A 57,671-nucleotide genomic window follows, 5' to 3' on the forward strand; every position below is an offset into this window, starting at 1 on the left:
TTTTCTGCTCATTATTAGCTCCTTCTGATGCCATTCTATTTCAGGAAGGAGTGTCCGTTAAACTCAGGCTACCTCAATACAAGCAAAAACTTTCTCACTGGCTGTCACCCTTGCTGGAACCGGGTGAAGATGTTTATCAGCTTTCGGGTAACGATCTCGCGCTGCGACTGAATACAGAATCGCACCAGGAGCGCATTACCGCACTGGATAGTCATCTCAAGCAATTTCGTTTCTTTTGGGATGGGATGCCGATGCAACCGCAGATTGGCGTCAGTTACTGCTATGTGCGCTCGCCAGTGAATCATATCTACCTGCTGCTGGGAGAGCTAAATACGGTCGCCGAACTTTCCATCGTGACCAACGCCCCGGAAAATATGCAGCGTTGCGGGGCAATGTATTTGCAACGCGAATTGAAAGATAAAGTCGCGATGATGAATCGACTACAGCAGGCGCTGGAACACAACCATTTTTTCCTGATGGCCCAGCCGATTACCGGTATGCGTGGTGATGTTTACCATGAAATTCTTCTGCGCATGAAAGGTGAGAATGATGAACTGATCGGCCCCGGTAGCTTCTTGCCGGTCGCGCACGAATTTGGTTTATCGTCGAGTATCGACATGTGGGTCATTGAGCATACGCTGCAATTTATGGCTGAAAACAGAGCGAAGATGCCCGCTCACCGTTTTGCTATTAATCTGTCTCCAACCTCGGTATGTCAGGCTCGTTTTCCTGTTGAAGTCAGTCAGTTGCTGGCTAAATATCAGATTGAAGCGTGGCAACTTATTTTTGAAGTCACCGAAAGTAATGCTCTGACCAATGTTAAGCAGGCGCAAATCACCTTGCAGCATCTTCAGGAATTAGGCTGCCAGATTGCGATTGATGATTTCGGCACCGGCTACGCCAGCTATGCACGGCTTAAAAATGTGAATGCCGATCTGCTTAAAATTGACGGCAGCTTTATCCGCAATATTGTGTCAAATAGTCTGGATTATCAGATTGTGGCGTCGATTTGCCATCTGGCGCGAATGAAGAAAATGCGGGTAGTGGCAGAGTACGTTGAAAACGAAGAGATCCGCGAGGCGGTGCTCTCTTTGGGGATCGATTATATGCAGGGTTATCTTATTGGTAAGCCGCAACCGTTAATTGATACGCTGAATGAAATCGAACCCATTCGCGAAAGTGCCTGAATAATGCGGGCCGACATTTCTCGTCGGCCCGCAAAGCATTAAGCGGCGATTTCTGGGGTACTTTCTTCTTCAATTTTCAACCGCCAGCCAGCCACGCCTTCCCAGTATTCTTGCTCCTTTTCCAGATCAAGCAGTACCAGCGCATTCTGACTAAACCAGTCATGCGGGAAACGCAGTGTCCAGTGACTGTCATCAGTAATCAGTGTCAATGTTGGCGGTGTGGTGGTTGCCTGACGTTGATTGTTTAGTAATACGCCAAGGCGCAATAGCTGTATCAGTGGCAGGAACTGTTTCTTCTTAAACAAGGTAAAGCGCGGCAGATCGTCGAGCTTAATCGCTTTACGGTGATAGCGCACCAGTGTCGCCATCATCAGCTGCTGTTCCTGATTAAAACCCGGCAAGTCACTGTTTTGCAGAATATAAGCGGAGTGGCGATGCAAACCGCTGTGGTTGATATTCAACCCGACCTCATGCAGCATGGCGGCCCATCGCAGTAGCGCCTCCAGTTGCGGATGCGCCAGCTTCGGTTGCTGTTCCCGCCACTGTTCGTACATTTGCATAGTGGTATCCAGCACTCGTCGGGCCTGTTCGCTGTCTATGTGATACTGGTTGGCGAGGCTGCTGGCGGTGCGACTACGCACATCCTGATGACGGAAACGTCCTTCCATTTCATACAGTACGCCTTCGCGTAACGCCCCGTCAGAAAGGCGCAGTTCACGGATGGCTAAAGCATCAAACACACCACATAAAATCGCCAGTCCAGGAACGAAGACTGTTTTCCGCTCTTCGGAAAGACCCGGTAAACTCAGCGATGCGAAATTACGGTGACGTAAAATTTCTTTTACCAGTTTTTCCAGACGTTCCGGGGTAATTATCCCGTCTTTCTCGCCCATTTCCATTAACACTTCATGGGCGGCTTTTATGGTACCGGAAGCGCCCATTGCAACGTTCCAGCCCTGAATACGGAATTGCCAGGTTAAAGTTTCCAGTTTTTGTGCTGCCGCCATGCGAGCGCGCTGAAAATTCTCTTTATTGATGACCCCGCCAGGAAAATAAAGCTGGGCAAAGCTGACACAACCCATCCGGCGGCTTTCAACGAGAATAGGTTCGAAATTTTCACCAATCACCAGTTCCGTAGATCCGCCGCCAATATCAATAACCAGTTTGCGACCTTTTTCCGGTTGGGTATGTTCCACGCCCATAAAAATCAGACGGGCTTCTTCATTACCGGAAATAATTTCAATCGGGTAGGGAATGACCTTTTCCGCGCGTTTCAGAAAGTCAGTGGCGTTCAGCGCCTGACGCAGCGTATGGGTGCCGACTATACAGACGCTGGCAGGAGAAAACCCTTGTAGCCGTTCGGCAAACAGCGACAGACAGTTCAAACCGCGCGTCATTGCCTCTTCACTCAACATATTATCTGGCCCCAGGCCGTCCGCCAGATGCACCCGCTGTTTCAGGCGGCCAATAATCTGCATGGCACCATCTACCACACGGGCTATGACCATGTGAAAACTGTTTGAACCAAGATCGACCGCAGCAAACTCCTGCGGACGAGGGGATTTATCGTGTATTGGCATAGGGTTATTCAGGTTGTTCGAGTGATTTGATGTAGTCGTAAATCGCCAACTGCGCCCGTACTTTGCGGCGATTGCCGCGGGGAACGTAGCGATTACTGAGTTCTTTATCGATATAACGTGCTTTGACCGTATCGCTGAACAATATGTCGATGATGTCCAGCACCCGCTGCTTCAGGCGCGGATCGAGCAGCGGTGTCGCCACTTCAATACGATAATCAATATTGCGCGTCATCCAGTCGGCGGAAGAAAGGTAGACCTTTTTATCGCCGCCATTTTCAAAAATATAAACCCGGTCATGTTCAAGGTAACGGTCAACAATACTGATGGCACGAATGTTGTCGCTAATGCCTTCCAGATTGGGGATCAGCGAACACATTCCGCGAACCAGCAGATTAACCGGTACGCCGGAGCTGGAGGCCGCATACAGACGATCAACCAGGCCTTTATCGACAAGGTTATTTAGCTTCAGGGTGATACCACTGGGCAGCCCTTGCTGCGCGTTGGCGATTTCGCGGTCTACCATTTCATATAACAGACGGCGAGAGTTTTGCGGTGACACCATTAAATAATCAAATGTCACCGGGCGGTATGGGTTTTCAATAAAGTTAAATACCCGCCGTACTTCGTTGGTGATACGCGCATCTGCGGTCAGCAACGAATAGTCAGTATAAAGACGCGCGGTTTTTTCGTTAAAGTTCCCGGTCCCGATGTGTGCGTAACGGACCACTTCACCGTTTTCTTTACGTGAAATCAGGAACAGTTTGGCGTGAATTTTCAGCCCCGGCGCAGAGAAGATAACGTGCACGCCTGCTTCGGTCAGGCGCTTCGCCCAGTGAATGTTGGCTTCTTCGTCGAAACGCGCCTGTAACTCAACCACCACAGTGACTTTCTTACCGTTATGTGCGGCGTGGATCATCGAGTCGATGATGCGTGAATCTTTCGCCACGCGGTAAATGTTAATTTTAATCGCCAGTACGCTTGGGTCGAACGAAGCCTGACGCAGCAGTTCCAGCACATGCTCAAAGGTGTGATAAGGATAATAGAGCAACACATCGCGTTCGCGAATGGCATCAAAACCATTGCGGAACTGGGCTTTATCAAACCAAATATGGCGTAAACGCGGCAGTGGTTTGTTCACCAGATTGGCTTTGCCGACATTGGGGAAATTAATAAAGTCTTTAAAATTATGATAACGACCGCCGGGGACGATGGAGTCGTAGCGGGAAATAGTCAGTTTTTCGCGTAACACTTCAACCAGCGCATTGGGCATATCGCGCTGATAAACAAAACGCACCGGCTCAGCAGTTAAACGCTGCTTGAGACTGGAAGACATCAACTCCATCAGGCTGGCTTCCATCTCATGCACTAAATCGTATTCGGCATCGCGGGTCATCTTCATTGAATAGGCATTCAGCGCGTCATAATCAAAGAAGCCTTTGAAAATATCATCAAGGCAGTAACGCAGAATGTTATCCAGAAGAATCATCGGCTTGCGTCGACGCGGCGCTTCTGGCGGTAAATTCACAAAGCGCGGCACTTTATCTGATGGGATCTCCAGCAGCGCGTAACGGATGCTATCGCTACGGATAATTTCCACCGCCAGATAGGTGTAATCATCTTTCAGGAACTGCACTAAGTCAGTGTCAGGATTGATTAAAATCGGCGTAATGTGCTGACGCAGATACTGCTTAAAATAATGACGCAGCCAGTTTTGTTGATTGACGGAGAGCTGGCGTTCATTAATCAGGAAGATCTGGTTGCGCGCCATCTCCAGCAATAGCTCGTTGTAGAGGCCGTCGAATTCCTGATCGGCTTTCAGCACCCGGGACTGAATTTTGCCCAGTAAATGGCGGGAATGAGCGTTGGAGCCTTGTTCTTCGCTAATAATGATGCGTCGCTTCAGTTCAGCGAAGCGGACTTTATAGAACTCATCAAGGTTATTGGAATAGATCCCCAGGAAACGCATCCTTTCAATCAGCGGGTTAGATTTGTCCGCCGCTTCCTGAAGCACGCGTTCATTGAACGATAACCAACTGAGCTCTTTTTCGATGTATAGCTTTTCCTGACCCATTACCACTTTTACTCCGTTTTATTCACGGGACACTGCCTGGATATTATGGCGAGCAATATTGGCAGATGTCCAACTATGCCAGAAAAGGGGGAAAAAAACTGCTGGAGCTTGCGATTTACAGGTGAATTGAAAAACGCCAGCGGCAGAGCTGGCGCTTTAACTACGGGGGCATTACTCGTCGGCAGCGTAGCCCTGCGGCGGCAGACGTTGACCATCCAGCCACGCGGCGTTTTCGTGCATTTTCAGACGACCATCGGCAAACCAGCTAATCACCAGTGGATAAATAGCGTGTTCCTGGGTTTGCACGCGGGCGGTGATGTCATCTTCCGTATCACCAGCAAATACCGGGACTTTCGCCTGTAAAATAACCGGGCCACCGTCCAGTTCATCGGTGACGAAATGCACCGATGTACCGTGCTCTTCATCGCCATTTTCCAGCGCCTGACGATGGGTGTGTAATCCGGGATATTTCGGCAGCAGAGAAGGGTGAATGTTCAGCAAACGCCCGGCATAGTGGGAGACAAACGCCGGGCTGAGAATGCGCATAAAACCAGCCAGCACGACCACATCGGGTGCGTACATGTCGATTTCATGAATCAACTCCCGGTCATAGGCTTCACGACTGTCAAACGCGCTGGCGATGAGCGTATGCGTTGCAATACCCGCCTGGCGGGCGCGTTCAAGGCCGAACGCGTCGGCCTTATTGCTGAAAACTGCCCGTACGGTGCCTTTAATTTTGTTGGTTTTACAGGCGTCAATAATTGCCTGTAAATTACTTCCGTTGCCGGAAATAAGCACCACAATATTCATTATTCGATAACCACGCGTTGTTCGGAATCAGAGGCTTTGATGATACCGATTTTCCACGCGTTTTCACCGTTGGCATTTAGCAGGGCGAGGGCTTTGTCCACTTCCGGAGCAGGCAGGGCGATAATCATCCCGACGCCGCAGTTGAAGGTGCGATACATTTCATGGCGCTCAACGTTACCTGCCGTTTGCAGCCAGTTGAACACTTCCGGCCACTGCCAGGAAGATTCATCAATCACTGCCTGGGTATTATCTGGCAATACGCGCGGAATGTTTTCCCAGAAGCCGCCGCCGGTCAGGTGCGCAATGGCATGCACATCGACCTTTTCAATCAACTCCAGCACTGACTTCACGTAAATGCGGGTCGGTGCCAGCAGATGATCGGCTAATGGCTTACCATCAAGTTCGGTGGTTTGCGGATCACAACCGCTGACTTCAAGAATTTTGCGCACCAGCGAATAGCCGTTCGAGTGCGGACCGCTGGAACCGAGTGCAATCAGCACATCGCCGTCGCTGACTTTAGAGCCGTCGATGATTTCTGATTTTTCTACCACGCCCACGCAGAAACCCGCGACATCGTAATCTTCACCGTGATACATCCCCGGCATTTCTGCCGTTTCGCCACCCACCAGAGAACAGCCCGATTGCAGACAACCTTCCGCGATGCCGCTGATCACCGCTGAAGCGGTATCAACATCCAGTTTTCCGGTTGCGTAATAGTCGAGGAAAAACAGCGGTTCCGCACCTTGCACCACCAGGTCATTAACGCACATGGCGACCAGATCAATACCAATGGTGTCGTGACGTTTTAAGTCCATTGCCAGACGCAGCTTGGTACCTACGCCGTCAGTGCCGGAAACCAGCACGGGTTCACGATATTTTTGCGGCAATGCACACAGCGCACCGAAGCCGCCCAGACCGCCCATCACTTCCGGACGACGCGTTTTCTTCACTACGCCTTTGATTCTTCCAACCAGAGCATTACCCGCGTCAATATCAACACCGGCATCTTTGTAGCTAAGAGAGGTTTTATCGGTCACTGCTTGGGTCCCCACGCGTTACTTGCGGTAGAAAAATAAAATTCGGCGCAATTCTAACAGGGAAAGCAAACGTTTGCGAGACTGTTTTACACAACCTTTTTGCACGTCTTTTCCCCGGGCGCGCGGCGAAAGAAGACTTGTGCCAGGGCAAAGGTTAGTTTTCGGATGGAATAATCTTCTTTCATAACCATTTGAATATAAAATAACTTTATCTCAAACTGTTATCATTTTGACTAAAGTCAACGAAAATAATATTGCCGCCCTGAAGAAAGGAGGTATAATCCGTCGATTTTTTTGTGGCTGCCCCTCAAAGGAGAAAGAGTATGAAGATCGTGGAAGTCAAACACCCACTCGTCAAACACAAGCTGGGACTGATGCGTGAGCAAGATATCAGCACCAAGCGCTTTCGCGAACTCGCTTCCGAAGTGGGTAGCCTGCTGACTTACGAAGCGACCGCCGACCTCGAAACGGAAAAAGTAACTATCGAAGGCTGGAACGGCCCGGTAGAAATCGACCAGATCAAAGGTAAGAAAATTACCGTTGTGCCAATTCTGCGTGCGGGTCTTGGTATGATGGACGGTGTGCTGGAAAACGTTCCGAGCGCGCGCATCAGCGTTGTCGGTATGTACCGTAATGAAGAAACGCTGGAGCCGGTACCGTACTTCCAGAAACTGGTTTCTAACATCGATGAGCGTATGGCGCTGATCGTTGACCCAATGCTGGCAACCGGTGGTTCCGTTATCGCGACCATCGACCTGCTGAAAAAAGCGGGCTGCAGCAGCATCAAAGTTCTGGTGCTGGTCGCTGCGCCAGAAGGTATCGCTGCGCTGGAAAAAGCGCACCCGGACGTCGAACTGTATACTGCATCGATTGACCAGGGACTGAACGAGCACGGATACATTATTCCGGGCCTCGGCGATGCCGGTGACAAAATCTTTGGTACGAAATAAAGAATAAAAATAATTAAAGCCGACTTTAAGAGTCGGCTTTTTTTTGAGTAAAGCGCCTATAACACATAATACAGAGGATAATACTATGACGCGCCGTGCTATCGGGGTGAGTGAAAGACCGCCACTTTTACAGACAATCCCGCTTAGTTTGCAACATTTGTTCGCCATGTTTGGTGCAACCGTCCTGGTGCCCGTCTTATTTCATATTAACCCGGCGACTGTACTGTTATTTAACGGTATTGGAACGCTGCTGTATCTCTTCATCTGTAAAGGGAAAATTCCGGCTTATCTTGGTTCCAGCTTTGCCTTTATTTCACCGGTATTGTTACTGTTGCCGTTAGGGTATGAAGTCGCGCTGGGCGGCTTTATTATGTGCGGCGTGCTGTTCTGCCTGGTTTCTTTTATCGTGAAGAAAGCGGGGACCGGCTGGTTGGACGTGCTGTTTCCACCTGCGGCAATGGGCGCAATCGTTGCCGTCATCGGTCTGGAGCTGGCGGGCGTAGCTGCCGGTATGGCGGGTTTACTCCCGGCTGAAGGGCAAACGCCAAACTCCAAAACCATCATCATCTCTATTACCACCCTGGCGGTCACGGTTTTAGGTTCCGTGCTGTTTCGTGGTTTCCTGGCAATTATCCCGATTTTAATTGGCGTGCTGGTGGGGTACGCGCTCTCTTTCGCAATGGGAATTGTCGATACCACGCCGATTATTAATGCTCACTGGTTTGCACTGCCAACCCTCTATACGCCGCGCTTCGAGTGGTTTGCCATTCTGACTATTCTGCCAGCGGCGTTAGTGGTTATTGCCGAACACGTAGGGCACCTGGTAGTAACGGCTAATATCGTCAAAAAAGATCTGCTGCGCGATCCAGGTCTGCACCGTTCGATGTTTGCTAACGGCCTGTCGACCGTGATCTCCGGCTTCTTTGGCTCTACGCCAAATACCACTTACGGAGAAAACATTGGCGTGATGGCGATCACCCGTGTTTACAGTACCTGGGTTATCGGCGGGGCGGCGATTTTCGCTATCCTGCTTTCCTGCGTCGGTAAACTGGCTGCCGCTATCCAGATGATCCCATTGCCGGTGATGGGCGGCGTTTCGCTGCTGCTTTATGGTGTCATTGGTGCTTCCGGTATTCGTGTTTTGATCGAATCGAAAGTGGATTACAACAAAGCACAGAACCTGATCCTGACTTCCGTGATTTTGATCATCGGCGTCAGTGGCGCGAAGGTAAACATCGGCGCGGCGGAGTTAAAAGGTATGGCGCTGGCGACCATCGTCGGTATCGGCTTAAGTTTGATTTTCAAACTGATCAGTGTGCTGCGCCCTGAAGAAGTGGTGCTGGACGCAGAAGACGCGGATATAACAGACAAATAATGTACCGACCGGGCAGTGTTGCTGCCCGGTTCAAACATCATGGGATTCTGTGGTAAACTTCTCGCGATTTTGTGAAATCCTGGTTGAGGTATCTCTGAACACACCGGCACAGCTCTCTTTGCCACTTTATCTTCCTGACGACGAAACCTTTGCAAGTTTCTGGCCGGGGGATAACTCCTCTTTACTGGCCGCGCTGCAAAACGTGCTGCGTCAGGAACATAGCGGTTACATCTATCTCTGGGCACGCGAAGGCGCGGGGCGCAGCCATCTGCTGCACGCGGCTTGCGCGGAATTGTCGCAGCGTGGCGATGCGGTGGGCTATGTCCCGCTGGATAAACGCACCTGGTTTGTTCCGGAAGTGCTCGACGGTATGGAGCATTTGTCGCTGGTCTGTATCGACAACATTGAGTGTATTGCAGGCGATGAGTTGTGGGAGATGGCGATTTTCGATCTCTACAATCGAATTCTGGAATCGGGCAAAACACGGTTGTTGATCACCGGCGATCGTCCACCGCGGCAGTTGAATCTGGGATTACCGGATCTCGCGTCGCGTCTCGACTGGGGGCAGATCTACAAATTGCAGCCACTTTCTGATGAAGATAAGTTGCAGGCGCTACAGTTACGCGCGCGTTTGCGTGGTTTTGAACTGCCGGAAGATGTGGGGCGTTTCTTGCTGAAGCGGCTCGACAGAGAAATGCGCACGCTATTTATGACGTTGGATCAGTTGGATCGTGCGTCGATTACCGCGCAACGTAAGCTGACCATTCCGTTTGTGAAAGAAATTCTGAAGTTGTAGATAAGGTGTTTATTGTCGGATGCGGCGCGAACGCCTGACCTACGCGAAGTTAATCCATAGTATTCGTAGGCCGGATAAGACGTGGCAAGCGTCGCATCCGGCAATGTGCTTCAACTAGCGATGGAGCACATCTTAACCCACGATTTCCAGTACCTGCTCCGGTGGACGACCAATCCGCGCTTTGCCATTCGCGACCATAATCGGGCGCTCCATCAGCTTCGGATTATCCACCATTGCCTGAATCAGCGCCTCTTCGCTAAGCGAACTGTCAGCCAGGTTTAGTTCTTTATAAAGATCCTCTTTCTGGCGCATCAATTCACGGGCGCTATTCATCCCCAGCATTTTCAGCAAATCGCGCAGCGTTGCCGCATCGGCGGGTGTCTCAAGGTAGAGCACCACTTCTGGCTCCACGCCGTTTTCTTTCAGCAGGTTCAGCGTTTCCCGGCTCTTTGAACAGCGTGGGTTATGGTAGATTTTTACCTGTTTGGTCATTGTTCTTCCTTTAATGCGAATTACATCTTGGTATAAGGCTTAAAGCGTTTCTGCAGCTGGCGCAACTGGTCGATGCGCGCATCGTAACGCGCTTGTTGCAGGCTGCCTAATTTCACCTGCGAACTGGCGCTACTCAACAGCGAAATGGCCTGATCGAGTCGTCCGGCGAGCGCATAACCTTCTGCTCGCGCAGCCAGCTCCTGATCGCGGTTATTTAGCGCGGCTTCCGCCTGTGCCAGCAAATCCCAGCCGTTGCTGTCATCTTTATTATTAAAGGTGTAGCGATTCAGAATATTGGCCGCTTCTTGTGGTTGACCGCCTTGCAGATAAGCGTTCGCCAGGTTGAGCTGCAACACCGGATTGGTGCGTAAATCGCGGGCATTTTTCAGGCGATTGATTGCCTCATTGGCTTTGTTTTGCCCAAGATCGATATCGGTAGCCAGATCGAGATACCATGCGTTGCCAGGTTCTGCCGCCAGTAACGGTTGCAGCGTTTTACGCGCCTCGTCGTATTTATTGGCTTCCATCGCCTGTAAAGCACGACCATATTGCGCCGCTCGTTGCTGACGAACGTTTCCTTTCGCCCATTCATCCAGCAAATCACTGGTGAGCTGGTTACGTCCGGAATTATACATCCCCAGTGTGCGCGCTTTCGCCAGATAGAAATCTTCCGACGACTGCACCACCATCGGGCGCATCTGATTAGCACGGTTGCGGGCATCTGCCAGACGACTTTCCGGCAACGGGTGAGTCAATAAAATTTCCGGCGGGCGCGAGGAGTAACGCGCCTGATCGAGCAATTTTTCCAGGAAGGTCGGCATCGCCTGTGGATCGAATCCCGAGCGTTGCAGCACCTGAATACCAATGCGGTCCGCTTCCTGTTCATTTTGCTGGGTGAAACTGATCATCCCCTGGCGCGTTCCCGCCAGTGTACCGGTCAGCGCCGCCATCCCCGCCTGCGGACTGGCCATCGCCAGTAAAATAGAACCTAACGCGCCGACCCAGGTCAGCGGCGCGCTGCGTTGTTGATCTTCCATCGCTCGCGCCAGGTGACGTTGGGTGACGTGGGAGATTTCGTGCGCCATAACTGAAGCCAGTTGACTTTCGTTATCGGAATAACGGAACAGGGCAGAGTGCAGCACCACGTTGCCGCCAAAGAAAGCAAAGGCGTTAATTTCGTCGTTGTTGATCAGAAAAAAATGAAACGGTGTCTTAACCGAATTGGCATGCGAAACCAGACGCATCCCCAGCGAATTAATATATTGCGTTAACAGCGGGTCATTAATTAACGGCGCGCTGCCGCGTAGCTGGCGGACATAATAGTCGCCCATCTGCATTTCCTGACCAATGGAAAGCGTGCTTCCTGCGGAGGTTCCCATATCCGGCAAGGTGTCTGCGCTGTCGGCAAACGCCGGGGCTACCTGACCAATGGTCATAGCAGCAATGAGGGTTGCAACCAGGTTTTTTTTCAACTGCCTGAACATAACCTCTATCCTGTATTTCTGAAGATAGTCATTTGACCGATACTGTGAAATATCGTTCCCACCTCGCCGCCTTTGAGTGTAACGGCGAAGATTAGCCCACTCAAATGACTTTTCAGTTTCCTGAATCCGTCATAAAAAGCGAAGTCTTTTTTGTGACATTTCGATACAATTGCGGATCGCAATCCCGCTCTTGAGGTTCAGGGAAGGTCTTTATGCTCGAAATGTTGATGCAATGGTATCGCCGCCGTTTTAGCGACCCGGAAGCGATTGCCTTGCTGGTTATTTTAGTTGCCGGATTTGGCATTATCTTTTTCTTTAGTGGCCTGCTTGCTCCGTTGCTGGTGGCTATTGTGCTGGCTTATTTGCTGGAATGGCCAACCGTGCGCCTGCAATCTATTGGCTGCTCCCGCCGCTGGGCGACGTCGATTGTATTGGTGGTTTTTGTCGGTATATTGCTACTGATGGCGTTCGTGGTACTGCCTATCGCCTGGCAACAGGGCATCTACTTAATCCGCGATATGCCGGGGATGCTCAATAAGCTTTCTGACTTTGCCGCCACGTTGCCGCGCCGCTATCCGGTGTTAATGGACGCGGGCATTATTGATGCAATGGCCGAAAATATGCGCAGTCGGATGCTGACCATGGGCGATTCGGTGGTGAAAATTTCCCTCGCCTCGCTGGTCGGTTTGCTGACCATAGCCGTCTATCTGGTGCTGGTGCCATTGATGGTCTTCTTCCTGCTGAAAGACAAAGAGCAGATGCTGAACGCCGTTCGCCGGGTGCTGCCGCGTAACCGTGGGCTGGCAGGACAGGTGTGGAAGGAGATGAATCAACAAATCACCAACTATATCCGCGGCAAAGTGCTGGAGATGATCGTGGTGGGGATCGCCACCTGGCTGGGGTTCTTGCTCTTCGGGCTGAACTATTCGCTGCTGCTGGCAGTGCTGGTCGGCTTCTCGGTTCTTATTCCGTACATTGGCGCATTTGTGGTGACCATTCCGGTGGTTGGCGTGGCGCTATTCCAGTTTGGCGCAGGTACTGAATTCTGGAGCTGCTTCGCGGTGTATCTGATTATTCAGGCGCTGGACGGCAACCTGCTAGTACCGGTGTTGTTCTCCGAAGCGGTTAACCTGCATCCGCTGGTGATTATTTTATCGGTGGTGATCTTCGGTGGTTTGTGGGGATTCTGGGGCGTATTCTTCGCCATTCCATTGGCGACGCTGATCAAAGCCGTGATCCACGCCTGGCCCGATGGGCAAATCGCGCAAGAATAATCTTCAGCCCGACGAACTGTTTCGCCGGGCTGATTTTTCAGGATTCCTGACGTAAATAAATAGCCCGACGAACTGTTTCGCCGGGCTGATTTTTCAGGATTCCTGACGTAAATAAATAGCCCGATAACAAATACTCACCAGCACTGCACCGCCGATAATATTACCCAGCATCACCGGGAGCAGATTGGCGGTAATAAAATGGCTGACCGTCAGTGCCGGAAAATTGTCTGCGCTACTGTGCGCCAGTTGCCAGAAGGAGGTAGGGGCGAAATGGCGAATGGCAATGGCGAACGGAATCACAAACAAATTGGCGATACAGTGCTCAAAGCCACTGGCGACAAACAGGGTGATGGACAAAATCATGGCGACGATTTTGTCGCATAACGAACGTCCGCAATAACTCATCCACAGCGCCAGGCAAACCATCAGATTGCACATAATGCCGAGGCTGACAGATTCAGTAAATGTATGATGCATTTTGCCCTCGGCGCAGTGTAAAATCGCGACTCCCCACATCGCGTTTTCACTCATCACCAGCCCGGAAAACCAGATTAACAAACTGAAACAGGCAATACCTGCCAGATTACCGCAGGCCACCAGAAGTGCGTTAATCAGCCAAGTTCGCCAACTAATAACGCCCCGACTTTTTGCCATTACCGTCATTACCGACGAGGTGAACAGGCTGGTGCCGCAAACCGCCAGCAAAATAAAGCCAAGTGTAAAGCAAAGGCCGCCCACCAGATGGGTTAATGCCTATGAAGACGGGGCATCGGCGATAACGGAAAGGTAAAAAGTAAATCCGATCGCCATAAACACGCCAGCGGACATCGCCATAAACACGCCAGCGGACATCGCCATTAAAAAGACCGACACTTTACTGCGGGCAATTTTATGGGCGGCAATCCGTTCAGCGATTGCCGCTTTTCTGGCGCTCAACTGCAAGTCGAAAGAGAGTTTGTTTCTCATGCATACTCCTGCAAAAGCAGATTACAACACCTCGCGAACCGAGATTCCCAGACGCTGCATTCGTGACAGCAGCGTGGTGCGCTTCATCCCTAATCGTGTCGCCGCGCCACGGGGCCCGGCAACAATGCCATTGGTTTCTCGCAATACCTGAACAATGCGCTGACGTTCTTCTTCGTCATTCTCTGGCGTCGTCGGGTGCAGCAACTACGCCATTGAACTGCGAAGCGCTGAATCTTCATTTAGCGTCGGCAGTAAACGGCTTTGTCGGACATTAAGATGTAAATTCAGACTGTTACCGCGAGTCAGCAGTACCGCTCGCTCAATCACGTTTTCCAGCTCGCGCACGTTGCCCGGCCAGTCCCACGACATCAACTGGCGTAGCGCCTCGGTCGGGATGGCGTCAATTGAACGATTCATATGGCGCGCCATTTTTTGCGTGAAATGCTTTGCTAAAAGAGGGATATCTTCCGGACGGTCGCGCAGCGGAGGCAATTCCAGTGGGAAGACATTCAGGCGATAAAAGAGATCGCTGCGAAACTGGCGATCTTCAACCATTTGCCACAAATCACGGTTGGTGGCGGCAATGACTCTGACATTTACCGGGATCGTTCTACTCCCGCCGAGACGCTCAATCTCCCGTTCCTGCAATACGCGCAGCAGTTTAGGCTGAAGTTCTAACGGCAGATCGCCAATTTCATCGAGAAACAACGTGCCGCCATCGGCAATTTCAAAACGACCACGATGGGTATTAATCGCACCAGTAAACGCCCCTTTGTCATGACCGAATAACTCACTTTCCAGAAGACTGGCGGGGATGGCAGCGCAGTTGATTTTGACCAGCGGCTTGTCGTGTCGCGGGCTAAGTTGATGGATCGCTCTGGCGATCACCTCTTTGCCGGTTCCGGTTTCACCGCAAATCAACACCGTACTGTCGCTCTTCGCCACAATATCTACCTGCTGGAGCAGGTCTTCCATTGCCTGGCTTTGATAGATAATGTCACCGACGCCCAGATTCGAAAGGAGCTGCTCGCTAAGCTGGTGGTTTTCTTGCTGCAAACTTTCCTGCAAATCGGTCATTCTACGGCAGGCATCGGCATTGCCAACGGCAATAGCGATGCGATCGGCTATGTGTTGTAGTAGCTGGCAGTTTTCCTCACTAAAGAGAGTGGAAGAGGTATGCGCCAGCAACAATGCACCCGGTGTATGGTTGCCAAAGGTAAGCGGTATAAGGAGCGCAGATTCGCAGCCGTTAGATGCAAGTAAGAGTAATAACGGGTCGCGTTGCCAGAGAAACAGATCATCTGCACGGTGCGTCAAGGTCGGTTGTCGGGTTTGTAGCGTTTGTGTCAGCAATACACTGTCGCCAGGCATATTGTGTGGCAGACACGCACAATGTGAGGCAGAAAGATCGCTGCACCACAGGCTGAACTTCTCGTTCTTTCGATGATCGCCCAGTACCATACTGACTGAAGCCAGACCGAAAAAATGATGGATCTCACGAGCGACGTCAGCGATCAGATCGTCGAGATCAAGATGTGACAGCACTGCATTAGTGATATCCACCAGTACCCGATGATGATCGCGATCTTTCTCCAGCAAACGCAGCGCCACCTGCTGTGCTTCATCATTGAGCCATGATTGCAGAACCGGGGTGATAATGCGTGCCAGCCAGTTAAACAGTGTGCAATCCTGGGGAGTAAAACGGCTGCCGTGGGTACGAATAAAGCGTAGCTCCGCCATTCCACTACTGCCGAGAAGGACGGCGTAACGCGAATAATCGACCATCTCGCCCTGATACTCTGTTGTTGCCGTCACATCGCTGCCATCATCATGGTAGCGGTAATAGAAGTTGCTTTTGAGAACATGCAGTTCAATAAGTTGTACCGGGCTGAACGGCGGCGGCAGCGGGATGAAGGCGCGTAATAAAGACGCCTTGCCGTGTTTCTGCGCTAACCGCTCCGCGAGCATTCCGTTTACCGCTTCAATTGTTATTCCTTGCGGCGGGGCAAACATCGCTTCGTCTGACATAGCCATCAACAGTCCTTATTAATGAGAAATCCTTCTCACGCAATTTTTCTGGCCATCAGATAGATAGCCGGTTCCAGCACAATTTCATCCAACAGATGAATGAATTGAATGCTACGCGCTTGCCACACAGACGTCGCGTCATCTGCCAGTGGCGCGAATGCCCGGGTCAACAGGGCGGTGTGGCTGGCGTCAATAACAATCTCACCAAAAGTCATCACCCCCAGCATCTTACGTCGGGCTTGCTCCTCTTCGACCAGTGCAAGCCAATCTTCGTATTCCGTCAGTGGGCAGCGGAAGGCGACATTCAGACAATCAATCACGCCAACGTGATGACCGATAGCCAGCGAGTAATACATTACCTGAGAGCTGTGTTCCGGCATCTCGTCGCTACTGGCGACAAACTTTTTTCGCAGCGTCCAGAAAACAATTTCCCCGCACTCTTCAGTCATGTAACCCCCGGAGTACGCGAAAGAGTTGCTGAACGATACTATTGAGACGTGGATCGTCGGCATCGCGCAACCAGGTGTTAACCCGATTTCCTGTAGGATCGTCGCTTAAATGGCGCAGGAGCCGATCGCAAATTTCTCGCCCCTGACGATAGCCCGCCAGCCGCCGCGCTTCTCGCTCAATGGCGATACGCTGTGATGGCGGGATCTGCGGCCACAACGGTTGCATAGTCACCCCGGTGGGATCGCGATAATCCACCGCGTGAATCTTCTGTTGCAGCAAACCGAGCGCCACGGCGAAACCGTGAATGGTGGCGGCCGGTGTTGGCGGGCAGCCGGGGATCCAAACATCAATGGGGACAATGGTGTCGCTGCCGCCCCAGACGCTGTAGAGATCGTGGAAAATACCGCCGCCGACACCGCACGCGCCGTAGGAAACACAGATTTTATGATCGGGGGCAGACTCATACGCCCGAAGTGCAGGCATACGCATCGCCCGGGTGACTGCGCCAGTAAATAACAAAATATCGGCGTGACGCGGTGATGAAACAACCTTAATGCCAAAACGTTCTGCGTCGAATACGGGGGTGATGGCAGCAAAAATTTCGATTTCACAGGCGTTGCAGCCGCCGCAATCGATGCGATAAACGTAAGCCGAGCGACGGATATCCTGTAGCAAATGCCGCTTCATCTTTTGCGTTTGCTCGTCCAGCGTGATGGGCTGGCTGACATATTGCGTAAGCACTGGACTCATAGCTGCTCCTTAGCCACCAGCGGTACATCTGTATCGTCGTTGATCAGCGTTGCGCGTTGTTTGCACTCCGGGCAGACGCTCGCTTGCGCCCATAACATTTCGCGGTTTTGTGGAGCATTTTGTTGCTGTGCCAACAATTCAGCAGCCAGTGCGACGGTTTTTTGCGGGGCAAACGGGCGTTCGCAACGGCTGCAACGTTGTAGATGGAACGTCGCGTGGGTATAGAGATCGGCTTTATGGGTGACGGTCAGTTCAAAGTTATTGGTAAGCTGGATGGCTCTGGTCGGGCACACTTCTTCACAACGTCCGCAGTAAATACAACGCCCCAGATAGAGCTGCCAGGTGCGCGAATTTTGCTGGTCGTCGGTCTGGATAGTCAGCGCATTTGCCGGACAAGCACAGGCGCAGGCACCGCAGGCAATACATTGGCTGGGCATCAGGTCCGGTTTCCCGCGAAAGCCTGGGCTGACCTCCAGTGGCGCGAAGGGATATTTCACCGTCGCGGTTCCGGCGCGCATAATAGTTTTCAGTAACTTCAGCATCTTCTGTCCTTACTTCAGCGGCGAACGGTTACGATCAATGCCGTAGCGTTCGATCTCTTTATACAGCACGGTTTTTGACTGGCGCTTGCGCACATCTACCAGCGTCACACGGTCGGTACAGGAGTAGCAGGGATCAAGGCTACCGATAATCAGCGGTGCGTCAGAAACGGTATTGCCGCGCAGCATGTAACGCAACACCGGCCAGTTGGCGTAGGTGGCGGCACGACAGCGCCAGCGGAACAATTTTTGGTTATCACCGAGCATGCTCCAGTGCACGTCTTCACCGCGTGGCGCTTCAACAAAGCCCAGCGCGAATGCGTGAGGTTTATAGCTAAAGCCTTCGGTCAGCAGTGGGGTATCCGGCATGTTGTCGAGGGCAAATTCCAGCATTGCCAGCGAATCAAACGTCTCTTTGACACGGACCATCACGCGGGAGAAAACATCGCCGCCGGTAAAGGTAAACAGTGTTTTTGGAATATTGCCGTAGTCGGCGTAGGGGTGATCAAAGCGCAAATCACGGGCAAAACCACTGCGCGGATCAGCGGCCCTACAGGGCTATAATCACGGGCGATTTGTCGGTCGAGAATGCCAATGCCCTGAGTGCGTTGTTCCATATTCGGCGTAGCAAGCAGCATCTCTACCAGCTCCGACACGTCGGCGCGCATCTCGCGCACCAGTTTCAGCGTTTGCAGACGTTGCTCTTTGAGAATATCGCGGCGAACACCACCAATCAGATTCAGACCGTAGGTTTTACGCGACCCGGTCAGCAATTCCGCCATCGTCATCGACTTTTCCCGCACGCGGAAAAATTGCATAAAGCCGGTATCAAAACCAACAAAATGGCAGGAGAGGCCAAGGTTGAGCAAATGACTGTGTAGCCGCTCGACTTCCAGCAGAATCGAGCGAATAGTATGTGCTCGTTGCGGCACCTCAATCCCCAGTGCATTTTCAACCGAGTTGGTATAGGCCACACTGTGGGCAAAACCGCAAATCCCACACACGCGGTCCGATAAGAAGGTCACTTCGTTGTAGCCCATCCGCGTTTCTGCCAGTTTCTCCATGCCGCGATGGACATAAAACAGGCGGTAATCAGCATCGACAATTTGCTCGCCATCCACAAACAAGCGGAAGTGACCCGGTTCATAGGAGGTGATATGCAGCGGGCCGACAGGGATCACCCGCGCATCGCTGTTGCCCTCATTGATAAACGCATACGTTTCGGAATCTGTCGTCGGTTCAGGGCGCAGTCGATAATCCATCGCATCTTTGCGCAGCGGATGCATATCTTCCGGCCAGTCATCGGGCAACACCAGGCGACGCTGATCCGGCAGGCCAACCGGAATCAGCCCGTACATATCGCGAATTTCTCGCTCGCCCCAGACCGCGGCAGGGACGCGCGGTGTGACTGACGGAAACTCCCGACTGTCGGCATCGACCAGTGCCTTCACCACGATCCAGCATTTTTCGGCCCCTTCCATTGAAAGGGCATAATAAACCGCGTAATGACCGTTAAGTGTCCGCTCGTCGTTGCCAAACAGGACTGGAAGCCAGCCATCATGTTGATAATAAAGATAATGTACAACGTCAGGCAGCAGATTGATTTTCACCGTAATGGTGACCTGTTCAGGCGTTTGTCGCTCTTCATCCAGCACCGCGCCGGGGAACTGCGTTTTCAGGGCGGCGAGAATCGCTTCGCCACGATTTGACGATGAATTAACGTTCACTGTGTTTCTCCGAAACAGATGCGGTGCCTGAAGGCAAAAAATCATGCCAGGTGCTACGTTGTGCAGGCAGGTCGTGCGTCCCTGAGAGGACTATAGTGGAAGCGCCCGCCAGGATCCTGATGACAGGTTGTGGAATATGCGTTCCCATCGCCAGCATCATGACCAGCAGAATCACCATTGGCGAGGTGGTCAACCAGCCGAGATCACCCCGGTTAACGGCCTGCGGCGGTTTCGCCATTAACACCCGCGCAGCCATCCGTACCAGGCCCGCCAGCACCAGCGTTAACAGCAATAACAGCAGGACGATAATCAGCAGGTGATTACGTGCCAGTCCTGCGGTAACGGTCATAAATTCGCTAAGAAAAATGTTGAAGGGCGGCATCCCTGCCAGCGCCAGCGCCAGCGCACCGCCGCCAAACAGCACGGCGGTAAATGGCATGATTTTGAGCATCCCACAGACGACGTTGAGATCGCGCGTGCCGTACTTGAGCAGTACATTGCCGGAACCGCAGAACAGCAGCGTTTTTGCCAGACTGTGGTTTAAGGTGTGCAGCAGCGCGGCAAAAATTCCCAGCGGCCCGCCAATGCCTAGCGCCACCGCGACCAGCCCCATGTTCTCCACGCTGGAGTACGCCAGCAGACGCTTAATGTCCCGCTGTACCAGAATGAAAAATGCCGCCACGGCAACCGACAACATGCCGAAGATGAGCAACAACCGGTTGGGGAAATCGCTGCCGATGGCCTGGCAAATAATGATGTAATAGCGAATCAGCACCAACAGCGCGCAGTTCAGCAATACGGCGGAGAGCAGGGCGCTGACCGGACTCGGCGCTTCACTGTGAGCATCCGGCAGCCAGGCGTGCATGGGAAATAGCCCGGTTTTGGTACCAAAGCCAATTAGCACAAACACAAAGGCCAACAGCATTAATGTTGGGTCAAGCAAGGACGATTGCTTAAGAACCTCGCTCCAGAATATCGCCATTTCTGCCTGCGGCATAACGCTGGCGGCGTTGGCGTATACCAGCACGGTACCGAACAGACCAAAAGCGACACCAACAGTACAAATAATGATGTACTTCCATGCTGATTCCAGCGATGAACGCTGACCGTAAATGCCTACCAGAAACGCCGAGCTTAAGGTGGTGGCTTCGATCGCCGCCCACATCACAATCAGGTTATTGCTGGTAACAACCAGCAGCATGGTGAACAAAAACAGATGGAAGAAACCGTAGTAATCGCACAGTGTAACGGGTGAAAGCTCGCCGTGTGCCACTTCATGACGCATGTAGCCAATCGAGTAAACACCGGTGAGAAAGCCAATCACACCAAGAATGGCGAGGAACAAACCGCCCAGACCATCAATATGAAGCCACAGTCCCGCAGCGAATATTTCTCCTGCATCAGCGGCAGTTTGGACCACCCAGAGTGCTAGAATCAGCAGCAGTGTGATCCCTAAGCTATGTAATACAGTCACCGTACAAGTCGCAGAGAGCCCCCGTTTCCGGCAGGCAAAACAGAGCAGCGAAAAAAGCAGCGGCGTGAGCAGGAGTAAAGCGAACATCACAGAATAACTCATCTCATTATCCCTTCAGCGCGGTCAAGTTGTTCACGTCCAGCGTGCCGTGGGTACGCCATATTTTTCTTGCCAGTAACACCATCACAATGACGGCGAAGATGGCGTCGGTAGCGATACCTATTTCCACCAGTTCCGGTGCTCGCCAGGCAAGAAGCGCCAGCACCAGATGGGAGCCGTTTTCCATCAGGCAGTAACCAAAAATTTGCCGCAGGATATTGCGTTGGCTGACAATGCACAGCAGGCCAAGCAGAAAATGACCTAACGCTACCGCCAGCGCCGGTTTCAGCCCGGTAGCCATCGGTAGCTTCACGGGCTGAACGACAAATGCGCAAAGCAGGACAATTAACGCCGCGAGCAGTGCCATCATTGCCGGACCGAATAACGCTTTTTCCGGGATGTTCTGGGGAATATTTCGTGCAGCGTAAGTCATGATTAACGGTACCAGCAGCACTTTGGTGATAAAGGCGCTGGCGGACCAGATCAGCAGTTGCTCTGTGGCGAACAGGCACGAGAGAGTGGCGAAAATAGACACCAGCACCAGCGACTGGCAGGCGTAAAATCCGCATGACAGGCGATAGCTTTTGACGCTAATCACAAACAGCGATGTCAGCATCATCAGTCCCGCCAGATTATTTACGATCATAGAACCGGTCATTCATCATCTCCTTACTGCAACCAGGTCGCGGCGATTACGCTGGAAATCAGCGACATCACAATCAGTACAATCAACACCAGGCGCATTGACCCTGGCAGCGGTGCGGCATCGGCGACGGCCTCGCTCGGTTTGCCCGGCACGACGCGACCAAACCAGCGAATAAACCAGGCGAAACTGGCGACCGATTCAATCATCAGCAGAATCATGGCGGGCAGCAGGATCCAGTACTCCACTGACAACGCAAAACCGGCGGCAAACAGCGGGAATTTACTGAAGAAGCCGTTGAACGGCGGCACACCGGTAATTGCCAGCGCTGCCACGCAGAAACCCACGCCTGGCAACGGCAGGGTGTGCAATACGCCACGCAGACGCGGCAACAAGCGCGTGCCGCAGCTGTAACTCAGCGCACCTGCTACAAGGAAAAACAGGCTTTTAGCGAACGCGTGGTTGACGATGTAGGCGATGCTACCCTCCAGCGCCAGCCGCGAGCCGAAGATGGAGAGCGACAAGCCGAAGAACATCCAGCCAAGTTGAGTGATGGTCGACCAGGCCAGCAACCGCTTCATATCCTGCTGTGGCAAATACATCAGAAAGCCATAAAGAATGGTGACCAGTGTCATGACCATGCCAACGCCGCCAATCACATGCGGGATATTGCCGCCGTCGATAATGGCGCGGGCAAAAATGTAAACGCCCACTTTCACCATCGATGCGGCGTGGAGATAGGCGCTGATCGGTGTTGGCGCTTCCATTGCGTCCGGTAGCCACGCTTGCATCGGTAGCTGGGCCGATTTCCCCCACGCGGCAAACAGGATGCCGCCATAAACCAGATAACGTGCGTCGCCATGTAACTCGCTCATCGCGCTAAGCACAAACGTTCCGGTCTGCAAAAACAGCGTGGCGGCGGCAAGATACAACCCCAACGAACCGATATGGGTGATAAGCAACGCTTTTAGTGCTGAACGCTGCGCTTTATCGCTCTGGTAATAACTGATCAACGCCCAGGAGCAGCCGCCCGTAATTTCAAAAAACAACAACTGACCGAGCAGCGTCGAGGAGAGTACCAGTCCCGCCATCGCGCCGATAAACACCAGCAAAAATGCGTAATAACGATTCGTGCCGTTATGCGGGTGTTCGCGATTTTTATCCGTCAGATAACCCGTGGAGTAGATCGTGACCAGCAAACCGAGAAACACCACCACAAACAGAATCAGCGTACTCACGCGATCAATGACCAGGCCAAATAATGCCACATCCCCCACGTTGACCAACGTCAACGTGACGGCAACTTTATCGGCCTGATAAAACGCGGAGATCAGCGACAACATGCACAGCGTGGTCAGCGCGGCGAACAAAACCCCCCATTCGGCGGCCCGACGTTGTGGCGAAAACGAAACGACCAGTGCGCCGATAAAAGGCAGCATTAACGTCGTCAGAGCAAGATTTTCCATATTCCGTCAGTGCTCCTTACAGACCGGTTAACCAAAAGACCCATGCAAGCGCAGCAAGGCTGAAGCCAAGCCAGGTCACATGGTGAATGAGTAAAAAACGCCCGCGTGCCAGCGTGTTTTCTGCGATTGAGGCCAGTACAAAAATCAGCAAAACCTTGAGCAGCGTAACGACAAGTGAAGTCAGCAGGCAGGCGAGAGAAAGTTCTTGCGCGCGCCCAAAGGGCAGAAACAGGGCCACAAACAGTGCTGCCATCACGACCTGTTTCAGCCCCAGCCCCCATTTCGCTAGCGCCAGCCCGGCACCGGAATATTCGGTCAGCGGGCCTTCCTGTAATTCCTGTTCTGCTTCAGCAACATCAAAGGGAATTTTTCCCATCTCAATGAAGCAGGCAAAACCACAGGCCAGTAACGCCAGTACGGTGGTTAGCGGCGAGTTCCAGCCCATAGCCAGCGTATTGCTGATCATCTCGATATGCGTGGAACCTGCTATCAGCGCCAATACCAGCAGTGAGAGAATAAGCATTGGTTCGACCAGAATGCCGAGCGTCAACTCGCGACTGGCACCGACTCCCGCAAACGGACTTCCGGTATCCAGCCCGGAAAGAGCAAAGAAAAAACGAAACAGGGCAAGAAGATAGATAAGGGTGATCAGATCGCCGCCGCCCGCAAAAGGGGAAACGGTAATAAATAGTGGTAAGGCCATCGCCAGCACCAGCATGCTGCTGATTAATACCCACGGCATCAGGCGGAACATCAGACCTGAAGATGTCGGCGCAACTTCCTGGCGTTTAAACAGTTTGTGGATATCGCGATAATCCTGCCAGATCCCCGGCCCGCGGCGGGAGTGCATACGCGCGCGTATCTGCCGGGAAATACCCGTAAAAAGTGGGGTTAGCATCAGCAGAATCACGGCCTGTGCTAACGCAAAAATGACCAGATATCCGTCGCAAAGAGTTTGTCTCATGGTGATTTCCTTAGACGGCAATAGCGATTAGCAGCACAACCAGTGCGGCGACCACATACAGGCAATAGAGACGAAAGTCGCCGCTTTGCAGATGCTGTATTTCTTTGACCAGCCGTTGGGTGGCGCTCACGATGGGGCGGATCACCCGCTCATCCCAGAAGGGTTCTGTGCTCTGAGCCCTGGCGGTGACGTGCGCAAGACCTTTATTTAGCCTCAGCGTAGGGTCGAGCTGTTGTCGTAGACGAAATAACGCAGAGAAGACCACACGCAGCGGCTGCATCACGCCATTGCCTGACGGAGCCATCGCGTTTTCCCAGCCGTAGCCGCATGCCCAGGCATCTCCTGTGCGACGAAACGCTGCGCGGCGCGAACGACACCACAGCCAGTAAAGGCCTGGCAGCAAAGGCATCGCCAGTAGTAACAGCAACAGTAATGAAGGAGTGACCCGTGTATGAAACGTGCCGGGTACAAGTGCTATTCCGCTGGCGACAGTGACGGGAGGGGTATTGGTAAACGCATGGGCAATATGCATTATCTTCGGTGCCAGCCAACTGGCACTAAGCGCAATTAATACGCAGAGTGCCGCGAGCAGTAGCATGGCGACGATCATCGTATTTGGCACTTCCTGTGCCTCTTCAGCGTGTGTACTGCGCGGCGCACCACAGAAAGTAATACCGTACATTTTGACGAAGCACATTACTGCCAGCCCACCAGTGACTGCCAGCATTACCATAGCAATAGGACCCGCAAGTTGTAGCGCTACGGCTTCCACACGACTTAGTGAGAACAGCGACTGCCAGGTGTACCATTCGCTGATAAAACCATTCAGCGGAGGAATGGCTGATATCGCGAGGCAACCAATCAGGCATGCTGCGGCTGTCCACGGCATCCGTTTCGCCAGTGCCCCCATTTTTTCCATGTCGTGGGTATGCAAACGCGAAATAATCGCGTCCGCGCCGAGAAATAGCAGCCCTTTGAACAGCGCATGGTTGAGCAGATGAAACAGTGCGCCGAGCAGTCCAACCACGGTGAGCAGCGGGTCGTGCAGTGACAGACCGTCCATCGCCACACCGACTGCCAGCAAAATAATGCCGACGTTTTCGACGGTACTCCAGGCCAGCAGCCGTTTGATATCCTGTTCCGCCAGCGCATATAGCACGCCCAGGAGCGCGGAGATTGCGCCGATCGCCATCACCAGAATGCCCCACCACAGAGGCAAACCCGTTTGCGCCAGCAGATCCATCGCTACTTTCAGGATGCCGAAAATACCGATTTTGACCATTACGCCAGACATCAACGCCGAAGCGTGCGATGGTGCGGCAGGGTGAGCGCGCGGCAACCAGCTGTGCAACGGCATCATCCCGGCTTTCGCGCCAAAACCGAAAAAGGCCAGCAGAAACACCGCCGACGCCAGCCCCGGAGAAAGTGAAAGCGTGCGAAACTGGCAAAATCGAGGCTGCCGCTTTCGCGCCCCATCAGCAAGAAGGCGATCATAATCAGCACCGATCCGGCGTGGGCGATAAAAAAGTAGAGCATGCCAGCGTTGATCGACGTTTTATCCTGCCTGGCAATGACCAGAAACCAGGAAGACAGCGACATCATTTCAAACAGCACGATGAACCAAAAAGCGTTGTCCATCACCAGCAGGGCAACCATCGATGCGATGAAAAGATTCATAAAGAAGCCCATCGCCGCCGCGCCTTTGCCCTCGTATTCGCGCATATAAGTCAATGAATAGAGCGAACAAACCACCACCAGCAAGGAGATAACTAGCACCATAAATGCCGAGAGGCTATCCATTCGCAGGGTTAAATCGGCAAAGTCAAAAGGGGTGGCAAAATGGGCGACTAAAGTTACACCAGCATGTAATTGCGTAATTCCGCTGATGATGCCAATCACGCCGCCCACCAGCGATGTGATGCCGGAAAGCTTAATAGCCAGTCTGTCCAGACCGAGTAAAAACAGCGAAGCCAGACTGGCAAACAGATAGAGGATCAGCGACCAGGTTAATAATTGCAGGGCATCCATTAGTGTTGCTCCTGAGTGAGGGAAAGGGGAGACTCCCCGCCATTGGCAAACCAGCTTGCGGCAAGGCGCTGTTTTTCTTTCATCTGACGTTGCAGGCTATCGTCGGTGATCAGCCGTAACGCCTGATTCGGGCAAGCGCGAACGCAGGCCGGACCTTCTGGCAAGAAATCACACAGGTCGCATTTCACCGCGACGGTCTGGACACCCGGTTCCCAGCGCAGCAACGCATGTTGGGGCGGCACGTTTTCTTCGCCGTCTTTGAGTGAGCCTTCAGCCTGAAAAACATATTGCGCATGGGCATTCACCGGACGGCTTCCTGAAGCGCTGATTGCGCCAAATGGGCAGACCACGGCGCAAAGCTTGCAGCCAATACAGAGGCTTTCGTTGAGTTGGATCGCATCATCCCTCTGAGAGATGGCATTGACCGGGCAGACCTGCAGGCAAGGGGCTTCCTCACAGTGATGACACACGACAGGGGCAGTGATTGTTGACGTCTTCGCCAGGGCCAGGCGCGGGTGTTGCTGTAAACCTTGCGTTTTATGCACGTCCGAACAGGCAGCGAGACAGGTATTACATCCTGTACACCACAGTGGTTCGGCCACCACAAAGCGGTTCATGTCGGCTCCTTGAAAATGATATGAAACATTGCATTTCATATTGTATAAAGGATGCCATTCTGATTAACTCAATCTATTCAATAAGTTATGTATTAACTGGATTCTGAACGGTACAAAAATGATGGTCATTAACGTTCAGCAAAAAATGGATTCGACACCCGTGTCGCAGGGGAAAGCGAGAATGTGATCTTGATCACGAGAAGTGAGGTATGCTGGCCGCAAGCGCAGCCAGCACGGAATGGAGCAAAGTAATCAGGCGTGTTCTTTCAGCCAGTTCAGCACAACGTCGTGGTGATTGCTGGTTTTGAAATCGTCAAAGACATGTTCGATTTTGCCATCAGCGTCAATCAGGAAGCTGATGCGATGAATACCATCGTAGGTTTTGCCCATGAAGGACTTTTCACCCCAGACGCCGAATTGTTCGCACACCTGGTGGTCCTCATCAGACAGGAGCGTAAAGTTAAGCAGCTCTTTTTCCGCAAAACGGGAGAGTTTTTCGGGTTTATCGGTGCTGATACCCAGCACATCAACGCCCGCTTTTTTCAACTCATCCATGTTATCGCGTAAGCCGCAGGCCTGTACGGTACAGCCGGGGGTCATGGCTTTCGGGTAGAAATAAACCAGAACACGCTGTCCCTGGAAGTCGGTCAAATTAACTTGTTCTCCGTCTTGATCCGGCAAGCTAAATTTCGGTGCGATATCACCGGCTTTCAGTGGATTCATTACTTAACTCCATCCTGTTCATCATGTTGGGAATAATTGACGACGTTAATACTGCCTTGTGCATTGAGTTCTGTACATAGGGCTTTGAACGCTTGCTCAATATTTGCTGCGTCCGCAGATGCGGGGCTGTGGGCGGTTATCTGAATATGCAACTGCGCAGCCCGTTCATTTTCAGCAGGTTGTGTGCGCGACACCAGCTCCGCAATGTTCATATGATGCGCGTCGAAAAGTGCTGTGAAGCGTTCAATTAAATGCGGGGAGTCTGCAACATCGACCTGAACCCAGACAGATGCTGGCATTGGCGGACGCGGACGCGCCGTCGTGCGCTTCATCACGATTAAAAGATCCAGTTCGGCACCTTTCAACGGTAACGTTGATTCAATCAGAGTGATGGCATTCCATGAACCGGAAAGCAGCATGATAAACGTGAACTCTTCTCCCAGCATCGCCAGGCGACTGTCTTCAATATTACAGCCGCAACTACTGACATGACGGGTGATGGTGTTCACAATTCCAGGGCGATCGGCACCCAACGCAGTGATCACCAGATAATGTTGCGATGACAGTGTCAAACTGGTTATTCCTTTAAGGGGTGAGTTGTTCTTAAGGAAAGCATAAAAAAATCATGCATACAACAATCAGAACGGTTCTGTCTGCTTGCTTTTAATGCCATACCAAACGTACCATTGAGACACTTGTTTGCACAGAGGATGGCCCATGTTCACGGGAAGTATTGTCGCGATTGTTACTCCGATGGATGAAAAAGGTAATGTCTGTCGGGCTAGCTTGAAAAAACTGATTGATTATCATGTCGCCAGCGGTACTTCGGCGATCGTTTCTGTTGGCACCACTGGCGAGTCCGCTACCTTAAATCATGACGAACATGCTGATGTGGTGATGATGACGCTGGATCTGGCTGATGGGCGCATTCCGGTAATTGCCGGGACCGGCGCTAACGCTACTGCGGAAGCCATTAGCCTGACGCAGCGCTTCAATGACAGTGGTATCGTCGGCTGCCTGACGGTAACCCCTTACTACAATCGTCCGTCGCAAGAAGGTTTGTATCAGCATTTCAAAGCCATCGCTGAGCATACTGACCTGCCGCAAATTCTGTATAATGTGCCGTCCCGTACTGGCTGCGATCTGCTCCCGGAAACGGTGGGCCGTCTGGCGAAAGTAAAAAATATTATCGGAATCAAAGAGGCAACAGGGAACTTAACGCGTGTAAACCAGATCAAAGAGCTGGTTTCAGATGATTTTGTTCTGCTGAGCGGCGATGATGCGAGCGCGCTGGACTTCATGCAATTGGGCGGTCATGGAGTTATTTCCGTTACGGCTAACGTCGCAGCGCGTGATATGGCCCAGATGTGCAAACTGGCAGCAGAAGGGCATTTTGCCGAGGCACGCGTTATTAATCAGCGTCTGATGCCATTACACAACAAACTATTTGTCGAACCCAATCCAATCCCGGTGAAATGGGCATGTAAGGAACTGGGTCTTGTGGCGACCGATACGCTGCGCCTGCCAATGACACCAATCACCGACAGTGGTCGTGAGACGGTCAGAGCGGCGCTTAAGCATGCCGGTTTGCTGTAAAGTTTAGGGAGATTTGATGGCTTACTCTGTTCAAAAGTCGCGCCTGGCAAAGGTTGCGGGTGTTTCGCTTGTTTTATTACTCGCTGCCTGTAGTTCTGACTCACGCTATAAGCGTCAGGTCAGTGGTGATGAAGCCTACCTGGAAGCGGCACCGCTTGCGGAGCTTCATGCCCCGGCTGGAATGATTTTGCCGGTGACCTCCGGTGATTATGCAATCCCGGTGACCAACGGTAGTGGTGCTGTCGGTAAGGCGCTGGACATTCGTCCACCAGCCCAGCCGTTGGCACTGGTTTCTGGCGCGCGTACCCAGTTCACGGGCGATACCGCTTCATTGCTGGTGGAAAATGGTCGTGGCAATACTCTGTGGCCGCAGGTGGTTAGCGTGCTGCAGGCGAAAAACTACACCATCACCCAACGTGATGATGCTGGTCAGACACTGACCACCGATTGGGTACAATGGAACCGTCTGGACGAAGACGAGCAGTATCGTGGTCGTTATCAAATCTCTGTTAAGCCGCAGGGTTATCAGCAGGCGGTTACGGTTAAACTGCTGAACCTGGAACAGGCGGGCAAACCGGTTGCAGACGCGGCTTCCATGCAGCGTTACAGCACGGAGATGATGAACGTTATTTCCGCCGGTCTGGATAAATCTGCCACTGACGCCGCGAACGCTGCGCAAAATCGTGCCTCCACCACTATGGACGTACAAAGTGCAGCTGATGACACCGGTTTACCAATGCTGGTCGTACGCGGGCCGTTCAATGTGGTTTGGCAACGTCTGCCAGCGGCGCTGGAAAAAGTGGGCATGAAAGTGACCGACAGCACCCGTTCGCAGGGCAACATGGCCGTAACTTATAAGCCGCTGTCTGACAGCGACTGGCAGGAACTGGGCGCGAGCGATCCAGGCCTGGCATCCGGTGACTATAAACTGCAGGTTGGCGATTTAGATAACCGCAGCAGCCTACAGTTCATCGATCCGAAAGGTCATACTCTGACTCAGAGTCAGAACGACGCGCTGGTAGCTGTCTTCCAGGCTGCGTTTAGCAAGTAAAAATACAGGGCTGGAATCATCCGGCCCTTTTTTCTGATATGATACGCAAACGTGTGCGTCGGCAGGAAAACGCGATTTTAGCGGTAATTCGCACGAAATTTGTTTGTCGGACGTAGTTCGGATAAGGCGTTCACGCCGCATCCGACAAAACATCCGGCACACCAGACAGCAAAAGATTTTAAAACGTTAATTCACACCCAGGAGTGATAAAGATGCAAAAGCAAGCTGAGTTGTATCGTGGTAAAGCGAAAACCGTATACAGCACGGAAAACCCGGACCTGTTGGTGCTCGAATTCCGCAATGATACGTCAGCAGGGGATGGCGCGCGCATTGAGCAGTTTGATCGCAAAGGTATGGTGAACAACAAGTTCAACTACTTCATTATGAGCAAACTGGCTGAAGCGGGTATCCCGACTCAAATGGAGCGTCTGCTCTCCGATACCGAATGTCTGGTGAAAAAGCTGGATATGGTGCCGGTTGAGTGTGTCGTGCGTAACCGTGCTGCTGGCTCTCTAGTGAAACGTCTTGGAATCGAAGAAGGTATTGAGCTGAACCCGCCGCTGTTCGATCTGTTCCTGAAAAACGATGCCATGCACGATCCGATGGTCAACGAATCTTACTGCGAAACCTTTGGCTGGGTGAGCAAAGAGAACCTGGCGCGTATGAAAGAGCTGACCTACAAAGCGAACGACGTGCTGAAAAAACTGTTCGATGATGCTGGTCTGATTCTGGTCGACTTCAAGCTGGAGTTTGGTCTGTACAAAGGTGAAGTGGTACTGGGCGATGAGTTCTCCCCGGACGGCAGCCGCCTGTGGGACAAAGAAACACTGGAGAAAATGGACAAAGACCGTTTCCGCCAGAGCCTCGGTGGCCTGATCGAAGCCTATGAAGCCGTCGCCCGCCGCCTGGGTGTACAGCTGGACTGATTTTTCTGTTCATCATCTTGCCGTGCAGCTGGCACGGCAAGACAACCGCTCTTGGAATATATGCATTGAACGCTCATTCCTCCGCCATTTCATCCCGCTTTCCTGTGGTAATCTTCCTCTGAACCACCTACGATCATTTCTATAATGAATATATTGTTGAGGTATCTATGCGTTGGCAAGGGCGACGTGAAAGTGACAATGTTGAAGACAGGCGCAACAGCTCTGGCGGTCCGTCAATGGGCGGTCCCGGTTTCCGTCTGCCGAGCGGTAAAGGCGGGCTGATTTTACTGATAGTCGTGCTGGTTGCAGGCTACTATGGCGTTGATTTAACCGGGTTGATGACCGGGCAGCCGGTTTCTCAACAACAATCAACGCGGTCAATTAGCCCTAATGAAGACGAAGCCGCAAAATTCACCTCGGTGATTCAGGCAACCACGGAAGACACCTGGGGACAACAGTTCGAAAAGATGGGTAAGACCTATCAGCAACCGAAGCTGGTCATGTACCGTGGAATGACGCGCACCGGCTGCGGGGCGGGCCAGTCCATTATGGGGCCGTTCTATTGCCCGGCGGATGGCACAGTTTATATCGATCTCTCCTTCTATGATGACATGAAAGACAAACTTGGCGCGGATGGCGATTTTGCCCAGGGGTACGTTATCGCCCATGAAGTCGGTCATCATGTGCAGAAACTGTTAGGCATCGAGCCGAAAGTTCGTCAACTGCAACAAAACGCGACGCAGGCGGAAGTAAACCGCTTATCTGTGCGTATGGAACTCCAGGCCGACTGTTTTGCCGGTGTCTGGGGGCATAGTATGCAGCAGCAAGGCGTTCTGGAAACTGGCGATCTGGAAGAGGCGCTGAATGCGGCGCAGGCCATCGGCGATGACCGTTTACAACAGCAAAGTCAGGGGCGAGTAGTACCAGACAGTTTCACACATGGCACTTCTCAGCAACGCTACAGCTGGTTTAAACGTGGTTTCGACAGCGGCGATCCGGCACAATGCAATACTTTTGGTAAAAGCATTTAATTTCCGGGGCAGGGATGGCTGAACTGACTGCGCTTTACACATTAACAGCGCAAATGAAACGTGAAGGGATCTGCCGCTTGCTGGTGTTGAGCGGGGAAGAGGGTTGGTGTTTTGATCATGCTCTTAAGTTGCGTGATGCCTTACCTGGCGACTGGCTGTGGATTTCGCCGCAGCTAGATGCTGAAAACCACTGTTCACCCTCGGCGCTACAAACTTTACTTGGGCGCGAGTTCCGGCATGCGGTATTCGACGCCCGCCACGGCTTTGATGCCGCTGCCTTTGCAGCACTTAGCGGAACGTTGAAAGCGGGAAGCTGGCTGGTTTTGTTACTCCCTGTATGGGAAGAGTGGGAAAACCAACCTGATGCCGACTCGCTGCGCTGGAGTGATTGCCCTGACCCTATTGCGACGCCGCATTTTGTCCAGCATCTCAAACGCGTACTTACGGCGGATAACGACGCTATCCTCTGGCGGCAAAACCAGCCGTTCTCGTTGGCGCATTTTACTCCCCGTACTGACTGGCACCCCGCGACCGGCGCACCACAACCAGAACAACAGCAACTCTTACAGCAGCTACTGACCATGCCGCCGGGCGTGGCAGCGGTAACGGCTGCGCGTGGGCGCGGTAAGTCGGCGTTGGCAGGGCAACTCATTTCTCGTATTGCGGGCAGTGCGATTGTCACCGCGCCCGCAAAAGCGGCAACGGATGTACTGGCACAATTTGCGGGCGAGAAGTTTCGCTTTATTGCACCGGATGCCTTGTTAGCCAGCGATGAGCAAGCCGACTGGCTGGTGGTCGACGAAGCCGCAGCCATACCTGCGCCGTTGTTGCATCAACTGGTATCGCGTTTTCCTCGAACGTTGTTAACCACTACGGTGCAGGGCTACGAAGGTACCGGACGTGGTTTTTTGCTGAAATTTTGCGCTCGCTTTCCGCATTTACACCGTTTTGAACTGCAACAGCCGATCCGCTGGGCACAGGGATGCCCGCTGGAAAAAATGGTTAGTGAGGCACTGGTTTTTAACGATGAAAACTTCACCCATACACCACAAGGCAATATCGTCATTTCCGCATTTGAACAAACGTTATGGCGAAGCGAGCCAGAAACGCCGTTAAAGGTTTATCAGTTATTGTCTGGTGCGCACTACCGGACCTCGCCGCTGGATTTACGCCGGATGATGGATGCACCAGGGCAACATTTTTTACAGGCGGCTGGCGAAAACGAGATTGCCGGGGCGTTGTGGCTGGTGGATGAGGGCGGATTATCTCAAGAACTCAGTCAGGCGGTATGGGCAGGTTTTCGTCGCCCGCGGGGTAATCTGGTGGCCCAGTCGCTGGCGGCGCACGGCAGCAATCCACTGGCGGCGACATTGCGCGGAAGGCGGGTTAGCCGGATAGCAGTTCATCCGGCTCGTCAGCGGGAAGGCACAGGGCGACAACTTATTGCTGGAGCTTTGCAATATACGCATGACCTCGACTATCTTTCGGTGAGTTTTGGTTACACTGGGGAGTTATGGCGTTTCTGGCAACGCTGCGGTTTTGTGCTGGTGCGGATGGGTAATCATCGGGAAGCCAGCAGCGGTTGCTATACGGCGATGGCGCTGTTACCGATGAGTGATGCGGGTAAACAGCTGGCTGAACGTGAGCATTACCGTTTACGTCGCGATGCGCAAGCTCTCGCGCAGTGGAATGGCGAAATGCTTCCTGTTGATCCACTAAACGATGCCATCCTTTCTGACGACGACTGGCTTGAACTGGCCGGTTTTGCTTTCGCTCATCGTCCGCTATTAACATCGTTAGGTTGCTTATTGCGTCTGCTACAAACCAGTGAACTGGCATTACCGGCGCTGCGTGGGCGTTTACAGAAAAACGCCAGTGACGCGCAGTTATGTACCACACTTAAACTTTCAGGCCGCAAGATGTTACTGGTTCGCCAGCGGGAAGAGGCCGCGCAGGCGCTGTTCGCACTAAATGAGGTTCGCACTGAGCGTCTGCGCGATCGCATAACGCAATGGCAATTTTTTCACTGACTCCTTCAATTTTCTCCCATGGTCATTGTGAGTCAGCGGCGTAAAATTAATGACATCAGTTAAGGAGTTCGCCATGAAACATGACCATTTTGTTGTTCAAAGCCCGGATAAACCTGCACAACAGTTGTTACTGCTTTTCCACGGTGTCGGGGATAACCCGGTGGCAATGGGGGAAATAGGCAGCTGGTTTGCACCGCTGTTTCCTGATGCGCTGGTGGTGAGTGTCGGTGGCGCGGAGCCGAGCGGTAATCCGGCGGGGCGTCAGTGGTTTTCAGTGCAGGGTATTACGGAAGATAATCGCCAGGCGCGTGTGGATGCCATCATGCCGACGTTTATTGAAACGGTACGCTACTGGCAGAAACAGAGCGGAGTAGGGGCTAACGCCACGGCGCTAATTGGTTTCTCACAAGGCGCGATTATGGCGCTGGAGAGCATTAAAGCCGAACCGGGCCTTGCTTCGCGCGTTATTGCCTTTAACGGACGCTATGCGAGCCTGCCGGAGACCGCGTCTACAGCCACGACAATTCACTTGATTCATGGTGGTGAAGATCCGGTTATCGATCTGGCGCATGCAGTTGCGGCGCAGGAAGCGTTAATCAGTGCCGGTGGTGACGTGACGCTGGATATCGTGGAGGATTTAGGCCATGCGATCGACAATCGCAGTATGCAATTTGCCCTGGATCACTTGCGTTATACCATTCCGAAACATTATTTCGACCAAGCGCTAAGTGGCGGTAAGCCTGGCGATGATGATGTGATTGAAATGATGTAAAAGACAGATTACCTGGCCTGATAAGACGCGTGAGCGTCGCATCAGGGATCGTTCACCATTGCCGGATGCGGCGTTAACGCCTTATCCGGCCTACGGTTGAGCACTCAGCTTACTTCTTCGGTTGATCCTTTTTCGGCCAGTCGTCGTCATCGTCCCACTTATCGTTGAAATCACGATGCGGGGGAAGCTCCGGCTTGTTGGCGAGAAATTTCTTATGGTCGACGCGCTTGAGATCTTTAATCACGTTCAGCAGGACGCCTACCAAAAAGACAATCACCAGAATCCACCAATATTTAGCCAGCCAGTCCATGCTTATTTCCTCTTGCAGAACCACTCATCACGCGACGAGCTGTTCCATGATACGTTGATACATACGGGCAAGTAGCTGCAGGTCGGCAGCGTTCACACATTCATTAATTTTATGAATAGTGGCATTGACCGGCCCGAGTTCCACCACCTGCGCCCCCATGCGAGCAATAAAGCGCCCGTCGGACGTTCCGCCTGTGGTCAGTAGCTGCGGTTTAATTTCATTATAGTGCTCAACCGCGTTAACGACCGCATCCACCAGTTTACCGCGCGCGGTCAAAAATGGCTGCCCGGAAAGCCACCAATCCACCGTATAGCGCAGTTGATGTTTTTCAAGCAGGGCAAGTACCTGCGCTTTGATCATCTCATCAGTCAGTTCGGTGCTGAAGCGGAAGTTAAACTGCACAAACAGTTCACCCGGAATAACATTGTTACTGCCCGTTCCCGCCTGAATATTGGCAATCTGCATACTGGTCGCCGGGAAGAATTCATTGCCCTGATCCCACTCAATAGCCACTAATTCATTAAGGAAAGGTGCTGCGCGATGTACCGGATTGTCAGCCAGATGTGGGTAGGCAACATGCCCCTGAACGCCATGAATGGTGAGGTTGCAGGTTAACGATCCGCGACGACCATTTTTCACCACATCACCTACCACTTCGATACTCGACGGTTCGCCGACCAGGCAGTAATCGAGACGCTCATTACGTGCCATTAACGCCTCGACGACTTTTACCGTACCGTTGTGGGCACTGGCTTCTTCATCAGAAGTGATCAGAAATGCCAGTCGCCCCGTATGGTTGGGATGTTGTGCGACAAAACGTTCTGCTGCTACCACCATCGCCGCCAGCGAGCCTTTCATATCTGCCGCACCGCGCCCGAATAACATGCCGTCACGAATGGTGGGTTCAAACGGCGGATTGATCCAACGATCGGCGTCGCCAGGCGGCACCACGTCGGTATGCCCGGCAAAGGCTAACGTTTCACCTTGCCCACGCCATGCCCAAAAATTCTGCGTATCGGCAAAATCCATGCGTTCAACGGTAAAACCGATCGCCTGCAAACGTTCAATCAACAAAGCCTGACATCCTGCGTCATCAGGACTCAGGGAAGGGCGGCGAATAAGCTGTTGTGTCAGCTCAATAACCGGGCACGACATAGACTACACCTCATGGAAAAATTGCTGATAACTGGAATCACTGAAACCCAGCAGCATAGGCTTACCAGGCGCGCAGAGCAATGGACGTTTGATAATTGCAGGCATTTCAGTCATTAATGCCGCCGCAGAGGCCGCATCGGTGATTTTATTGCGGGTAGTTTCGTCCAGTTTACGCCAGGTTGTACCACGGGTGTTGAGTAACGCTTCCCAGCCTAATTCGTTGATAAAACCGTTCAATAATTCGCTGTCCAGCCCATCGACGCGGTAATCATGAAAACGATAGTCGATGTTATTGGCTTCCAGCCAACGGCGAGCCTTTTTAATGGTGTCACAATTTTTGATGCCGTAAAGTGTAACCATAATGAATCCTTTTTCGATTTATGAGAATAAATACTCATTTAAGGGTGAAAACATTTTGCCTGCAAATGATTATCAGAAAATATAACATTATCGAAGTATTCAAATTAACAACTATTAAATAATATTAAACATTTTTAACGTAAACATTAAGAATATTCATCTTGTTATCTGTCTGTATTTTAACCAGAATTAAATCAGTATTAGATGCCGTATGAATATCTCGAAATGTTGCTGTGTATCACATACAAATTATCACCGCAGGACCATAGTATTTACATAAGGTTTGTCCCCCGGAGGTAGTCATCGCAGCAATCGAGTAAATTAGCTTCACCACGGTATATTGTTTCCGTAGAATACCCATAATTATAAGAGAGGTTGTTATGATTGAACGTGAACTGGGGAACTGGAAAGACTTTATCGAAGTTATGCTTCGTAAGTAATTCCTGAGACAAAGTATAAACAGCAAGAACCCGCTGAGCAGGTTCTTAATCGGAAAGTTGAAAAAGGCGACACATTGGCATGTCGCCTTTTTTATTGCTTATTCCGGGCGCGGCTTCAGCGGGAAGCGGCGGCGCACCAGCACAAAGAACAGCGGCACGAAGTAAATAGCCAGAATAGTAGCTGAAATCATCCCGCCCATTACGCCAGTACCCACCGCATGCTGACCACCGGAACCGGCACCCGTGCTGGTTGCCATTGGCAATACGCCGAAGATAAATGCCAGCGAGGTCATCAGAATCGGGCGTAAACGCTGACGGCAGGCGTGGAGCGTCGCTTCAAACAGGTCATGGCCTTTTTGGTTCATCTCGTTAGCAAACTCGACGATCAGGATGGCGTTTTTCGCCGATAAACCAATGACCGTTAACAGGCCCACCTGGAAGTAAACGTCGTTTTCCAGCCCGCGCATCCAGGTTGCCAGCAGCGCGCCGATTACCCCCAGCGGCACGACCAGCATTACCGAGAACGGTACCGACCAGCTTTCATACAATGCCGCCAGACACAGGAATACCACCAGCAAGGAAATGGCGTACAGCGCCGGAGCCTGCGCGCCGGAAAGCCGCTCCTGATACGACATCGCCGTCCACTCCAGACCAAAGCCGTTTGGCAGCTGCTTCACTAACGATTCCATAATATCCATCGCCGTACCGGTACTGACCCCCGGTGCGGCTTCCCCAACAATCTCAACCGCAGAATAACCGTTATAGCGTTCCAGACGCGGCGAGCCTGTTTCCCAGCGTGAGGTCGCGAAAGCAGAGAAGGGCACCATGCCGCCATCTTTATTTCGGACATACCAGAGATTGATGTCATCTGGCAGCATGCGATACGGCGCAGCTGCCTGCACATAGACTTTCTTCACGCGACCGCGATCCATAAAGTCATTCACATAGCTCGAACCCCAGGCGGTTTGCAGTGTGTCGTTAATATCGTCGATATCAACGCCCAGCGCCTGAGCTTTACGCTGGTCGATATCAATCTGCAACTGCGGACTGTCATCGAGGCCGTTATGGCGCACACGGGTTAGCTCCGGGTTTTCCGCCGCCAGCGCCAGCAACTGATTACGTGCTGCCATCAGCGCATCGTGACCCGCTCCAGCGTGGTCCTGCAACTCCATATCAAAACCTGCAGAACTACCAAGACCGCTAATTGCTGGTGGGCTGCTGGCGATAACGCGAGCTTCTTTAATTTGGTTAAACGCCTTCGTTGCACGCTCGATAATGGCAAACGAGGTGCCGGTCTTACTGTCGCGTTCGCTCCAGTCTTTCAGGCGGATAAACATTCTCGCCACGTTTTGCCCGTTACCCCCAGGGCCAGAACCAACGGTGGCAAACACCGACATGATGTTGTCTTTTTCATGGGTGAAGTAATATTTCTCGATTTGCTCAACGACTTTCAGGGTCTGTTGTTGGGTTGAACCGCTGGGCAATTGTACCGAGGTAGTAAACATGCCCCGGTCTTCCAGCGGTAAGAACGACGTCGGCAAACGCAGGAACAGGAACACCATGCCGCCAAGCAGCAGGACATAAATCACAATCCAGCGCAGGCTACGGTGGAGAATTTTCGCCACCCCTTTTTCGTAGCGTTCGGCGTTGCGGTTAAACATCTGGTTAAACCAGGCAAAAAAACCTTTTTGCCCGTGATGCTCACCTTTTTTCAGTGGCTTAAGTAGCGTGGCACACAGAGCCGGAGTGAGGAGCATCGCTACCAGTACTGACAGCACCATCGCCGCAACAATGGTAATAGAGAACTGGCGATAGATGGCACCGGTGGTGCCGCCGAAGAAGGCCATTGGTACAAATACCGCCGAAAGCACCATCGCAATCCCGACCAGTGCCCCCTGGATCTGCCCCATCGATTTACGTGTGGCTTCGCGAGGAGTGAGTCCTTCCTCACTCATAATACGTTCGACGTTTTCCACCACCACGATGGCGTCATCCACCAGCAGACCGATCGCCAGCACCATCGCGAACATGGTTAAGGTGTTGACGCTGTAACCGAAGGCGTAAAGTACGGAGAAGGTTCCCATCAACACCACCGGCACGGCGATAGTGGGTATCAGCGTGGCGCGGAAGTTTTGCAGGAACAGATACATAACGAGGAAAACCAGAGCGATAGCTTCCAGCAGCGTTTTCACCACGTCTTCAATGGAGGCTTTAACAAACGAGGTGGTTTCATACGCCACCTTGTATTCCAGTCCGTGCGGGAAATACTGCGCCAGCTCGTCGAGACGATTGAGCACCAGCTCCGCTGTCGCCATTTCGTTTGCGCTGGAGGCCAGTTTTACCCCCAACCCGGAGGCTGGCTTACCATTGAAGCGGCTAAGATAATCGTATTTCTCCGCCCCCATTTCGACGGTGGCGACATCGCCCAGCCTTACCTCTGAGCCGTCCTGATTCACCCGCAAGGTGATATCGCGGAACTGTTCTGGTGTTTGCAGCAGTGACTGGGCGTTAATGGTGGCGTTGAGCGCCTGCTTATCGACGGAAGGTGTACCACCAAGTTGCCCAACCGCAATCTGCGCGTTCTGTGACTCAATGGCATCAGTGACATCTTTAGCCGTCATCTGGAAACTGTTGAGTTTCGCCGGGTCCAGCCAGATACGCATGGAATATTGCGAACCATAGGCATCGATATCCCCGACGCCATTCACGCGGCTTAACGGGTCCTGAATATTACTGGCAACATAATCAGCAATATCCTGTTTATCCATCGAGCCATCGGTAGAGACGAAGGCAATGGTCAGAATGTTGGTATCGCCGGTTTTACGCACCGTCACGCCCTGATTTTGCACCGCCTGCGGTAACTTTCGCATGGCTGATTGCAGCTGGTTTTGTACTTGCTGCACGGCTTCGTCCGGATCGGTGCCTGCTTTAAAACTTAAAGTGACAGATGCCTGACCGGTGCCACTGCTCTGAGATGACATATACATCAGATTATCGAGGCCGGTCATATTTTGCTCGATAACCTGGGTCACGGTGTTTTCCAGCGTCTGGGCCGATGCGCCGGGATAGTTAGCGGTCACTCGCACATTCGGTGGCGCGAGATCGGGGTATTGTTCAACGGGCAATGAAAAAATCGCCAGGGTACCTGTCAGACACAACAGGATTGTCAGCACCCAGGCAAAAATGGGGCGATCAATAAAGAAATTCGCCATTAAAAGAGGACCTCGTGTTTCTGCGTATTGTTGTAGGCTTGACTTGCTTCACTGTAGCGGCAAGGTACGAGCCAATCGTGGAGAAAAAAAGGAGTTAATGTAAATTATCATGAGATTGCTGACACACTCGCTTACAGGTCAATATGGGCACGTTTTTCCCTCTCGCCTTTAAAGGGAGAGGGCCGGTGTGAGGGTAATTATTTACACCTCAGCCGGCGTGTTCCCCTTCCCCTCACCCTCTGCGGAGCGAAAGCTAATACTCACTAACGTGCCGCCGCCGGAAGGTTGTGAAAAAGTCAGCGTCCCGCCCAGCCGTTCCGCGCGTTCGCGCATGATATTCAGTCCATAATGACCTTCGGGTTCTTTCGGTTCACCGATACCAATCCCGTTATCACGGATATAAACCGTGTGATTGCCGTCCGGCGCGGTGACGCAACTGACGGCGATTTCGCTGGCGTTGGCGTGCTTCATCGCATTCAGCACCGCTTCGCGAATAATTTGCAACAAATGCACCTGCATTTGCGCATCCAGTGCCAGGGTTGGCAGACGGCAGTCGAGGGTCAGTTTAGCGCTGGTTTGATTTTGTAACGTATCCAGCATTTCCCTCAACGCGGAGGGGAGATCCGCCTGCTGCAGCGTCAGGCGGAAAGTAGTCAACAGCTCGCGTAACTGCCGATAAGCATCATTCAACGCCTGGGAAAAATCGGCCATGATACTTTGTGCGGTGGCGTTATCTTCCGGTATCGAACGCTTCAGTAACGTCAACTGGATACGTAAGTAAGAAAGCACCTGAGCCAGCGAGTCGTGCAATTCGCGGGCGATGGTCGCACGTTCTTCCATCAACAATAACTGCTGAAAATGCTTCTGCGCCTGATTAAAGTACAAACCGCGTCCCAGCATCGATGAAACACTGTTAAGCAGCGGTTCTGATGATGAAACGTGACTATTTTGCCAGTGCAGTTCGCCGTAAACCGTCTCTTGCATTGTCACCGGTAAAATCTGCATTGGCAGCTCAGGGTTTGGCTTCCCTTCGCTAATCCGCCAGTTATCCCCAACGTTCAGCTCCAGATATTCAGCTGCTTCATTGTCGCGAACAATCTGCAAAATATGGCGGAAACAATGCACATCAATCTGGCTGGTGTTCAGCGCCTGGGAACACTGCACTGATACAACACCTCCAGACGACGCTTGGTCTCGTGGAGATCGCGGGTCTTTTCTTCTACTGACGCCTCCAGCGAAAGGTACAATTTATGCAGCTCGCTCGACATTTGGTTAAAGGTTTTTGCAAGCAGACCAAGCTCATTCGGCAGACTGGTATCCAGCGGCGGCGAGTCGAACTGCCCGTGTTCAATACGCTGACTGGCGGTAACCAGCTGATTCAGCGGGGCAACCACCTGATGGCGTATGCGGCGCAAAGTAAAAAAGACCAGCGTGAAAATACCGATACCGCCAGCCAGGGAAATCGCCACCACCAGCAGCATTTTGCGTTCAGCGTAGTGCTGTAAAGCCAGCACGAACAGGTCTATCTGATTAACATAATTATTAATATTGGCCTGATACCACGGCAAATCGCCCTTGCTGAGCCGATTATTCATCTCCAGCCAGTTGGCATTCAGATGCGCATAGCGAGTTTTTACTGCTTCTGGCACATACCAGACGTTGAGGTTGGTTAATACCGGTGAATGCAGTGCCTGCTGAAACAACTGGCGATGTGCATTGAGTTGTGGACTGCCACTTTGCAAGTCGTAGCCCAGGCGGTAACTCTGCATACGCAGCGATCCGGCAATATTGATAGCCTCAGCGTCGCGCAAACTGCTCGCCAGAGTTAGCAGAGCGATACCCGTGGAAAGAATCGACAGCAGCACAATGTAAAAAAAGGCCCGGGCCAGACTGGCCGAGACGGGTCGTTTAACAATCACACGCGTCTTCTCCACAAAAAATCATTAATGTTCCAGTTCGCTGAAACGCAATTTAGTCAGTGATGGGATTATTTGATCTGCCACAGTTTATAGCGAAATAGTTACTTATTCTGGGCACATGAACATTGCCGGTTCCCCTGTAAGTCGGGTAATAACAACACTCATATAAAGAATAAGGTTTTTACAACCAAAAAAGAAGGTCGTTATGAATCGTTTTATTATGGCCAACAGTCAGCAATGTCTGGGTTGTCATGCTTGTGAAATCGCCTGTGTCATGGCTCACAATGATGAGCAACATGTCCTGAGCCAACACCATTTTCATCCCCGAATTACGGTTATCAAACATCAGCAGCAACGTAGTGCAGTGACCTGTCACCATTGTGAAGATGCGCCCTGCGCCCGTAGCTGCCCTAATGGCGCAATCAGCCACGTTGATGACAGCATTCAGGTCAATCAGCAAAAGTGTATTGGCTGTAAATCCTGCGTGGTGGCCTGTCCGTTTGGTACGATGCAAATCGTCCTGACACCCGTCGCGGCAGGAAAAGTAAAAGCCACGGCGCATAAATGCGACCTTTGTGCAGGGCGCGAAAACGGTCCTGCCTGTGTCGAGAATTGCCCGGCGGACGCGCTGCAACTGGTCACTGACGTCGCACTCTCCGGCATGGCGAAATCCCGCCGCTTGCGCACCGCACGTCAGGAGCATCAACCGTGGCATGCCAGTACCGCTGCACAAGAAATGCCGGTAATGAGTAAAGTCGAACAAATGCAGGCAACGCCCGCGCGTGGCGAGCCGGATAAACTGGCGATTGAAGCGCGCAAAACCGGTTTTGATGAAATTTATCTGCCATTTCGCGCCGACCAGGCACAACGGGAAGCCTCGCGCTGCCTTAAGTTCGGCGAGCACAGCGTTTGTGAATGGACCTGCCCGCTGCATAACCATATTCCGCAGTGGATTGAACTGGTGAAAGCCGGAAACATCGACGCCGCCGTCGAGCTTTCTCACCAGACCAACACCCTGCCGGAAATTACCGGACGCGTTTGTCCGCAAGACCGTTTGTGTGAAGGTGCCTGTACTATTCGCGATGAGCACGGCGCGGTAACTATCGGCAACATTGAACGCTATATTTCAGATCAGGCGTTGGCGAAAGGTTGGCGTCCTGACTTAAGTCATGTCACCAAAGTGGACAAGCGGGTGGCGATTATCGGGGCAGGTCCGGCAGGGCTGGCCTGTGCGGATGTTCTGACCCGCAATGGCGTGGCGGTGACGGTGTACGATCGCCATCCAGAAATCGGTGGCTTGCTCACTTTCGGCATTCCTTCTTTCAAACTGGATAAATCCCTGCTGGCACGCCGTCGGGAAATCTTCAGCGCGATGGGGATTCACTTCGAACTCAATTGTGAAGTGGGTAAAGATGTCTCTTTGGATTTGCTTTTGGAACAATACGACGCGGTCTTCGTTGGCGTAGGCACTTACCGTTCCATGAAAGCGGGTTTACCCAATGAAGATGCGCCGGGCGTTTATGACGCGCTGCCGTTCCTCATTGCCAACACTAAACAGGTGATGGGGCTCGAAGAGCTACCGGAAGAGCCGTTTATCAATACCGCCGGACTTAACGTCGTGGTACTGGGCGGCGGCGACACCGCGATGGACTGTGTGCGTACTGCGCTGCGCCACGGCGCGAGTAACGTCACCTGCGCTTATCGTCGTGATGAAGCTAACATGCCAGGCTCGAAGAAAGAGGTGAAGAACGCCCGCGAAGAGGGGGCCAACTTCGAATTTAACGTCCAGCCGGTGGCGCTTGAGCTGAATGAGCAAGGTCACGTTTGCGGAATTCGTTTCCTGCGCACGCGTCTTGGCGAGCCGGATGCCCAGGGGCGTCGGCGACCTGTACCGATTGAGGGCAGTGAATTTGTCATGCCAGCCGATGCGGTGATTATGGCGTTTGGCTTCAATCCACACGGGATGCCGTGGCTGGAGTCGCACGGTGTAACGGTAGACAAATGGGGCCGCATCATCGCGGATGTGGAAAGCCAGTACCGTTACCAGACCACCAATCCGAAAATCTTCGCCGGTGGCGACGCCGTGCGTGGTGCGGATCTGGTGGTTACCGCAATGGCAGAAGGACGTCATGCGGCACAGGGGATTATTGACTGGCTGGGGGTAAAATCAGTCAAATCTCACTGATAGCCTGCGCAGACAAACCCGACTTCACAGCGTAATATAATTGTTCATTTCGCGCTGTGGAGTCGGTATGACGCAACAAATCACCCTCATTAAAGACAAAATTCTCTCCGATAACTATTTCACCCTGCACAACATTACTTACGATCTCACGCGCAAAGATGGCGAAGTTATCCGCCATAAACGTGAAGTTTACGATCGCGGTAATGGTGCGACGATCCTCCTGTACAACGCGAAGAAAAAGAGCGTGGTTCTGATTCGTCAGTTCCGTGTCGCTACCTGGGTTAATGGCAATGAAAGCGGGCAGCTGATTGAAACCTGCGCCGGGCTGCTGGATAACGACGAACCGGAAGTGTGCATTCGTAAAGAAGCGATTGAAGAGACGGGCTATGAAGTGGGCGAAGTGCGCAAATTATTTGAACTGTATATGTCGCCTGGCGGTGTGACTGAGCTAATCCACTTTTTTATCGCCGAATACAGTGACAATCAGCGCGCTAACGCCGGTGGCGGTGTTGAAGATGAAGATATTGAAGTGCTCGAGCTGCCGTTCAGCCAGGCGCTGGAGATGATCAAAACCGGCGAGATACGTGACGGTAAGACGGTGTTATTGCTTAACTATTTGCAAATGTCACATTTAATGGACTGAAAAATAGCAATAATATTTCGTTGTTTATTATTGGCTCAATCCGACAAATCCGATTGAGCCGCGCTACCTGCGCAACGAAGATACGACTTGTGCTGTTTGTTTGAACTTCTGGGGTCGTACCGTCCATGCGCTATCGCATTTTCCTTCTCTTTTTTTTCGCTTTGTTGCCGACGTCTTTGGTGTGGGCGGCACCAGCGCAACGGGCGTTTTCCGACTGGCAGGTCACCTGTAATAATCAAAATTTTTGTGTGGCGCGCAATACGGGCGATCATAATGGACTGGTGATGACCCTGAGCCGCAGCGCTGGGGCGCATACCGATGCCGTTTTACGTATTGAGCGCGGTGGGTTGAAGTCGCCGGATGCGTCTGAAGGGGAGATAGCGCCACGGCTGCTATTAGATGGTGAGCCGTTGGCATTAAGTGGTGACAAGTGGCGGATTTCACCATGGTTATTAGTAACCGATGATACGGCAACCATCACCGCGTTTTTGCAGATAATTCAGGAAGGGAAGGCGATCACCTTACGCGACGGCAATCAGACCATTTCTCTGAGCGGCTTAAAAGCGGCGTTGTTGTTTATTGATGCTCAGCAAAAGCGCGTTGGCAGTGAAACCGCGTGGATCAAGAAAGGGGACGAACCGCCTCTCAGCGTACCGCCCGCGCCTGCGCTGAAAGAGGTCGCGGTGGTTAACCCAACGCCGACGCCACTCTCACTCGAAGAACGTAACGATTTGCTGGATTATGGAAACTGGCGGATGAATGGTCTGCGCTGCTCGCTTGATCCGTTACGTCGTGAGGTGAATGTCACTGCGCTGACCGATGATAAAGCACTGATGATGATTAGCTGTGAGGCAGGGGCCTATAACACCATTGATTTGGCATGGATTGTGTCGCGTAAAAAGCCGCTAGCCTCGCGCCCGGTTCGGTTGCGTTTGCCGTTCAACAACGGCCAGGAGACGAATGAACTGGAACTGATGAACGCAACATTTGATGAGAAATCGCGTGAACTGGTGACCTTAGCGAAAGGGCGCGGATTAAGCGATTGTGGCATTCAGGCGCGCTGGCGCTTTGACGGTCAGCGTTTTCGCCTGGTGCGTTACGCCGCAGAACCTACCTGCGATAACTGGCATGGGCCAGACGCCAGGCCCACGTTGTGGATCACCCGTTAAACAAAATCGCAGATGCGGCCCTAAAAAGCGCACGGACCGTCCCCTCGCCCTTCTGGGGAGAGGGTTAGGGTGAGGGGAACATACAGCATCCGGCGATCACCATCAGGCACCTTTCACTCCCAGCACCTTATGCGCTTTTGCCACAATATTCTCGGCGGTAAAGCCAAAGAACGGGAACAGCTTATCCGCCGGAGCAGATTCCCCGTAACCCGTCATCCCGACAATTGCCCCTTTCAGACCAACATACTTGTACCAGTAATCGGCAATACCTGCTTCCACCGCCACGCGAGCCGCAACGTTAGAAGGCAACACCGACTCCCGATATTCCTCATCCTGGGCGTCGAAAATATCGGTCGAGGGCAGGGAAACTACGCGTACATTGCGACCTTCTCCTGCTAATTTCTCTGCCGCTTGCAGGGTAATTTCCATCTCTGAACCGGTGGCAATCAGAATAATATCTGGCTTACCGCCGCTGTCTTTCAGCACATAACCGCCACGAGCAATCTCTTTAACCTGATCCGGCGTACGTTCCACCTGGGCCAGATTCTGCCTTGAGAGGATCAGTGCCGTCGGTCCGTTGTGGCGCTCAACCGCCAGCTTCCAGCCCACCGCCGCTTCCATCTGATCGCACGGTCGCCAGGTGCTGAAATTTGGCGTTAAGCGCAGGCTGGCCAGTTGCTCAACAGCCTGGTGCGTCGGACCATCTTCGCCCAGGCCAATTGAGTCGTGGGTATAAACCATAATCTGCCGCGCTTTCATCAGTGCCGCCATCCGCGCGGCGTTACGGGCGTATTCAACAAACATCAGGAACGTCGCGGTATACGGCACAAAGCCGCCGTGGTGCGCGATGCCGTTGGCGATAGCGGTCATGCCAAATTCACGCACCCCGTAGTGAATGTAGTTGCCCGCCGGATCTTCCTTCAGCGAAACAGAACCTTTCCAGATGGTCAGGTTGCTGGGAGCCAGATCCGCCGAACCGCCGAGCAACTCAGGCAGCATCGGCCCGTAAGCGTTAAGCGTATTTTGCGAAGCCTTACGGGTAGCGATTTTCGCCGGATTTGCCTGTAACTCATTGATATATTTCTGAGTCGTTTTCTCCCAGTCCTTCGGTAAACCACCGCTCATCCGTCGGGGAAACTCTTCTGCCAGTTGCGGATGAGCCTTTTTATAGGCGGCAAACTTCTCATTCCAGCTCTGCTGCGCTTTTTCGCCTTTTTCACGGGCATCCCAGGCGTGATAAATCTCTTTAGGGATCTCAAATGGCGGATGGTGCCAGCCCAGTTTTTGCCGTGCCAGCGCCACTTCTTCTTCCCCCAGTGGTGCGCCGTGCGCCTCTTCCTTACCTGCTTTATTCGGCGAACCAAAGCCAATCACCGTACGGCAGATAATCAGCGACGGCTTATCTTTCACGCTTTGCGCTTCAAGGATCGCTTCCTTCACCGCCTGCGGATCGTGACCGTCGATTTCATGGATCACATGCCAGTGATAGGCTTCAAAACGTTTTGCCGTATCGTCGGTAAACCAGCCTTCTGTTTCACCGTCGATGGAAATACCGTTGTGATCGTAAAAACCAATCAGCTTGCCTAGTCCCAGCGTGCCTGCCAGCGAACAGACTTCGTGGGAAATACCTTCCATCAGGCAGCCGTCGCCCATAAACACATAGGTGAAGTGATCGACGATCTCATGGTCTGGCTGGTTAAACTGCGCCGCCAGTGTACGCTCTGCTATCGCCAGCCCGACGGCGTTCGCCAAACCTTGTCCAAGCGGGCCGGTGGTGGTTTCAACGCCTGGCGTATAGCCAATCTCCGGGTGGCCTGGGGTTTTCGAATGCAACTGACGGAAGTTCTTCAGTTCTTCCAGCGGCAGGTCGTAACCGGTCAGATGTAGCAAACTGTAGAGCAGCATCGACGCGTGACCGTTGGAAAGAATAAAGCGGTCGCGATCATACCAGGTTGGGTCGGTAGGATTATGTTTAAGAAAATCGTTCCACAGCACTTCGGCAATATCAGCCATGCCCATCGGCGCGCCGGGATGACCAGAATTGGCTTTTTGTACAGCATCCATACTGAGTGCGCGAATCGCATTGGCAAGGTCTTTTCGGGACATATAACACTCCGTGGCTGGTTTATAGTTTGGCGGCAAGAAGATCTTCCAGTTTGCGTTGATCAACAGCGAACAGACGAATGCCTTCAGACAGTTTTTCTACCGCCATCGCATCCTGATTGTGCTCCCAACGGAACTCCGCTTCGCTCATGGGTGCTGGGCGTGGGAACGTCTGAGAAGGCGGGATTAATTTACGTACCACTGGAGAAACTTTTTCCTGCAGCTCCTTCAGCAAATTCGGTGCGATAGTCAGTCGATCGCAGCCGGTTAAGGCGAGGATTTGTTCGGTGCGACGGAAGCTCGCGCCCATCACAATGGTTTCATAGTGGTGTTGCTTATAGTAGTCGTAGATATTGCGCACCGATTTAACGCCCGGATCTTCTTCCACCACATACGGGTCCATCGGCTTGCGTGCCTGATACCAGTCATAAATACGCCCTACAAACGGCGAAATCAGAAAAACGCCTGCTTCCGCACAGGCCCGCGCCTGGGTAAAAGAAAACAGCAGCGTCAGGTTGCAGTTAATACCTTCTTTTTCCAGCTCTTCGGCCGCGCGAATTCCTTCCCAGGTCGAAGCCAGTTTGATCAAAATGCGTGATTTCTCAACGCCTTGTTGCTGATACAAGTCCACCAGATGGCGCGCCTTCTCAATACTCTTTTCTTTATCAAAAGAGAGGCGTGCATCAACTTCTGTTGACACGCAACCGGGTACGATTTTGAGAATTTCAGCACCGAAATTGACCGCCAGTTTGTCACACGCTGCGACCACCTGTTGTTCCTGGGTCTTGCCATTTTTTTTACCCCAGGCGATAGCATCGTCTATTAAATGCTCATATTGTGATAATCCGGCAGCCTTGAGTAACAGCGAAGGATTAGTGGTGGCATCCTGGGGATGATAATGGCGAATGGACTCAATATCGCAGCTGTCTGCCACGACAGTGGTGAACTGTTTGATGCCGTCTAACTCGTTCATAGGAAATACTCCTTGAAAAGTAAAGTGTTAGATGAGTGCGTTAATTCACACTTCTGAGAAATTTCGCTAAACGCATCAAAAAAGCATAGCAGACAGGCATGGTATTGCTGGATTAAGCAGGTAACATCAGTGTTATAGGATTATTACCAAAACATTATATTAATGGTGAGAGTTTGGACTTGCTCAAAGTCTGTAGACTCCGGCAGGGTAATAATGTGCGCCACGTTGTGGGCAGGGGCTGTTGCCCACACACTTTATTTGTGAACGTTACGTGAAAGGAACAACCAAATGGATGACCAGTTAAAACAAAGTGCACTTGATTTCCATGAATTTCCAGTTCCAGGGAAAATCCAGGTTTCTCCAACCAAGCCTCTGGCAACGCAGCGCGATCTGGCGCTGGCCTACTCACCAGGCGTTGCCGCACCTTGTCTTGAAATCGAAAAAGACCCGCTAAAAGCCTACAAATATACCGCGCGCGGTAACCTGGTTGCGGTGATCTCTAACGGTACGGCGGTGCTGGGGTTAGGCAACATTGGCGCGCTGGCAGGCAAACCGGTGATGGAAGGCAAGGGCGTTCTATTTAAGAAATTCGCTGGGATTGATGTATTTGACATTGAAGTTGATGAACTCGACCCGGACAAATTTATTGAAGTCGTCGCCGCGCTCGAACCGACCTTCGGCGGCATCAACCTCGAAGACATTAAAGCGCCAGAATGTTTCTATATTGAACAGAAACTGCGCGAGCGGATGAATATTCCGGTATTCCACGACGATCAGCACGGCACGGCAATCATCAGCACTGCCGCCATCCTCAACGGCTTGCGCGTGGTGGAGAAAAACATCTCCGACGTGCGGATGGTGGTTTCCGGCGCGGGTGCCGCAGCAATCGCCTGTATGAACCTGCTGGTAGCGCTGGGGCTGCAAAAACATAACATCGTGGTTTGCGATTCAAAAGGCGTTATCTATCAGGGCCGTGAGCCAAATATGGCGGAAACCAAAGCCGCATATGCGGTGGTGGATGACGGCAAACGTACCCTCGATGATGTGATTGAAGGTGCGGATATTTTCCTGGGCTGTTCCGGCCCGAAAGTGCTGACCCAGGAAATGGTGAAGAAAATGGCTCGGGCACCAATGATCCTGGCGCTGGCGAACCCGGAACCGGAAATTCTGCCGCCGCTGGCGAAAGAAGTGCGTCCGGATGCCATCATCTGTACCGGCCGTTCCGACTACCCGAACCAGGTGAACAACGTTCTTTGCTTCCCGTTCATCTTCCGTGGCGCGCTGGACGTTGGCGCAACCGCCATCAACGAAGAGATGAAACTGGCGGCGGTACGCGCGATTGCAGAACTGGCCCATGCAGAACAGAGTGAAGTGGTGGCTTCAGCGTATGGCGTTCAGGATCTGAGCTTTGGTCCGGAATACATCATTCCAAAACCGTTTGATCCGCGCTTGATCGTTAAGATCGCTCCTGCGGTCGCAAAAGCGGCGATGGAGTCGGGCGTGGCGACGCGTCCGATTGCTGATTTCGACGTCTACATCGACAAGCTGACTGAGTTCGTTTACAAAACCAACCTGTTTATGAAGCCGATTTTCTCCCAGGCTCGCAAAGCGCCGAAGCGCGTAGTTCTGCCGGAAGGGGAAGAGGCGCGCGTTCTGCATGCGACTCAGGAACTGGTAACGCTGGGACTGGCGAAACCGATCCTTATCGGTCGTCCGAACGTGATCGAAATGCGCATTCAGAAACTGGGCTTGCAGATCAAAGCGGGCGTTGATTTTGAAATCGTCAATAACGAATCCGATCCGCGCTTTAAAGAGTACTGGACCGAATACTTCCAGATCATGAAGCGTCGCGGTGTCACTCAGGAACAGGCGCAGCGTGCGCTGATCAGTAACCCGACAGTGATCGGCGCGATCATGGTTCAGCGTGGGGAAGCCGATGCAATGATCTGCGGTACGGTGGGCGATTATCATGAACATTTTAGTGTGGTGAAAAATGTCTTTGGTTATCGCGATGGCGTTCACACCGCAGGTGCAATGAATGCGCTGCTGCTGCCGAGTGGTAACACCTTTATTGCCGATACCTACGTCAATGACGAACCAGACGCAGAAGAGCTGGCGGAGATCACCTTGATGGCGGCAGAAACTGTCCGTCGTTTTGGTATTGAGCCGCGCGTTGCTCTGTTGTCGCACTCCAACTTTGGTTCTTCTGACTGCCCGTCGTCGAGCAAAATGCGTCAGGCGCTGGAACTGGTCAGGGATCGTGCGCCAGATCTGATGATTGATGGTGAAATGCACGGCGATGCAGCGCTGGTGGAAGCGATTCGCAACGACCGTATGCCGGACAGCCCTTTGAAAGGTTCTGCCAATATTCTGGTGATGCCGAACATGGAAGCTGCCCGCATTAGTTACAACTTACTGCGCGTTTCCAGCTCGGAAGGTGTGACTGTCGGTCCGGTGCTGATGGGCGTGGCGAAACCGGTTCACGTGTTAACGCCGATCGCATCGGTGCGTCGTATCGTCAATATGGTGGCGCTGGCCGTGGTTGAAGCGCAAACCCAACCGCTGTAATTCATTCTTAACTCTCACGCTTACCCTGAATATTCAGGGTAAGCGGTTTTCCTGAAATATATTAGCAAAGCTTATTACTGAGTTTGCGAATAATAAAAAAATCAGTATATAAAATATCTCGATATTATTTTATTTATATTCATGCGTCGCATATGAAAGTTTATTCATAACAGTAAATATCTCTCCATTCTTATTGATCTACCTCACCTTTTAAACGCGCTTGCCGAATTTTGTTATTTACTCTGACGAAAAATTGTCACGATACACGAAAGTTTTTCACAGGCGGCGACTCATGGATAAAGAACGCATCATTCAGGAATTTGTGCCCGGCAAACAGGTCACACTGGCGCATCTCATCGCGCATCCCGGTGAGGAACTGGCGAAGAAAATCGGCGTTCCGGATGCGGGCGCAATTGGCATTATGACGCTAACTCCCGGCGAAACGGCGATGATCGCCGGTGATTTAGCGCTGAAAGCCGCTGATGTGCATATCGGTTTTCTCGACCGCTTCAGCGGTGCATTGGTGATTTATGGCTCGGTGGGCGCAGTAGAAGAAGCGTTATCACAAACCGTCAGCGGTTTAGGTCGCTTATTAAATTATACGCTTTGTGAAATGACCAAAAGTTAATACGAGGCATTCATGAAACGAATTGCGTTTGTGGGTAGCGTCGGGGCAGGAAAAACAACGTTATTTAATGCGTTGCAGGGGAATTATACCCTCGCCAGAAAAACACTGGCCGTGGAATTTAATGATAAGGGCGATATTGATACGCCGGGTGAATATTTTAGCCATCCCCGCTGGTATCACGCCTTAATTACCACGCTACAGGATGTAGACATGCTGATCTATGTCCATGGCGCAAATGACCCGGAAAGTCGGTTGCCTGCCGGGTTGCTGGATATTGGCGTCAGCAAACGGCAAATCGCCGTCATCAGTAAAACGGACATGCCAGATGCTGACGTCGCCGCAACGCGAAAGTTATTGCTTGAGACGGGTTTCGAAGAGCCGATTTTCGAGCTAAACAGCCACGACCCGCAAAGCGTGCAGCAACTGGTGGATTATCTGGCATCTCTCACCAAACAGGAGGAAGCAGGTGAAAAAACTCATCACAGCGAATGATATTCGTGAAGCACACGCGCGCGGCGAACAGGCAATGTCCGTGGTTCTGCGCGCCAGCATTATTACCCCGGAAGCCCGTGAAGTGGCGGATCTACTGGGTTTTACCATCACCGAATGTGATGAATCGATCCCGGTAACGGCGTCCGTGCCCGCCAGCGTGCCAGCCGACAAAACCGAAAGCCAGCGCATCCGCGAAACCATCATTGCCCAGCTGCCGGAAGGCCAGTTTACCGAAAGCCTGGTCGCACAGCTGATGGAAAAAGTGATGAAGGAAAAACAGTCGCTGGGCGATTTTGTCGTCGCCAGCGCCGGGCCGCACCTCGAATCCGTGATCGCCGGTCACGGAGCCGGGGCGCAAACCCTTTCTGAACAACGGCTGTGTCGGGTACTGAATATCGATATCGGCGGTGGCACCGCGAACTACGCCCTGTTCGATGCCGGAAAAATCAGCGGCACTGCCTGTCTCAACGTCGGTGGTCGCCTGCTGGAAACCGACAGCCAGGGGCGCGTGGTTTACGCTCATAAACCGGGGCAGATGATTGTGGATGAGTGCTTCGGTGCAGGCACTGACGCCCGTTCGCTGACCGGCGCGCAGCTGGTGCAGGTTACCCGGCGGATGGCGGCGCTGATTGTCGAAGTGATTGACGGAACGCTTTCGCCGCTCGCGCAGGCATTGATGCAAACCGGTTTGCTGCCCGCAGGTGTTACGCCCGAAATCATTACGCTTTCTGGAGGCGTGGGCGAATGTTATCGCCACCAGCCCGCCAACCCGTTCTGTTTTGCCGATATTGGCCCACTTCTGGCAACGGCGCTGCATGACCATCCGCGCCTGCGTGAGATGAATGTGCAGTTTCCGGCGCAAACCGTACGCTCCACGGTGATTGGCGCGGGTGCACATACCCTTTCGCTCTCTGGCAGCACAATCTGGCTGGAGGGCGTACAACTGCCGCTGCGCAATTTGCCGGTGGCGATCCCGATTGATGAAACGGATCTGGTGAGTGCCTGGCAACAGGCGCTGCTTCAGCTGGATCTTGATCCCAAAACTGACGTGTACGTGCTGGCGCTTCCCGCCTCGCTGCCTGTGCGTTACGCCGCGGTTCTGACGGTCATCAACGCGCTGGTCGATTTCGTCGCGCGTTTTCCGAATCCGCATCCCCTGCTGGTGGTGGCCGGGCAGGACTTTGGTAAAGCTCTGGGCATGTTGTTGCGCCCACAGCTACAACAACTCCCGTTGGCAGTCATTGACGAAGTGATTGTCCGCGCGGGGGACTATATCGACATTGGTACGCCTCTTTTTGGCGGATCGGTTGTGCCGGTGACGGTGAAATCACTCGCATTTCCTTCCTGAATACGGTAGTTATCAGGTATGGTGCTTGGTGTCTGGGTGTTAGTGGGATTATATCCGGCAGTGTATCCGGTTAAGGTGATTGGTCTGGCAAGATGATTGGATGCTTTTGTGGTGAAAAATGTTTTGGTGTTTTAGCATAACCCTGAAGAAAGAATAAAAATAAAAAGGAAAAAACCAAAACCAGAACAGAACCGGAAAGAGAAGAAAAGAGAAAATGAAAAATAAAAACCAAAAAAGAAAGAATACTTAAATCTTCGCATGTTCTTCGGGTGGTACGCAAGTTTGTTAGTCTGACCGCACAATAAATTTTCGCTTAGAAAATAATAAGTTACATAATGTTCTGCTTTTTTAGATAAATATAACCCGAAAAAATCATTGTTAATCTTATGCATTTATTATTTGATTGTAAGTTGTGATTATTATAATTTAGTTATTGTTAGTATGTTTTATAATGCTGGATGGGTGATGCCTCTAATTAGTTGAATCTGATGTATAATACGGGCTTTTGAGGTTATCTCATGACCAGCGTTAATATTCATTGTCCCCGTTGTCAGTCAGCTCAGGTTTACCGCCATGGTCAGAACCCTAAAGGCCGTGACAGACTTCGCTGCCGTGACTGCCACCGTGTGTTTCAGTTCACTTATACTTATCAAGCACGTAAGCCGGGTATGAAAGAGCTGATAACTGAAATGGCCTTTAATGGTGCCGGGGTTCGCGATACCGCCAGGACACTGAAAATTGGTAGTAACACCGTCATCCGGACTTTAAAAAACTCGCGCCAAAGCGAATAACTTCTTCGCCTGTTGCCCATGCTGATGTGGCGTTTATCTGCGAGCTTGATGAGCAATGGAGCTACGTTGGCAGTAAAGCCCGGCAACATTGGCTCGGGTACGCGTACAACACCAAAACAGGCGGTGTACTGGCCTACACTTTTGGTCCCCGAACCGATCAAACGTGCCGGGAGCTACTGGCACTGCTTACACCCTTCAACATCGGCATGCTGACCAGCGATGACTGGGGCAGCTATGGCCGGGAGGTGCCGAAGAATAAGCATCTGACCGGCAAAATATTCACCCAACGCATTGAGCGTAATAATCTGACGCTACGCACCCGCATTAAGCGGTTGGGTCGTAAAACAATCTGCTTCTCACGCTCAGTTGAGATCCACGAAAAAGTGATCGGAGCGTTTATCGAAAAACACATGTTCTACTAATTGGATGCACTACCCAGTATGTAACTGGGTTTGTCCATAAAATGCACCTTACTCAGTTGGTGTCCAACTTTTGGGGTGCAGTTCAGAAGGACGGGATTTTACGGTGTACCGGATAAATTTAAAACTGCCTGATACTGAATGTATGAGGTTTCGTAATGCTCAATTCCCCTAGTACCGTTTTGTAGATCTCCATACTTCCACTAGTATTTATTTGCAAAGTTCCTATATTTGAGGAGTTTAATAAATTTAGCTGTCCCAAGTGATTTTTAATAGAGATAGCCTGATCATGTGCAGGATTAATAAATTTTATATCCGGTGCAACTGCTTCAAAAAAATTCTGAACAATTGGATAGTGAGTACAGCCGAGAATAATTTCATTTACTGGATGGAGGGAAATTAAATGGTTAACATGTTTTTTGATGTCATTCAAGATTGCAGGAGCATTAAGATTACCTTCCTCAATTAACATTGCAAGATTTTTGCTTGGTTCTCCAAATACATTTATTGTTGAATTCAATTTTTTTATTAGCTCTTTGTGACACCCCGTTTTAATAGTAAACTCGGTAGCGATAATACCAACATTTTTATATTGCTGGCGAATCACATCTTCTACTGCAGGTTCAATGATGGATAAGATAGGAAACGGAAAGCTCTTAGCATATCCGCTGTATTCTTCGGATTCCAAAGTTGAGGATATAGTATTACATGCGACAGCAACTAGTTTGACATTCCTTGACTGTAAAAAAGTCAGCATTTTTTTAGTCAAACTGATGATATCATCGGCAGAACGGTTGCCATAAGGTGCATTCATATTATCTCCACAATAGATAATATCTTCACCAGGAAGCAAATTAATTATTTCCTTTACCGATGTCAATCCACCGACACCTGAGTCTATTACACCAATTGGAGATTCAGCACTAAACATATTTAACCTCATCTTTTGTAGCTTATGGAAAATTTAATTACTAGTTCTTTTTTCCCAAGAAAATGGTTCGAAATCAGAGTTTGGATCTTTCCAGTCAGATTTTCGGAAGGCGTAAATTAATATTGGAATTAATAAAAATAGGGCAACTAATACTAACAAATAAAGAACATAGCTGGTTGGACTACCAGTTGGGATTTGCTCGGGCGGAATAAAACTTAATACAAAAGCCAGAAAAGACCCTAAGAATCCAAGTGTTGCCCAGAAAAATAAAGCAGGGGCTCGATATGGGCGTTTTGTATCAGGTTGAGAATGTCGTAGATAGATAGCACTAGCGAACATGAGCATATACATAACTAAATAGAGCATAACTGTTAACTGTGATAAAATCTGAAAAGCTGCTTGAACTGAAGGCATTATCACAAAAGTAACAGAAAGAACTGAGACAATTATACCTTGTACAAACATTAGATGGTGCCCCATTCCATGACGATTGGTTTTTTGGAAAAACTTAGGTAAATAACCAGCTTTCGCGATCGCTAATACACCTGTATTAGGCCCTGCAATCCAAGTAACCACCCCACCCAGTACGCCAATTGCTAGCATAAATGCCATCACAGAGCCAAGCCATGGCACTCCAGCCCATTCGAACAGCATATCGTAGGCAACCAACAAACTTTGAGTTAGACTAATTTTATCTGTAGGAATAATAAAGGCGACCCCTAAAGTACTGAGCAGGAATATTGCAATAGTACCTATAGAAGCGATGGTAATTGCAATTGGGTATTTTTTAGTTGGATTATCTAAATCGTTAACATGGACCGCATTCATTTCCATCCCTGCATAAGCAAGAAATATGCTGGCGGCAAGAACAATATTCTGGAAGTTAGCTATATTAGGGAAAAGATCACCCCAACCTAATGGGATCACCGCTGGTTTACCGCTGAACCACAGATAGGAGAAACCAAGAATAACAAGGATAATAGCTGGAATAATTGTCCCTATAATACCGCACCACTTAGATACCTGCGAGAAAATACCAACGCCACGTAATGCAACACAAATAGCTCCCCAGTAAACAAATAGTACGAA

The 57,671-nt window shown here is 51.8% G+C and carries 44 protein-coding genes and 5 pseudogenes (1 of these 49 running past the window's edge); 20 read left to right on the forward strand and 29 right to left on the reverse strand.

Annotated elements, in window-relative coordinates:
• Window positions 1-1,187 (forward strand): cyclic diguanylate phosphodiesterase (locus ABZJ92_RS00005; RefSeq protein WP_077697941.1); only part of this gene is annotated, 1,187 nt, incomplete at its 5' end.
• A gap of 38 nt (window positions 1,188-1,225) precedes the next feature.
• Here the strand turns inward: ABZJ92_RS00005 and ppx are convergent.
• The 4 genes from ppx to purM all read right to left on the reverse strand — a co-directional run bounded on the left by ppx (window position 1,226) and on the right by purM (window position 6,685).
• A complete protein-coding gene (gene ppx, locus ABZJ92_RS00010; protein ID WP_001121355.1) occupies window positions 1,226-2,767 on the reverse strand; it encodes an exopolyphosphatase in 1,542 nt (513 codons plus the stop codon).
• Between the two features lie 4 nt (window positions 2,768-2,771).
• Window positions 2,772-4,838, reverse strand: a complete 2,067-nt coding sequence (gene ppk1 / locus ABZJ92_RS00015) for a polyphosphate kinase 1 (protein ID WP_000529560.1) — start codon at window positions 4,836-4,838, stop codon at window positions 2,772-2,774.
• Window positions 4,839-5,009: 171 nt separating this feature from the next.
• A complete protein-coding gene (gene purN, locus ABZJ92_RS00020; protein ID WP_001028614.1) occupies window positions 5,010-5,648 on the reverse strand; it encodes a phosphoribosylglycinamide formyltransferase in 639 nt (212 codons plus the stop codon).
• A complete protein-coding gene (gene purM, locus ABZJ92_RS00025) occupies window positions 5,648-6,685 on the reverse strand; it encodes a phosphoribosylformylglycinamidine cyclo-ligase (protein ID WP_001295474.1) in 1,038 nt (345 codons plus the stop codon). Before purM ends, purN begins: the two co-directional genes overlap by 1 nt.
• Window positions 6,686-7,008: 323 nt before the next feature.
• Here purM and upp point away from each other — a divergent pair, with 323 nt between their 5' ends.
• The 3 genes from upp to ABZJ92_RS00040 all read left to right on the forward strand — a co-directional run bounded on the left by upp (window position 7,009) and on the right by ABZJ92_RS00040 (window position 9,806).
• Window positions 7,009-7,635 carry a uracil phosphoribosyltransferase gene (gene upp, locus ABZJ92_RS00030; RefSeq protein ID WP_001295473.1) on the forward strand — a complete coding sequence of 209 codons (627 nt, stop codon included), beginning with the start codon at window positions 7,009-7,011 and terminating at the stop codon, window positions 7,633-7,635.
• 85 nt (window positions 7,636-7,720) lie between these two features.
• Window positions 7,721-9,010: a uracil permease gene (uraA, locus tag ABZJ92_RS00035; protein WP_005130140.1), complete on the forward strand. Its 1,290-nt coding sequence runs from the start codon at window positions 7,721-7,723 to the stop codon at window positions 9,008-9,010.
• Window positions 9,011-9,104: 94 nt separating this feature from the next.
• Entirely contained in the window at window positions 9,105-9,806 is a 702-nt protein-coding gene (locus ABZJ92_RS00040; RefSeq protein ID WP_001307333.1) for a DnaA inactivator Hda, read from the forward strand.
• 132 nt (window positions 9,807-9,938) lie between these two features.
• Here the strand turns inward: ABZJ92_RS00040 and arsC are convergent, their stop codons facing one another.
• Complete coding sequence (gene arsC, locus ABZJ92_RS00045) at window positions 9,939-10,298, reverse strand: arsenate reductase (glutaredoxin) (protein ID WP_000166448.1); 360 nt, start codon at window positions 10,296-10,298, stop codon at window positions 9,939-9,941.
• A gap of 20 nt (window positions 10,299-10,318) precedes the next feature.
• Window positions 10,319-11,782 (reverse strand): beta-barrel assembly-enhancing protease, encoded by a 1,464-nt coding sequence (gene bepA, locus ABZJ92_RS00050; protein ID WP_000489668.1) that lies wholly within the window; start codon window positions 11,780-11,782, stop codon window positions 10,319-10,321.
• 212 nt (window positions 11,783-11,994) lie between these two features.
• Between bepA and ABZJ92_RS00055 the strand changes: the two genes are divergently transcribed.
• Window positions 11,995-13,056: an AI-2E family transporter gene (locus ABZJ92_RS00055; protein ID WP_000892049.1), complete on the forward strand. Its 1,062-nt coding sequence runs from the start codon at window positions 11,995-11,997 to the stop codon at window positions 13,054-13,056.
• A gap of 93 nt (window positions 13,057-13,149) precedes the next feature.
• Here the strand turns inward: ABZJ92_RS00055 and focB are convergent.
• The 14 genes and pseudogenes from focB to ABZJ92_RS00125 all read right to left on the reverse strand — a co-directional run bounded on the left by focB (window position 13,150) and on the right by ABZJ92_RS00125 (window position 28,102).
• Window positions 13,150-14,022: pseudogene (gene focB / locus ABZJ92_RS00060) on the reverse strand (formate transporter FocB).
• A gap of 21 nt (window positions 14,023-14,043) precedes the next feature.
• Window positions 14,044-16,056, reverse strand: a pseudogene (gene hyfR / locus ABZJ92_RS00065) (DNA-binding transcriptional regulator HyfR).
• A 29-nt stretch (window positions 16,057-16,085) separates the two neighbouring features.
• Window positions 16,086-16,499: a hydrogenase 4 assembly chaperone HyfJ gene (gene hyfJ, locus ABZJ92_RS00070; protein ID WP_000133937.1), complete on the reverse strand. Its 414-nt coding sequence runs from the start codon at window positions 16,497-16,499 to the stop codon at window positions 16,086-16,088.
• A complete protein-coding gene (hyfI, locus tag ABZJ92_RS00075; protein ID WP_000075574.1) occupies window positions 16,492-17,250 on the reverse strand; it encodes a hydrogenase 4 catalytic subunit HyfI in 759 nt (252 codons plus the stop codon). The genes hyfJ and hyfI overlap by 8 nt, the downstream gene beginning before the upstream one ends.
• A complete protein-coding gene (gene hyfH / locus ABZJ92_RS00080) occupies window positions 17,247-17,792 on the reverse strand; it encodes a hydrogenase 4 subunit H (RefSeq protein ID WP_000916053.1) in 546 nt (181 codons plus the stop codon). The genes hyfI and hyfH overlap by 4 nt, the downstream gene beginning before the upstream one ends.
• A gap of 9 nt (window positions 17,793-17,801) precedes the next feature.
• Window positions 17,802-19,516, reverse strand: a pseudogene (gene hyfG, locus ABZJ92_RS00085) (hydrogenase 4 catalytic subunit HyfG).
• The gene (gene hyfF, locus ABZJ92_RS00090; protein WP_000122555.1) at window positions 19,506-21,092 is read right to left on the reverse strand and encodes a hydrogenase 4 subunit F; all 1,587 of its coding nucleotides are present in this window, start codon (window positions 21,090-21,092) and stop codon (window positions 19,506-19,508) included. Before hyfF ends, hyfG begins: the two are co-directional and overlap by 11 nt.
• Window positions 21,093-21,096: 4 nt before the next feature.
• Entirely contained in the window at window positions 21,097-21,747 is a 651-nt protein-coding gene (hyfE, locus tag ABZJ92_RS00095; protein WP_000147998.1) for a hydrogenase 4 membrane subunit, read from the reverse strand.
• Between the two features lie 11 nt (window positions 21,748-21,758).
• Complete coding sequence (gene hyfD, locus ABZJ92_RS00100) at window positions 21,759-23,198, reverse strand: hydrogenase 4 subunit HyfD (protein ID WP_000429124.1); 1,440 nt, start codon at window positions 23,196-23,198, stop codon at window positions 21,759-21,761.
• A gap of 16 nt (window positions 23,199-23,214) precedes the next feature.
• On the reverse strand, window positions 23,215-24,162 hold the full coding sequence (gene hyfC, locus ABZJ92_RS00105; RefSeq protein WP_001459972.1) for a hydrogenase 4 subunit HyfC: 948 nt from the start codon (window positions 24,160-24,162) through the stop codon (window positions 23,215-23,217).
• A gap of 10 nt (window positions 24,163-24,172) precedes the next feature.
• A pseudogene (hyfB, locus tag ABZJ92_RS00110) lies at window positions 24,173-26,190 on the reverse strand (hydrogenase 4 subunit B).
• Window positions 26,190-26,807, reverse strand: coding sequence for a hydrogenase 4 subunit HyfA (gene hyfA, locus ABZJ92_RS00115; protein WP_005047210.1), 618 nt, complete (start codon window positions 26,805-26,807; stop codon window positions 26,190-26,192). The pseudogene hyfB and the gene hyfA overlap by 1 nt, the downstream one beginning before the upstream one ends.
• Before the next feature lie 252 nt (window positions 26,808-27,059).
• Window positions 27,060-27,530 (reverse strand): thioredoxin-dependent thiol peroxidase, encoded by a 471-nt coding sequence (gene bcp / locus ABZJ92_RS00120; protein ID WP_001068682.1) that lies wholly within the window; start codon window positions 27,528-27,530, stop codon window positions 27,060-27,062.
• Entirely contained in the window at window positions 27,530-28,102 is a 573-nt protein-coding gene (locus ABZJ92_RS00125) for a glycine cleavage system transcriptional repressor (RefSeq protein WP_000176187.1), read from the reverse strand. Before ABZJ92_RS00125 ends, bcp begins: the two co-directional genes overlap by 1 nt.
• A 145-nt stretch (window positions 28,103-28,247) precedes the next feature.
• Between ABZJ92_RS00125 and dapA the strand changes: the two genes are divergently transcribed.
• The 6 genes from dapA (at window position 28,248) to ypfH (ending at window position 34,936) form a co-directional block, all read left to right on the forward strand.
• Window positions 28,248-29,126 carry a 4-hydroxy-tetrahydrodipicolinate synthase gene (dapA, locus tag ABZJ92_RS00130; RefSeq protein ID WP_001311023.1) on the forward strand — a complete coding sequence of 293 codons (879 nt, stop codon included), beginning with the start codon at window positions 28,248-28,250 and terminating at the stop codon, window positions 29,124-29,126.
• A 16-nt stretch (window positions 29,127-29,142) separates the two neighbouring features.
• The gene (gene bamC, locus ABZJ92_RS00135) at window positions 29,143-30,177 is read left to right on the forward strand and encodes an outer membrane protein assembly factor BamC (RefSeq protein WP_001297320.1); all 1,035 of its coding nucleotides are present in this window, start codon (window positions 29,143-29,145) and stop codon (window positions 30,175-30,177) included.
• A 212-nt stretch (window positions 30,178-30,389) separates the two neighbouring features.
• The gene (gene purC, locus ABZJ92_RS00140; protein WP_001295467.1) at window positions 30,390-31,103 is read left to right on the forward strand and encodes a phosphoribosylaminoimidazolesuccinocarboxamide synthase; all 714 of its coding nucleotides are present in this window, start codon (window positions 30,390-30,392) and stop codon (window positions 31,101-31,103) included.
• 167 nt (window positions 31,104-31,270) lie between these two features.
• A complete protein-coding gene (gene ypfJ, locus ABZJ92_RS00145) occupies window positions 31,271-32,134 on the forward strand; it encodes a KPN_02809 family neutral zinc metallopeptidase (RefSeq protein ID WP_001267506.1) in 864 nt (287 codons plus the stop codon).
• 14 nt (window positions 32,135-32,148) lie between these two features.
• A complete protein-coding gene (tmcA, locus tag ABZJ92_RS00150; RefSeq protein WP_000829379.1) occupies window positions 32,149-34,164 on the forward strand; it encodes a tRNA cytosine(34) acetyltransferase TmcA in 2,016 nt (671 codons plus the stop codon).
• 73 nt (window positions 34,165-34,237) lie between these two features.
• Window positions 34,238-34,936, forward strand: a complete 699-nt coding sequence (ypfH, locus tag ABZJ92_RS00155; protein ID WP_000679818.1) for an esterase — start codon at window positions 34,238-34,240, stop codon at window positions 34,934-34,936.
• Between the two features lie 109 nt (window positions 34,937-35,045).
• On the opposite strand, the gene ABZJ92_RS00160 is transcribed toward ypfH, so the two are convergent.
• Genes ABZJ92_RS00160 through ABZJ92_RS00170 form a run of 3 tightly spaced genes read right to left on the reverse strand, consistent with a single transcriptional unit; the run spans window position 35,046 to window position 36,761 of the window.
• On the reverse strand, window positions 35,046-35,246 hold the full coding sequence (locus ABZJ92_RS00160; RefSeq protein WP_000383836.1) for a YpfN family protein: 201 nt from the start codon (window positions 35,244-35,246) through the stop codon (window positions 35,046-35,048).
• A 27-nt stretch (window positions 35,247-35,273) separates the two neighbouring features.
• Window positions 35,274-36,401 carry a succinyl-diaminopimelate desuccinylase gene (gene dapE, locus ABZJ92_RS00165; protein ID WP_001277801.1) on the reverse strand — a complete coding sequence of 376 codons (1,128 nt, stop codon included), beginning with the start codon at window positions 36,399-36,401 and terminating at the stop codon, window positions 35,274-35,276.
• Between the two features lie 3 nt (window positions 36,402-36,404).
• On the reverse strand, window positions 36,405-36,761 hold the full coding sequence (locus tag ABZJ92_RS00170) for an ArsC family reductase (RefSeq protein ID WP_000258247.1): 357 nt from the start codon (window positions 36,759-36,761) through the stop codon (window positions 36,405-36,407).
• A gap of 380 nt (window positions 36,762-37,141) precedes the next feature.
• Between ABZJ92_RS00170 and ypfM the strand changes: the two genes are divergently transcribed.
• Window positions 37,142-37,201, forward strand: a complete 60-nt coding sequence (gene ypfM, locus ABZJ92_RS00175) for a protein YpfM (RefSeq protein ID WP_001386977.1) — start codon at window positions 37,142-37,144, stop codon at window positions 37,199-37,201.
• Between the two features lie 98 nt (window positions 37,202-37,299).
• Here the strand turns inward: ypfM and acrD are convergent, their stop codons facing one another.
• Both acrD and narQ read right to left on the reverse strand, forming a co-directional pair.
• Window positions 37,300-40,413, reverse strand: a complete 3,114-nt coding sequence (gene acrD / locus ABZJ92_RS00180; RefSeq protein ID WP_001273182.1) for a multidrug efflux RND transporter permease AcrD — start codon at window positions 40,411-40,413, stop codon at window positions 37,300-37,302.
• Between the two features lie 201 nt (window positions 40,414-40,614).
• Window positions 40,615-42,332: pseudogene (narQ, locus tag ABZJ92_RS00185) on the reverse strand (nitrate/nitrite two-component system sensor histidine kinase NarQ).
• Window positions 42,333-42,537: 205 nt separating this feature from the next.
• Between narQ and aegA the strand changes: the two are divergent.
• From aegA to ABZJ92_RS00200, 3 genes are all read left to right on the forward strand, one after another.
• The gene (aegA, locus tag ABZJ92_RS00190) at window positions 42,538-44,517 is read left to right on the forward strand and encodes a formate-dependent uric acid utilization protein AegA (RefSeq protein WP_001078885.1); all 1,980 of its coding nucleotides are present in this window, start codon (window positions 42,538-42,540) and stop codon (window positions 44,515-44,517) included.
• Between the two features lie 67 nt (window positions 44,518-44,584).
• Window positions 44,585-45,160 (forward strand): GDP-mannose pyrophosphatase NudK, encoded by a 576-nt coding sequence (nudK, locus tag ABZJ92_RS00195; RefSeq protein WP_001325569.1) that lies wholly within the window; start codon window positions 44,585-44,587, stop codon window positions 45,158-45,160.
• A gap of 125 nt (window positions 45,161-45,285) precedes the next feature.
• Window positions 45,286-46,329, forward strand: a complete 1,044-nt coding sequence (locus ABZJ92_RS00200) for a DUF1176 domain-containing protein (RefSeq protein ID WP_001270507.1) — start codon at window positions 45,286-45,288, stop codon at window positions 46,327-46,329.
• Window positions 46,330-46,431: 102 nt separating this feature from the next.
• Here ABZJ92_RS00200 and tkt read toward each other — a convergent pair whose 3' ends face one another.
• On the reverse strand, window positions 46,432-48,435 hold the full coding sequence (tkt, locus tag ABZJ92_RS00205; RefSeq protein WP_000087273.1) for a transketolase: 2,004 nt from the start codon (window positions 48,433-48,435) through the stop codon (window positions 46,432-46,434).
• 19 nt (window positions 48,436-48,454) lie between these two features.
• Window positions 48,455-49,405, reverse strand: coding sequence for a transaldolase (gene tal, locus ABZJ92_RS00210; RefSeq protein WP_001003693.1), 951 nt, complete (start codon window positions 49,403-49,405; stop codon window positions 48,455-48,457).
• Between the two features lie 288 nt (window positions 49,406-49,693).
• Here tal and maeB point away from each other — a divergent pair, with 288 nt between their 5' ends.
• The 5 genes from maeB to ABZJ92_RS00235 all read left to right on the forward strand — a co-directional run bounded on the left by maeB (window position 49,694) and on the right by ABZJ92_RS00235 (window position 55,654).
• Window positions 49,694-51,973, forward strand: a complete 2,280-nt coding sequence (gene maeB / locus ABZJ92_RS00215) for an NADP-dependent oxaloacetate-decarboxylating malate dehydrogenase (protein WP_000342656.1) — start codon at window positions 49,694-49,696, stop codon at window positions 51,971-51,973.
• 292 nt (window positions 51,974-52,265) lie between these two features.
• Complete coding sequence (gene eutS, locus ABZJ92_RS00220; RefSeq protein ID WP_000356956.1) at window positions 52,266-52,601, forward strand: ethanolamine utilization microcompartment protein EutS; 336 nt, start codon at window positions 52,266-52,268, stop codon at window positions 52,599-52,601.
• Between the two features lie 12 nt (window positions 52,602-52,613).
• Complete coding sequence (eutP, locus tag ABZJ92_RS00225) at window positions 52,614-53,093, forward strand: ethanolamine utilization acetate kinase EutP (RefSeq protein WP_000820760.1); 480 nt, start codon at window positions 52,614-52,616, stop codon at window positions 53,091-53,093.
• Entirely contained in the window at window positions 53,068-54,441 is a 1,374-nt protein-coding gene (eutA, locus tag ABZJ92_RS00230; RefSeq protein WP_000733911.1) for an ethanolamine ammonia-lyase reactivating factor EutA, read from the forward strand. The genes eutP and eutA overlap by 26 nt, the downstream gene beginning before the upstream one ends.
• Before the next feature lie 518 nt (window positions 54,442-54,959).
• A protein-coding gene (locus ABZJ92_RS00235) for an IS1 family transposase (protein ID WP_085950185.1) occupies window positions 54,960-55,654 on the forward strand; the annotation gives its coding sequence in 2 pieces (ribosomal slippage) (window positions 54,960-55,206 and window positions 55,206-55,654; 696 coding nt in all).
• A 118-nt stretch (window positions 55,655-55,772) separates the two neighbouring features.
• On the opposite strand, the gene murI is transcribed toward ABZJ92_RS00235, so the two are convergent.
• Window positions 55,773-56,582 carry a glutamate racemase gene (gene murI, locus ABZJ92_RS00240; protein ID WP_000490354.1) on the reverse strand — a complete coding sequence of 270 codons (810 nt, stop codon included), beginning with the start codon at window positions 56,580-56,582 and terminating at the stop codon, window positions 55,773-55,775.
• Between the two features lie 33 nt (window positions 56,583-56,615).
• A protein-coding gene (gene gadC, locus ABZJ92_RS00245; RefSeq protein WP_000063570.1) for a putative glutamine/gamma-aminobutyrate antiporter GadC crosses the window boundary here: on the reverse strand, window positions 56,616-57,671 show its 3' portion. The gene runs 405 nt beyond the window's last position; 1,056 of the gene's 1,461 nt are visible here — the last part of the coding sequence; its start codon lies beyond the right edge, outside the window; its stop codon occupies window positions 56,616-56,618.

Origin of the sequence: Shigella sp. FJ200513, assembly GCF_040495915.1 — a bacterium.
In the GTDB taxonomy this organism is placed as follows: Bacteria; Pseudomonadota; Gammaproteobacteria; order Enterobacterales; family Enterobacteriaceae; genus ECMA0423.

Bases quoted from the DNA above. Each gene is read 5' to 3' on its own strand.
- bepA (WP_000489668.1), bottom strand. From the start codon at position 11,782: ATGTTCAGGCAGTTGAAAAAAAACCTGGTTGCAACCCTCATTGCTGCT.
- tkt (WP_000087273.1), bottom strand. From the start codon at position 48,435: ATGTCCCGAAAAGACCTTGCCAATGCGATTCGCGCACTCAGTATGGAT.
- uraA (WP_005130140.1), top strand. From the start codon at position 7,721: ATGACGCGCCGTGCTATCGGGGTGAGTGAAAGACCGCCACTTTTACAG.
- purN (WP_001028614.1), bottom strand. From the start codon at position 5,648: ATGAATATTGTGGTGCTTATTTCCGGCAACGGAAGTAATTTACAGGCA.
- hyfC (WP_001459972.1), bottom strand. From the start codon at position 24,162: ATGAGACAAACTCTTTGCGACGGATATCTGGTCATTTTTGCGTTAGCA.
- purC (WP_001295467.1), top strand. From the start codon at position 30,390: ATGCAAAAGCAAGCTGAGTTGTATCGTGGTAAAGCGAAAACCGTATAC.
- murI (WP_000490354.1), bottom strand. From the start codon at position 56,582: ATGTTTAGTGCTGAATCTCCAATTGGTGTAATAGACTCAGGTGTCGGT.
- aegA (WP_001078885.1), top strand. From the start codon at position 42,538: ATGAATCGTTTTATTATGGCCAACAGTCAGCAATGTCTGGGTTGTCAT.
- hyfJ (WP_000133937.1), bottom strand. From the start codon at position 16,499: ATGACTGAAGAGTGCGGGGAAATTGTTTTCTGGACGCTGCGAAAAAAG.
- dapA (WP_001311023.1), top strand. From the start codon at position 28,248: ATGTTCACGGGAAGTATTGTCGCGATTGTTACTCCGATGGATGAAAAA.
- hyfE (WP_000147998.1), bottom strand. From the start codon at position 21,747: ATGACCGGTTCTATGATCGTAAATAATCTGGCGGGACTGATGATGCTG.
- dapE (WP_001277801.1), bottom strand. From the start codon at position 36,401: ATGTCGTGCCCGGTTATTGAGCTGACACAACAGCTTATTCGCCGCCCT.
- acrD (WP_001273182.1), bottom strand. From the start codon at position 40,413: ATGGCGAATTTCTTTATTGATCGCCCCATTTTTGCCTGGGTGCTGACA.
- hyfH (WP_000916053.1), bottom strand. From the start codon at position 17,792: ATGCTGAAGTTACTGAAAACTATTATGCGCGCCGGAACCGCGACGGTG.
- arsC (WP_000166448.1), bottom strand. From the start codon at position 10,298: ATGACCAAACAGGTAAAAATCTACCATAACCCACGCTGTTCAAAGAGC.
- upp (WP_001295473.1), top strand. From the start codon at position 7,009: ATGAAGATCGTGGAAGTCAAACACCCACTCGTCAAACACAAGCTGGGA.
- ypfJ (WP_001267506.1), top strand. From the start codon at position 31,271: ATGCGTTGGCAAGGGCGACGTGAAAGTGACAATGTTGAAGACAGGCGC.
- ABZJ92_RS00055 (WP_000892049.1), top strand. From the start codon at position 11,995: ATGCTCGAAATGTTGATGCAATGGTATCGCCGCCGTTTTAGCGACCCG.
- bcp (WP_001068682.1), bottom strand. From the start codon at position 27,530: ATGAATCCACTGAAAGCCGGTGATATCGCACCGAAATTTAGCTTGCCG.
- ABZJ92_RS00170 (WP_000258247.1), bottom strand. From the start codon at position 36,761: ATGGTTACACTTTACGGCATCAAAAATTGTGACACCATTAAAAAGGCT.
- ppk1 (WP_000529560.1), bottom strand. From the start codon at position 4,838: ATGGGTCAGGAAAAGCTATACATCGAAAAAGAGCTCAGTTGGTTATCG.
- eutS (WP_000356956.1), top strand. From the start codon at position 52,266: ATGGATAAAGAACGCATCATTCAGGAATTTGTGCCCGGCAAACAGGTC.
- hyfD (WP_000429124.1), bottom strand. From the start codon at position 23,198: ATGGAAAATCTTGCTCTGACGACGTTAATGCTGCCTTTTATCGGCGCA.
- ABZJ92_RS00160 (WP_000383836.1), bottom strand. From the start codon at position 35,246: ATGGACTGGCTGGCTAAATATTGGTGGATTCTGGTGATTGTCTTTTTG.
- maeB (WP_000342656.1), top strand. From the start codon at position 49,694: ATGGATGACCAGTTAAAACAAAGTGCACTTGATTTCCATGAATTTCCA.
- eutP (WP_000820760.1), top strand. From the start codon at position 52,614: ATGAAACGAATTGCGTTTGTGGGTAGCGTCGGGGCAGGAAAAACAACG.
- hyfA (WP_005047210.1), bottom strand. From the start codon at position 26,807: ATGAACCGCTTTGTGGTGGCCGAACCACTGTGGTGTACAGGATGTAAT.
- hyfI (WP_000075574.1), bottom strand. From the start codon at position 17,250: ATGAGTCCAGTGCTTACGCAATATGTCAGCCAGCCCATCACGCTGGAC.
- ABZJ92_RS00200 (WP_001270507.1), top strand. From the start codon at position 45,286: ATGCGCTATCGCATTTTCCTTCTCTTTTTTTTCGCTTTGTTGCCGACG.
- ppx (WP_001121355.1), bottom strand. From the start codon at position 2,767: ATGCCAATACACGATAAATCCCCTCGTCCGCAGGAGTTTGCTGCGGTC.
- tmcA (WP_000829379.1), top strand. From the start codon at position 32,149: ATGGCTGAACTGACTGCGCTTTACACATTAACAGCGCAAATGAAACGT.
- tal (WP_001003693.1), bottom strand. From the start codon at position 49,405: ATGAACGAGTTAGACGGCATCAAACAGTTCACCACTGTCGTGGCAGAC.
- nudK (WP_001325569.1), top strand. From the start codon at position 44,585: ATGACGCAACAAATCACCCTCATTAAAGACAAAATTCTCTCCGATAAC.
- hyfF (WP_000122555.1), bottom strand. From the start codon at position 21,092: ATGAGTTATTCTGTGATGTTCGCTTTACTCCTGCTCACGCCGCTGCTT.
- bamC (WP_001297320.1), top strand. From the start codon at position 29,143: ATGGCTTACTCTGTTCAAAAGTCGCGCCTGGCAAAGGTTGCGGGTGTT.
- ypfH (WP_000679818.1), top strand. From the start codon at position 34,238: ATGAAACATGACCATTTTGTTGTTCAAAGCCCGGATAAACCTGCACAA.